This window comes from Citrobacter sp. Marseille-Q5395 (assembly GCF_947057495.1).
Taxonomy (GTDB): domain Bacteria; phylum Pseudomonadota; class Gammaproteobacteria; order Enterobacterales; family Enterobacteriaceae; genus Citrobacter; species Citrobacter murliniae.
Genome location: NZ_CAMSEL010000011.1, coordinates 1 through 57671 on the forward strand (window position 1 = coordinate 1; position 57671 = coordinate 57671).

Genomic DNA, 57671 nt, shown 5'->3' on the forward strand with positions numbered 1-57671 from the left:
GTGTAAATTTATTGTTAATCCGCTCACAAAACATTCACTTCTGTTTGCCAAACCTTTCCACAAAGCATAAAAGATAATCGTTAACATATTAATGAATTTTCTTTGATTCCTGAATCCATACCAGAGGAGTGGTAAATGAAAGGTACCATCTTCGCCGTAGCCCTTAACCATCGCAGCCAGCTTGATGCCTGGCGCAATGCGTTTCAGCAGGCTCCCTACAAAACGCTGCCGAAGACCCCGGTCTGGTTTATCAAACCGCGCAACACCGTTATCGGTAACGGCGAGACCATCCCCTACCCGAAGGATGAAACAGTACAGAGCGGTGCGACCGTGGCGCTGATTGTCGGCAAAACCGCCCACAAAGTAGCCACAGAAGAAGCTGCTGCTTATATTGCAGGATACGCGCTGGCTAATGACGTCAGCCTGCCGGAAGAGAGCTTCTATCGCCCGGCAATTAAAGCCAAATGCCGCGATGGTTTCTGTCCGATTGGCGCTCTCGCTACGCCGAGTAACGTCGATGAACTGACCATCATCACTGAAATCAACGGTCGCGAAGCAGATAGCTGGAACACCGCAGACCTCCAGCGCTCCTCTGCCGAGCTACTGAGCGCCCTGAGCGAATTCGCCACCCTTAAACCCGGCGACGCTATTCTGATCGGGACCCCGCACAACCGCGTAACGCTGAGACCCGGCGATCGCGTACGCATTCTCGCCGAAGGCTTCCCGACGCTGGAAAACCCGGTGGTTGCTGAAGGAGAGCTGGCATGAAACAAGCACGTATTGAGTGGCAGGGACAACATCACGATGTTCAGGTTGATGAACGCGGCCAGGTACAGTTAGAGAACGGCAAGCTGCTAAATGAGGGCGAATTCCGCTGGCTCCCCCCCGCCGACGGCACGCTGTTCGCGCTGGGTCTGAACTACGCCGATCACGCCAGCGAGCTGGAGTTTAAGCCACCAACCGAACCATTGGTGTTTATCAAAGCGCCAAACACCTTTATCGGCCACCAGCAGGAGTCGGTGCGCCCGGATAACGTCGAGTACATGCACTACGAGGCTGAACTGGTCGTGGTGATCGGCAAAACCGCGCGTAAAGTCAGTGAAGCCGACGCCATGGAGTACGTCGCCGGATACACCGTATGCAATGACTACGCCATCCGCGACTATCTGGAAAACTACTATCGCCCCAATTTACGGGTAAAAAGCCGCGATACCCTGACGCCGATAGGTCCCTGGATCGTCGATAAAGCGGATATTCCAGACCCACATAATCTGGCACTGCGCACCTGGGTCAACGGTGAACTGCGCCAGCAAGGCACCACCGCCGATCTGATCTTCAGCATTCCATTTCTGATCGCTTACCTGAGCGAGTTTATGACCCTGCAACCTGGCGACATGATCGCTACCGGCACCCCGAAAGGGCTGTCGGACGTAGTACCGGGTGATGAAGTGATCGTCGAAGTGGAGGGCGTCGGCCACCTGGTCAACCACATCATCAGCCAGCAGACATATGAGGAGAAGCTGTCATGAAAAAGATTAACCACTGGATCAACGGCAAAAATGTCGCGGCCACCGAATATTTCCACACCACTAACCCGGCGACCGGCGAGGTGCTGGCGGAAGTGGCCTCCGGCGGTGCAGACGAGGTGAATCAGGCAGTTGCGGCGGCAAAAGAGGCATTTCCGAAATGGGCCAACCTGCCGATGAAAGAGCGTGCGCGTCTGATGCGTCGTCTGGGCGATCTGATCGACCAGAACGTGCCGGAGATCGCTGCCATGGAAACCGCCGATACCGGTTTGCCCATCCACCAGACCAAAAACGTACTGATCCCGCGGGCGTCGCATAACTTCGAGTTCTTCGCCGAAGTATGCCAGCAGATGAACGGCAAGACCTATCCGGTCGACGACAAGATGCTGAACTACACGCTCGTGCAACCGGTCGGCGTCTGCGCGCTGGTGTCACCCTGGAACGTGCCGTTTATGACTGCCACCTGGAAGGTCGCGCCGTGCCTGGCGCTAGGCAATACCGCAGTGCTGAAGATGTCTGAGTTATCACCGCTGACCGCTGACCGCCTGGGCGAGTTGGCGCTGGAAGCCGGTATTCCGGCGGGCGTACTGAACGTGGTTCAGGGCTATGGTGCAACGGCGGGCGATGCGCTGGTTCGCCACCACGACGTACGCGCGGTGTCGTTTACCGGCGGAACCGCCACCGGCCGCAATATCATGAAAAACGCCGGGCTGAAAAAATATTCCATGGAATTGGGTGGGAAATCGCCGGTGCTGATTTTTGAAGATGCTGATATTGAGCGTGCACTCGACGCCGCACTGTTCACTATCTTCTCGATCAACGGTGAACGCTGCACCGCTGGCTCGCGTATCTTCATTCAGCAGAGCATCTACTCCGAGTTCGTTAAACGCTTTGCCGAACGCGCAAGACGTCTGCGCGTCGGCGACCCGAACGATCCGAACACCCAGGTGGGCGCACTGATTAGCCAGCAGCACTGGGAGAAAGTCTCCGGCTATATCCGCCTTGGTATTGAAGAAGGGGCGACCCTGCTGGCAGGAGGCCCGGATAAACCCACTGACCTGCCTGCACATCTGAAAAACGGCAACTTCCTGCGACCAACTGTGCTAGCGGACGTCGACAACCGCATGCGCGTGGCACAGGAAGAGATTTTTGGCCCGGTAGCCTGTCTGCTGCCGTTTAAAGACGAGGCGGACGGTCTGCGCCTGGCCAACGATGTGGAGTACGGCCTCGCCTCTTATATCTGGACCCAGGACGTCAGCAAAGTGCTGCGTCTGGCACGCGGCATCGAAACCGGAATGGTGTTCGTCAACACCCAGAACGTCCGCGACCTGCGTCAGCCGTTTGGCGGCGTGAAGGCTTCCGGCACCGGCCGCGAAGGCGGCGAATATAGCTTTGAAGTGTTCGCTGAAATGAAAAACGTCTGCATCTCGATGGGCGACCATCCGATCCCAAAATGGGGAGTCTGATATGGGAAAGTTAGCATTAGCAGCAAAAATCACTCACGTGCCGTCAATGTATCTCTCTGAACTGCCGGGTAAAAACCACGGCTGCCGTCAGGGAGCTATCGATGGGCACAAAGAAATCGGCAAGCGGTGTCGTGAGCTGGGCGTCGATACAATCATCGTTTTTGATACCCACTGGCTGGTCAACAGCGCCTACCACATTAACTGTGCTGACCATTTTCAGGGCGTCTACACCAGTAACGAACTGCCGCATTTTATCCGCGACATGACTTACGATTACAACGGCAACCCGGCGTTGGGCCACCTTATCGCCGACGAAGCGGTCAAGCTCGGCGTGCGTGCCAAAGCGCACAACATCCCAAGCCTTAAGCTGGAGTACGGCACGCTGGTTCCGATGCGCTACATGAACAGTGATAAACATTTCAAAGTAGTGTCGATCTCCGCGTTCTGCACCGTCCACGATTTCGCCGACAGCCGCAAACTGGGCGAAGCCATTCTGAAAGCGATTGAGAAATATGACGGCACCGTGGCAGTTCTGGCCAGCGGCTCACTGTCACACCGCTTTATCGATGACCAGCGCGCCGAAGAAGGGATGAACAGCTATACCCGTGAGTTCGACCACCAGATGGACGAGCGCGTAATCAAGCTGTGGCGCGAGGGCAAATTCAAAGAGTTTTGCGACATGCTGCCGGAGTACGCCGACTACTGCTACGGCGAAGGCAATATGCACGACACGGTGATGCTGCTCGGTCTGCTGGGCTGGGACTGCTATGACGGCAAAGTAGAGTTTATTACCGAGTTATTCGCCAGCTCCGGTACCGGCCAGGTCAACGCCGTATTCCCACTGCCCGAACAGGCATAAGGAGGATTCAGAATGCCGCATTTTATCGCCGAATGTACCGATAACATCCGCGAACAGGCCAACTTACCGGGACTGTTCGGCAAAGTGAACGAAGCGCTGGCGGCGACCGGCATCTTTCCCATCGGCGGCATTCGCAGCCGCGCCATCTGGCTGGATACCTGGCAAATGGCAGACGGTCTGCATGATTACGCCTTTGTACACATGACGCTAAAAATCGGCTCCGGACGCAGCCTGGAAAGCCGTCAGGACGTGGGCGATATGTTGTTTACGCTGATTAAGGCCCATTTCGCCACGCTGATGGAGAGCCGCTACCTGGCGCTGTCGTTTGAAATCAGCGAGCTGCACCCGACGCTGAATTACAAACAAAATAACGTACACGCATTGTTTAAATAGTACGCCTTTTCGCCCGGTGGGGCTGCGCTTACCGGGCCTGCAAAAGGCAAAAAAATACGAAGCAATATCAAACCGTAAGCCGGATAAGACACACCTGCGTCTTATCCGGCGCAGCAGCACCGAATGACGTAACAGGAAGCAATTATGCTTGATAAACATACCCATACTCTAATCGCCCAACGGCTAAACCAGGCGGAAAAACAGCGCGAACAGATCCGTGCTATCTCGCTGGATCACCCGACGATCACCATTGAAGACGCCTACGCTGTGCAGCGCGAATGGGTAAACATGAAAATCGCCGAAGGTCGCGTGCTGAAAGGACATAAAATCGGCCTGACTTCAAAAGCGATGCAGGCCAGCTCACAGATTAGCGAACCGGACTACGGCGCACTGCTGGATGATATGTTTTTCCACGACGGCAGCGATATTCCTACTGACCGCTTTATCGTCCCACGCATCGAAGTCGAACTGGCCTTCGTGCTGGCAAAACCATTGCGCGGGCCAAACTGCACCCTGTTCGACGTCTACAACGCTACCGACTATGTGATCCCTGCGCTGGAGCTGATCGACGCCCGCTGCCACAACATCGACCCGGAAACCCAGCGTCCACGCAAAGTCTTTGACACGATTTCCGATAACGCTGCCAACGCCGGGGTGATCCTCGGTGGTCGCCCCATTAAACCCGACGAGCTGGATCTGCGTTGGATCTCCGCCCTGCTCTATCGCAACGGCGTGATCGAAGAGACCGGCGTCGCTGCTGGAGTGTTGAATCACCCGGCCAACGGCGTGGCCTGGCTGGCGAATAAGCTGGCACCGTACGACGTCCAGTTGGAAGCCGGGCAGGTTATTCTCGGCGGCTCCTTCACTCGTCCGGTACCCGCGCGCAAGGGCGATACCTTCCACGTCGACTACGGCAACATGGGCGCAATTAGCTGCCGCTTTGTTTAAGGGGAACATAATGAATAACGCTTTTAAAGAAGCCTTAAAAGCGGGCCGTCCGCAGATTGGCCTGTGGCTGGGGCTAACCAGCAGCTACAGCGCTGAACTACTGGCCGGGGCCGGATTCGATTGGCTGTTGATCGATGGCGAACATGCACCGAATAACGTGCAAACGGTATTGAGCCAGCTTCAGGCGATCGCTCCCTACCCCAGCCAACCGGTGGTGCGACCATCGTGGAACGACCCGGTACAGATTAAACAACTCTTGGATATCGGTGCGCAAACCCTGCTGATACCGATGGTACAGAACGCCGACGAAGCCCGGCTGGCGGTGAAAGCCACCCGCTATCCGCCCGCTGGCATTCGCGGCGTCGGCAGCGCGCTCGCCCGCGCTTCGCGCTGGAACCGCATCCCGGATTACATCCATCAGGCCAACGACGCGATGTGCATACTGGTGCAAATCGAAACCCGTGAAGCGCTGAAAAACCTGCCGCAGATTCTCGACGTTGACGATGTCGATGGCGTGTTTATCGGCCCGGCAGATCTTAGCGCCGATATGGGTTTCAGCGGCAATCCGCAGCATCCGGAAGTACAGGCAGCCATTGAACACGCTATCGCACAAATTCGCGCTGCGGGTAAAGCACCAGGGATCCTGATGGCCAATGAACAACTGGCAAAGCGCTATCTGGAGCTTGGCGCACTGTTTGTAGCCATCGGTGTCGATACCACCCTGCTGGCACGTGGCGCAGAAGCCCTCGCCATGCGATTCGGATTGGAAATAAACGCGCCAGGTTCATCAGGCGTCTACTAATGCCAGGTGGCACAGCGCCCCCCGGCAACCCGCAGTACCCTACATAATTCCCATTAGAGGAAAATGATAATGAGCGACACATCATCTGCCATCCCGGAAAAGTTTGATCCGGCAAATCAGCACAAGCAGCTGACTGCGCAACAGCAGTCGGTTATTAACAAATTGTTTCGCCGCCTGATCGTATTTTTGTTCGTGCTGTTTATCTTTTCATTTTTAGATCGCATCAATATTGGATTTGCCGGATTAACCATGGGGCAGGATTTGGGCCTTAACGCCACCATGTTTGGCCTTGCTACCACCCTGTTTTATGTCACCTACGTGATTTTCGGCATCCCCAGCAACGTGATGCTTAGCATCGTCGGCGCTCGCCGCTGGATTGCCACTATTATGGTGCTGTGGGGCATCGCCTCCACCGCCACCATGTTTGCCACCGGCCCGAACAGTCTCTATCTCCTGCGTATGCTGGTGGGGATAACCGAGGCCGGTTTCCTTCCCGGTATTCTGCTGTACCTGACTTTCTGGTTCCCGGCCTTCTTCCGCGCTCGCGCCAACGCGCTGTTTATGATTGCCATGCCGGTCACCACCGCACTGGGGTCAATCGTCTCCGGTTATATTCTGTCGATGGACGGTATGCTTGATCTGCGCGGCTGGCAGTGGCTGTTCCTGTTGGAAGGCTTCCCGTCAGTGCTGCTCGGTATTATGGTCTGGTTCTGGCTTGATGATTCACCGTCGAAGGCAAAATGGCTGACGTCAGAGGACAAAAAGTGCCTGCAGGAGATGATGGATAACGATCGACTCACGTTGGTACAACCGGAAGGGGCGATCAGTCATCACGCCATGCAGCAGCGCAGCCTGTGGCGGGAGGTGTTTACGCCAATCGTGTTGATGTATACGTTAGCCTACTTCTGTTTGACCAATACGCTCAGCGCCATCAGTATCTGGACACCTCAGATCCTGAAAAGCTTTAACGAAAGCAGCAGCAATATCACCATCGGCCTGCTGGCGGCGATCCCGCAGATTTGTACTATCCTCGGGATGATCTACTGGAGCCGCCACTCCGATAAACATCGAGAACGTAAGCATCATACAGCCCTGCCGTTTCTGTTTGCCGCTGCGGGCTGGCTGTTAGCTTCTGCCACCGATCACAACCTGATCCAATTGCTGGGGATCGTGATGGCTTCTACCGGATCGTTTAGCGCAATGGCCATTTTTTGGACCACTCCGGATCAGTCGATCAGCCTGCGCGCCAGAGCTATCGGTATCGCGGTAATCAACGCTACCGGCAATATCGGATCGGCAATCAGCCCGTTGATGATCGGCTGGCTGAAGGATGTTACCGGCAGCTTCAGCAGCGGCTTGTGGTTCGTTGCCGCCCTGCTGGTCATTGGTTCGGTGATTATCTGGCTTATTCCGATGAAAGAATCGCGTCCTCGCGCGACGCCGTAAGGAGCCACTATGTGCCAGAGCCCTGTCGCCAATATCGATATCAACAAAGAGTACGATGAGAGTCTGGGGACGGAAGATGTGCATTATCAGTCGTTTGCCCGCATGGCTGAGTTCTTCGGCCGCGATATGCAAGCGCACCGTCATGACCAGTATTTTCAGATGCACTTCCTCGATACCGGGCAGATTGAACTGCAGCTCGACGATCATCGTTACTCGGTTCAGGCACCGCTGTTTGTCCTGACGCCGCCCTCGGTGCCGCACGCCTTTATCACCGAGCCTGATAGCGACGGTCACGTGCTGACAATGCGGGAGGATCTGGTCTGGCCGCTTCTGGAAGTACTTTACCCCGGCACGCGGGAAGCTTTCGGCCTGCCGGGTATCTGCCTGTCGCTGGCCGATAAGCCCGACGAGCTGGCGGCACTGGCGCACTACTGGCGGTTGATTGAACGCGAATCAACCTCGCAACTGCCGGGACGTGAACACACTCTGACGCTGCTGGCGCAGGCGGTGTTCACCCTGCTATTACGTAATGCGAAACTTGACGATCATGCCGCCAGCGTGATGCGCGGCGAGCTAAAACTATTCCAGCGTTTTAACCAGCTTATCGATACCCACTATCACCAGCACTGGACGGTGCCAGCCTACGCCTGTGAGCTGCATCTTACCGAATCAAGGCTGACCGATATCTGCCGACGCTTCGCTAATCGCCCGCCCAAGCGACTGATTTTCGACAGGCAGCTGCGCGAGGCCAAGCGGCTGCTGCTGTTTTCCGATAGCGCGGTAAACGAGATAGCCTGGCAGTTGGGTTTTAAAGACCCGGCTTATTTCGCTCGTTTTTTCAACCGTCTTGTCGGCTGTTCACCAAGCGCGTTCAGAACAAAAAAAATACCGGTGTCGTGATTCCCCTCGCCCTAACAAACTAAACGACACCCGGATCACAGAACGCTATCTCACCTGAAAAGTACCCACTGTTGACTTAAAAGTCTCTTCACGAAAACCTCGTTAACCGCCTTAATTGAGCAACAAAAATAAAACATAAATTTAACACCCCGATTAATACTGAAGAGGTCCCCTATGAAACCTGAAAATTTCCGTGCAGACGTTAAACGCCCGTTAACCGGTGAAGAGTATTTGAAGAGCTTGCAGGACGGTCGCGAAATCTATATCTACGGCGAACGCGTTAAAGATGTGACCACACATCCAGCTTTCCGCAACGCCGCCGCTTCCGTTGCCCAGATGTACGATGCGCTGCATAAACCCGAGTTACAGGACACCCTGTGCTGGGGTACCGATACAGGCAGCGGCGGCTACACCCACAAGTTCTTCCGCGTCGCGAAAAGCGCCGACGATCTGCGCCAGCAGCGCGACGCCATCGCCGAATGGTCACGTCTGAGCTACGGCTGGATGGGCCGCACCCCGGACTACAAAGCCGCATTTGGCTGTGCGCTAGGCGCGAACCCAGGATTTTATGGGCAGTTTGAACAGAACGCCCGCAACTGGTACACCCGTATTCAGGAAACCGGCCTGTACTTTAACCATGCCATCGTCAACCCGCCTATCGACCGCCATAAGCCAGCCGACGAAGTGAAAGACGTCTACATCAAGCTGGAGAAAGAGACCGACGCCGGAATCATCGTCAGCGGCGCGAAAGTCGTGGCCACCAACTCAGCGCTGACTCACTACAACATGATTGGCTTCGGATCTGCACAGGTGATGGGCGAAAACCCGGACTTCGCGCTGATGTTCGTCGCGCCAATGGATGCTGAAGGGGTCAAGCTTATCTCCCGCGCCTCCTATGAGCTGGTGGCCGGAGCAACCGGATCGCCATACGATTATCCCCTCTCCAGCCGCTTCGACGAAAACGATGCGATCCTGGTGATGGATAACGTGCTTATCCCATGGGAAAACGTACTTATTTATCGCGATTTTGACCGCTGCCGTCGCTGGACGATGGAAGGTGGCTTCGCGCGTATGTATCCGTTACAGGCCTGCGTACGCCTGGCGGTGAAACTTGATTTTATCACCGCCCTGCTGAAGCGCTCGCTGGAGTGCACCGGTACCCTGGAGTTCCGTGGCGTACAAGCCGAGCTTGGCGAAGTGGTAGCCTGGCGCAATATGTTCTGGGCACTGAGCGATTCGATGTGCGCCGAAGCAACGCCGTGGGTCAATGGCGCGTATCTGCCGGATCATGCTGCGCTGCAAACCTATCGGGTGATGGCGCCGATGGCCTACGCCAAAATCAAAAACATTATTGAACGCAGCGTAACCAGCGGTCTGATCTACCTGCCGTCCAGCGTACGTGATCTCAACAACCCACAGATAAACGAATACCTGGCAAAATACGTGCGCGGTTCGAACGGCATGGATCACGTCGAGCGCATTAAGATCCTCAAACTGATGTGGGACGCTATTGGCAGCGAATTTGGCGGTCGGCATGAGCTGTATGAAATCAACTACTCCGGCAGCCAGGATGAAATTCGTCTGCAGTGCCTGCGTCAGGCCCAAAGCTCCGGCAACATGGACAAAATGATGGCGATGGTGGACCGCTGCCTGTCTGAATACGACCAGAACGGCTGGACAGTACCACACCTGCACAACAATACCGATATCAACATGCTGGATAAACTGCTGAAGTAACCAGCAGCGGGAGGCCACAATGCAATTAGATGAACAACGTCTGCGTTTTCGCGATGCCATGGCCAGTCTGTCGGCCGCCGTTAACGTCATCACCACCGAAGGCGAGGCGGGCCGTTGCGGTATCACCGCCACAGCGGTCTGTTCGGTGACCGATACGCCACCATCACTAATGGTCTGTATCAACGGCAATAGCGCGATGAACCCGGTGTTTCAGGGCAACGGTAAGCTGTGTATCAACGTGCTGAACCACGAACAGGAAGTGATGGCCCGCCACTTCGCCGGGATGACCGGTATGGCGATGGAAGACCGTTTCAACCTTTCATGCTGGCAGAAAGGCACACTGGGCCAGCCGGTTCTGAAAGGCTCGCTGGCGAGCCTCGAGGGTGAGATTAGCCAGGTGCAGACCATCGGCAGCCATCTGGTCTATCTGGTGGAAATCAGGAACATTACCCTGGGCCAGCAAGGACACGGTCTGATTTACTTTAAACGCCGTTTCCATCCGGTGAAGATGGAAATGGAAATGGTGGTGTAGTTTCCGCCGCCTTAGCCCTCTCCCACCGGGAGAGGGTACTGTATGGCATCCTTCACAAATCCCACGCCTTATTTATCACTCAGTTTCCAGTCATCTCAATCACATAATTACGCCTACTCGCCCTCATACCTGACAGCGTACTCCGGCAAATGGGATTGAGGTGAGAAGATCCGCAGGTTACCTGGCTCTGGCCTTCGCTTCAGAAGCGGACTGGCGAAGCTACCGCATCTGGCATCCCGTCGAACGTTGAGGTTATAATCCTGACAACGATTTTATTGGATTCAGAAACGAACATGACAAAACTCACCCTACAAGAGCAGATGCTGAAAGCTGGCTTAGTCACCAGCAAAAAAATGGCGAAAGTGCAAAGAACGGCTAAAAAATCGCGTGTTCAGGCTCGCGAAGCCAGAGAAGCGGTAGAAGAAAATAAAAAAGCGCAAATTGAGCGTGATAAACAGCTTAGTGAACAGCAAAAACAAGCTGCCTTATCTAAAGAATATAAAGCGCAGATTAAGCAGCTAATTGAGATGAACAGAATTACCATTTCTCATGGCGATATTGGCTATAACTTTACCGATAATAATCTTATTAAAAAAATATATGTTGACAAGGTTACCCAAACCCAGTTGATCAAAGGACGTCTTGCCATTGCACGTCTGGTTGCTGAAAGTGACCGCGATAGCGAATACGCGATTATACCAGCAGTTGTGGCTGATAAGATTGCGCAGCGCGATGCAAGCTACATTGTATTAAATTGCGAATTGAGCCAGGAAGCGAAAGACGAGGACGATCCGTACGCTGATTTTGTCGTGCCTGATGATTTGATGTGGTAAACCCAATACTCAGATATTAATTCGCAAATCTGGCATATTTTGGTGATCATTAAAACGATCACCAAAATATGCCAGAAGATAGAACCAGAGACCGGCAGGTCAAACCAACAATACGTTAAAACTTATAGTGTTCTTTGCTAAGTCCATATTTCCTCATCCGCAAATACAGTTTCTTACGCGGTATTTGCAGATACTCTGCCACCTCATTAATTCGCCCCTGATGAATATTTAACGCTTCGGTTATTATTTGCCGTTCGTACTCTTCGATCCGACGGTCCAGGGGTGTCGGTTCAGACATGTGCATCTGCGGATTGGCGGTTTCTGCCAGTGGGAGCAATCCAACGGCAAAAAGCTCCGCGGCATTCGCCAGTTCCCGGACATTACTTAGCCATGCTCGACGCCGCATAGTTTTCAATAGCTCGGTGTCTACCTGTGGAACAGGATGGTTCAGCCGCAGGCAGGCTTTATGCAGGTAGTGGCGAAACAATGGCTCGATATCGTCCGGGCGCAATGACAGTGGCTGGCAACCAATTTGCGTCATGGCAAAACAATAATAGAGCTCCGCGACAATTTGGTTTGTTGCTGCCAGTTCTACCAGCGATGTCGCCCCAATGCCAATTAAGCGAAAAGGACGCTGATCCTGACTTTGCAGGTGAACCAGATGGTGTTGTTGTTCGCGCGTCAGACACTCAAGATGGCTCAATACCAGCGTCCCTCCCTGCGCCCTGGCGATGAGTTCATTAAGTTGATCCGCTTTCCCGGATGTCAGCTCTTCCCGAATAAATGGTCCCTGGGCGTTACGCCCCAGTTGATGCAAATACCGTGCACCCGTCAGGCGACCCGTACCAGGCTCACCATAAAACCAAACGGCAATATCTGTTTCTGCCAGTTGTTGTAAACGCTGCCGATACTGATTTGCCCAGTCACTGTACCCGACCAGTTCAACCTGTAGCTTTTGCTGGCAATAGTGACGACGGGCAATCACCGATTGCCGGTGCCGCAAGGCCTCCTCGACCTGCACCAGCAGTTTGCCGGGATCGATCGGTTTTTGCAGGAAATCCCATGCGCCTTTTTTCACCGCATCCACCGCCATCGGCACATCGCCATGTCCGGTGATCAACAGAATTGGCAGTTGATTATCATCCTGATGAAATAAGGTCATCAGATCGATCCCGGAACACCCCGGCATACACACATCACTTAATACGACCCCAGGCCAGTCAGCCGGTACCCAATTTCTTGCGTCAAAGGGATTATTACAGGCTTGTACGCGGTAACCCGCCTGTTCAAGCAACAGCGTGTAAGCGTCAAGTACATCGGCATCATCATCAATTAGCAGAACAGAATATTCATCACTCAACATCTTTTATATCCGTCAGGTTGAATTGCAGTACTACGCAGGCATTGCGCCTCAACGTCGACGCCAGGCGCAACTCGCCTTTCATCTGCGTCATCAACGATACACAAATCGATAAGCCAATCCCGAGTCCAACATCCTTACTGGTGGTGAACGGCTTCAAAAGAGACGGCAGCAACGCCGCAGGCCAGCCGGGACCATTATCACTGATAATTACGCTCAGCGTGTGGCCCTGCACTTGCCAGGACACCTCAATTTCGGCGGCTATCGGGCAGGCATCCAGCGCATTTGCCAGCACGTTAACCAGCACTTGCTGAATTCTCACTTCATCACCCAGTACCCATATGGTTTCTTCAGGCAGTGTAAGCGTGCCCTGCTGTGGCTTATGCCGCATAGCTAACAGCTCCCAGGCTGCACTGAGATTTTGGCGCAAATCGACCGGATGTAGCGGAGCTCCCGGTTCAGCTCGCCGCGCAAACTGCCGCAGTGAGCGGATAATGGCATCAATACGGGTAATCAGCCCTTCTGCTTTGGTTAAGGTGCTCCTTGCCTGGGCTAACTGACCTTGTTCGATAGCCCTTCCCGCGGTAAACAGATACATCGACAGCGCGTTCAGCGGTTGGTTAATCTCATGCGCCAGCGTGGTCATAGTCTGGCCGACCACCGCCAGTTTTGCCGTCTGAATAAGCTCGTCCTGCGTCGCGCGTAAATCGGACTCAATCTCCTTACGCTCCGCGACTTCCTGCTCAAGCTGCCTTTTTTGCGTCCCAAGCTGACCCAGCGTGTGACGCAGTAAACGCGCGATGCGTCCTAACTCATCACGCCCATAAACCGGGATGGTCGCATCGGTTCTACCCAGACCTATTTGCACCACAGCCTGATTGAGCGCAGTAAAACGCTTCACCAGTCGCGAGCGGATAAAATAGTGGTTTAATCCCCAGGCCAGCAGCAGCGCCAGAAGAGTCGCCAGCAGAATAATTCCACCGCTGACGCGAACAATCTGCTCCAGCCGCTGGTTAAACATCTGCATTTGCTGATGGCTGCTACCCAGTTGTGCTTCAAGCAGCGTTCTGAAGCGTCCGAGCGTAGCTTCTCTGGCGTGACTGGCATCCACGAGTGCTTTCTGCGCGGCGACATAGTCGCGCATGGTATCGGGCATTTTATTTTTCATCATCCCGATCTCCAGCAATTCATCGATAGTTTGCCGCAACGTTATCGTACTGGGCCAGTCATCAAGGGTTCGAATATTTTCATCTGCCGTTTTCTTCAGATTCTCCAGATAGCGAATGTGAGTCTCCACCAGCATTCCATCATCGCTACCTGACTTCAGCTCATTCAGCCTGTCGCGCAAGTCATCAACGATTTGATTCTCAATTCTCGCCAGTGTGTAGACCTGCTGCTGTTCATTTTGCACTTCCCTGGCGCGTTTCAGATATTGAGCCTCATCACCGTTCTTCGCTTCAATCTGATCCAGCAGTGTTCCTTGCTGCCAGGTAAAATCCTGCACCAAGGAATTCAGCTCCGTCGTAAAATCATCATGCAGCCAGTCAATGCGCGCGGAAAGTTCGCTAACTTTTTCGCGAACCAGGAACATGTTGTAGAGCACCCTGTCCAGCTCTGCCATCAAAGCACGGCTGTCCTGCAAAATAACGACCAGTTGCTGTTGCTCCTCTGACTGTAACCCCTGGCTCAACGCCTCAATCTTATCCAGATGCTGAATTATCTGGTTGCGCAGTTGTAGTCTTACCGTTGTGTTGGGTGCCAGCAGGAACTCATTAAGCTGATCAACCACCAGATTGAGATTCCCTTCAATCAAAAAAGCGGAATGGACACGCGGAAAATAGTCATTAAGCGAATAACGGATCTGCGAACTCTGCTCGTGCCAGGAATACAAACTGACACAGCTCACGCTTAACGTCAGCAGCGCTCCTGTCAGGAAAGCGCCTCGCAGACTGCTGCTGATGCTGAGCTGGCGAAGGCGTTGTAGTATCGAGCCGGTTTTCATTTTAATTCTTCCAGTTTCGATATGACCTGACGCTGATTTTTAAGAAACCAGAGTTGCCACTCCATCATCTGCTGTTCCGCAAAGCTTTTATTATCAAACCGGGCAAGCCATGCTTCATCTTCGCTACTCTGCGGATCGATCGGAACACTGGTCAACAACGCTCTAATTTCAGGTAGCGGGTGTTTCAGGCGCGCTTCCGCACTGTATAACGCCCGCCAGGCATCCTTCAGTTGCGCGAGACGGAAACTAATAGCGGTATCAAACATCCGCTGTACCAGCTGTTGTCGTTTCAGGATAAGACGATAATTTAACGGTGACTGATTCAACAGGAACGCCTGCTGACTCGCGCGCGGGTTATCAGCAGCCAGCTGCGTTACCGGATATTTCCCCGTATTGGCATCCGCGAGGATCCTTTGTCCTTCCGGACTCAATAGATAGCGAATGAAGCGGCGTGCTTCATTCGCGTGCTGACTGTTCTTCAGCACGGCCACGTAAGTAGGCGAAACCGCAGAATGCGGGAAATAGGTAAAGGCCAGATGCGGATCGTTAAGCAGCAAATTAGCGTAGTTATCAATGACCGGCCCAGCGACGCCCAGTCCGCTCTTAATTTTGTCTGCGACACCAAAACTCCGTGACGAAATTGTCACCAGATTTCCGGCACTTGCCAGCAACGTCGCCCACCCCTGCTCCCACCCTTTTTGCTGAAGCAGTGATTCTATCATCAGGTGATTGGTATCGGAGCGCGACGGGCTACTCATCAGCAATGCCCCCTGATATCTGGGGTGCGTTAAGTCCCCCCAGTCAGTCGGGGGCGGCAGGTGTCGCGCAGCCAGCGCAGAACGGTTAATCAGCAGACCAAAGCCCGATATTGCCACCGCCACGGACGTTGAGCGGATCGACTCTGGTACCAGCCGCTGGCTTTCTGGTAGCGCATTATCACAAGGTGCAAGCTTTTGATGCTCCTGAAGATGCTGCAAAAGCATGGGAGATGAAGTCAAAATAAGATCGACATTTTCCGCATTCGCGGTATCAAGCAGTTGCTCAAGAGAGGAACTGGTCCGGTTGAGCGTACGAATCATCACTGACCCAGGCTCCGTTTGCCAGCGCTGGATAATCCAGGCCGTGGCCCCTGGCGAGAACGTTGTCGCCATTACCAGCTCTTTCCCCTGCGCAAGGCTGGCCGCCAACAACGATATAAAAAAGAGCGAGATGGCAAAAATCCATCCCCGACAGAAAAACCTGTTTGTGATCCCGTTCATAAATACCAACATATTCGAAAAATAATATTGAGACAAAAGTTACCCGTTTGATAGCACCGCGAAGGGAGGATAAGATTGTTATCAAAATAACCAATCAGTAAGCTAAAACATGAGCAAAGAATACCTTAAAACACCTGTCAATTTTGTTAATACCCGCACACGCTGATAATAAAAACCAACTGAAAATAATAAAAATAAAGACCACTTAATTTAAATGGGTCAAATCCAGTCGCATTCCCAACAAAATGAGTCAATATTGACACATTTCATCAACTTGAGTTTCTTCATCATCTATTTCACTCTTCTTGCCGAACCTCCCTGATATTCACATCAATATAAATTTAGGTGATGATATGTTTTCAATATTCAAGACAGGGCCATCGGCAAATAAAGTCCCGACGAAAAAAATCCACGAGACATATAGTCGATACCGAATGCAAGCTCTACTTAGCGTATTTCTCGGTTATCTTGCGTACTATATTGTACGTAATAACTTCACGCTCTCCACTCCATATCTGAAAGAGCATCTGGATCTCAGCGCAACGCAGATTGGTTTACTCAGTAGTTGCATGCTTATTGCTTACGGGATCAGTAAAGGCATTATGAGTAGCCTGGCTGATAAGGCCAGTCCTAAGGTCTTCATGGCATGCGGCCTGATACTGTGCGCGATTGTGAATGTAGGGTTGGGATTCAGCACCGGATTCTGGATTTTTGCCGCGCTGGTTGTCTTCAACGGATTATTCCAGGGGATGGGTGTTGGCCCATCGTTTATTACCATCGCAAACTGGTTCCCGCGTAAAGAACGTGGACGCGTTGGCGCATTCTGGAATATCTCTCATAACGTTGGCGGTGGTATTGTCGCGCCTATTGTTGGCGCAGCCTTTGCCATTCTGGGCAGCGAACACTGGCAAAGCGCTAGTTATATCGTCCCTGCCTGCATTGCTGTACTGTTTGCCTTTATTGTTCTGATGCTGGGAAAAGGTTCACCGCGCGAAGAAGGTTTGCCAACGCTGGAACAAATGATGCCGGAAGAAAAAGTGGTGCTCAATACCCGGCACGTTACCCAGGCTCCGGAAAATATGAGCGCCTTCCAGATCTTCTGTACCTATGTTCTGCGTAATAAGAATGCCTGGTATGTTTCACTGGTTGACGTGTTTGTCTACATGGTGCGCTTTGGCATGATCAGTTGGCTGCCTATTTATCTGTTAACCGAAAAACATTTTTCGAAAGAACAAATGAGCGTTGCTTTTCTGTTTTTCGAATGGGCAGCAATTCCTTCCACGCTACTGGCAGGCTGGCTCACCGATAAACTGTTTAAAGGTCGTCGTATGCCGTTGGCAATGATTTGTATGGCGCTGATATTCGTCTGCCTGATCGGCTACTGGAAAAGCGAATCCCTGCTGATGGTAACCATTTTTGCCGCAATTGTTGGTTGCCTGATTTATGTTCCACAGTTCCTGGCATCCGTGCAAACCATGGAAATCGTCCCCAGCTTCGCAGTTGGCTCTGCCGTAGGATTACGCGGATTTATGAGCTACATTTTTGGCGCTTCACTGGGAACCAGCCTGTTTGGTGTGATGGTTGACAAAATGGGCTGGCATGGTGGTTTTTATCTGCTGATGGGCGGAATAGTGTGCTGCATCCTGTTCTGCTATCTGTCTCATCGCGGTGCGCTAGAGCTGGAGCAACAGCGAAAAAATGCCCAGCAAGAAGAAGCGTCATTACAGCTTGCTGATGCCCGCTAATCCACTTTAGATCGGCAAAAAAAGTGCCAGCAATGCTGGCACTTAAGAATCATCGCATGAAAGATCAGAAAAACCATCAACGTGATACTAATTTTATTTTCAACCGTGTCGCATCAAGCTAATGCTTACTGTCTCCCACCATAAAGCGAATGATCAGACCACATGTTGGGGCAAGAAAAAGAAATAACCCAGTGACCATTTCATCACCGGTAGTCAACCACATGGTAACGAAATATATTAATGCCGAAAGGATGGCCATACCGATAAAAGAACTGATTGACGCCCAAACGCCCATAACCTGCCAGATGTAGCAGCTGACGCTCAGAATACACAATACGAGAAAGGTCCAGAAATAGAGCATAGCGGTACCTCCTGTCTGCCGTAAAACTTCACGTAAGTCCTTACGCTCCTTGTATTTATATTCTAAGACAATTCCTATCGGCACGCAATTCAGGCAACAATTATGTAACAATGATTGCATCATCCCTTGTTGAATGGAGTTTTATCGTATTTTATTTAACCATCATAAAAACAACGTATTATATCTGGCTTCATTGTTCTTCTTGTCCACCTGAAAACATTTACTCTTCTTGATTATTTATCTCTGGCTGACATTAATCTCCAGGTGGTACATTATACGTCCGATCATTAATGCTCCCCGTGGTTTTGTCCTGACTCAGTTTTACACTCTTTACAGGAACCATCGTCGCTCATGGTGGCCTAACGATCAGTATCAGAGTGTACCGCTGTAGATAAAGAATCTTCGCGATACAACATTTTCGTATCAACAGCAGGTGCTTATGTTCCCCCAATGTAAATTTTCACGCGCGTTTTTGCATCCGCGTTACTGGCTCACATGGTTTGGTGTCGGTGTGCTCTGGTTACTGGTGCAACTCCCCTATCCGGTTTTGTGCTTTCTGGGCACTCGCACCGGTACGCTTGCACGCCCGTTTTTAAAACGTCGTGAATCTATTGCACGTAAAAATCTCGAACTCTGTTTCCCGAATTTATCCCAGCAAGAGAGAGATAAACTGGTCGAAGAAAACTTTCGCTCACTCGGGATGGCTTTGCTTGAAACAGGTATGGCCTGGTTTTGGCCTGACAGCCGGGTACGTAAATGGTTTGACGTTGAAGGGCTGGATAACCTGAAACGTGCTCAAACTCAAAACCGTGGCGTGATGGTAGTAGGCGTACACTTTATGTCGCTGGAGCTGGGTGGTCGCGTAATGGGACTTTGCCAACCGATGATGGCAACCTATCGCCCACACAACAATAAGTTAATGGAGTGGATACAAACTCGTGGACGTATGCGCTCAAACAAAGCCATGATCGGCAGAAATAATCTGCGAGGCATTGTCGGTGCACTGAAAAAAGGAGAGGCCGTATGGTTTGCTCCCGATCAGGATTACGGTCGCAAAGGAAGTTCGTTCGCCCCATTCTTCGCGGTGAAAGATGTAGCAACGACCAATGGTACCTATGTACTGTCACGGTTGTCCGGTGCCGCAATGCTGACTGTCACGATGGTGAGAAAAAAGGATAACTCCGGTTACCGTCTGTTTATTACGCCAGAGATGGAAGGCTACCCGGCTGATGAGAACCTGGCGGCGGCTTATATGAACAAGATTATCGAAAAAGAGATCATGCGAGCACCCGAGCAGTATCTCTGGATCCACCGTCGTTTCAAAACAAGGCCCATGGGCGAAGCTTCGTTATATATCTAAAAAGAAAGGCCATTCGGCCTTTCTTTTTTTCTGCGACGGAATTACCTGACACCCCATTTGTTCTGTAATTCAGACATCCGCTGGCTATATTCGCGGGAGAGACAGGCAGGCTTATCCTGCTCTTTCCAGCACTCGTTGCGTCCTTTTATCCAACCGCGCTGCTCCGCTTTCAACATCGGATCATTCTTCGATTTAACCAGCGCCTGCTGGTATACAGCATTCAACTTCACATCCATCGCGGAAAGTGACGGGCTGTGGCAAATAATCTCTTCCATGCTTCCCTTGTCGACTGCAGAACATGAAAAGGTCGGGCCAGCATTAGATGATTTTTTTACCGGAGCATAACTCTTATTATCTTCCGGCAGACAGACCCCGTGTTTACGATTAGGACCAGTCCAGGAAACATCCGGGTTCCCGTCATCTTTACGGGAAATGGAGACGGTATTTTTACCGCTTTTTGCCTCCCAGTAATTTTCATTGAATTTTTTAACGATCGCTTTTTCGCCGTTAATCCAAACATTACCTGTACCGTCACTATTCACGCCACCAATACTTGCACAGCTGAAATTCAGTGCCAGCGGAGCCGCTGCCATCGACGTCAGTGGCGTAATAATGAGTGCTAACATCATTAGTCTGGTCATATCTAACCTTTCTTATCGAAATTTTCGCAAAAAATATCCGCATTTATATCATGGGGATATGAGAATTATCTGAGTAAACATTGCGTCGCCCAATAGCAATTCATTACAGATAGAAATCAAACTGTCGCCGAATCACGACACTCGTAAGTTACTAAAATTAAATAAAAAAATGCCTCTTGTCTCACCTCATTTTTAGGCGTACATTAGCGCCGTCTGGAGCATTAAAGCTCAGAATTCTGAGGTGATGCAGCGTAGAAAACGAGGGGTATTCTCTGGTTTGCTCACAGTGGCATCAGCTCTCTGTCAGGTAAGTGTATGTTCATTTAGGCGTGCTTTTGGTACGCGGAGAGATGAAAAGTGAAATATTTCTTTATGGGCATTTCATTTATGGTCATCGTTTGGGCCGGTACTTTTGCCCTGATGATCTAAATAAAAAGATGCAGCAAAAAAACAGGAGCCATCAGGCTCCTGTTTGCTTTTGTATCTGAACGATCTTTAGTCAGCGTTTTCAGTTGCTGATTTCGTACCGGCAGGCAGTAAGCCATCCGCACGGAACATCGCTTTAATTCCTCTGATCGCCTGGCGAATACGATCTCGGTTTTCAATCAATGCAAAACGCACGTGAGTATCGCCATAGTCGCCAAAGCCAATCCCCGGCGAAACACATACTTTTGCTTCGTTCAGTAGTTTCTTGGCAAATTCCAGTGACCCCATAGCGGCATATTGCTCCGGGATTTTCGCCCAGACGTACATCGACGCTTTTGGCATTTCTACCATCCAGCCAGCTTCGTGCAGCCCTTTGACCAGTACGTCACGGCGCCGCTTATACTGCTCAGCGATATCCCGCACACACTGCTGGTCGCCTTCCAGCGCAGCAATCGCCGCAACCTGTAATGGCGTGAACGTGCCGTAATCGTGATAGCTCTTAATGCGTGCCAGCGCGTTAACCAGCGTTTTGTTGCCAACCATAAAACCAATGCGCCAGCCCGCCATGTTATAGCTTTTCGACAAAGTGAAAAACTCAACCGCTACGTCACGCGCCCCCGGAACCTGCATGATAGACGGCGCTTTCCAGCCATCATAAACAATATCAGCATAGGCCAGGTCGTGAACCACCAGCACGTCGTAACGTTTAGCCAGTGCAACCACTTTTTCGAAGAACTCCAGCTCCACGCACTGCGCAGTCGGGTTGGACGGGAAACCCAGAATCATCATCTTCGGTTTCGGGTAGCTTTCGCGGATCGCACGCTCCAGCTCATTAAAGAAGTCGACCCCTTCCACCAACGGCACAGAACGCACCTGTGCTCCGGCAATCACAGCACCATAAATATGGATTGGGTAACTTGGGTTTGGTACCAGAACTGTATCACCGTGATCCAGTGTCGCCAGCATAAGATGCGCCAGCCCTTCTTTGGAGCCAATGGTCACAATGGCTTCGGACTCAGGATCGATATCAACGTCATAGCGTTCCTGATACCAGCGGGAAATCGCCCGACGCAGCCGTGGAATACCGCGAGAAGTTGAATAACCGTGCGTATCCGGGCGCTGAGCCACGGTGCACAATTTTTCGACAATGTGAGGAGGCGTAGCCCCATCCGGATTCCCCATGCTGAAATCGATAATATCTTCGCCACGCCGACGCGCAGCCATCTTCAGTTCAGCAGTGATGTTGAAAACGTAAGGGGGAAGGCGATCAATACGCGTAAAGCGACGTTCAGGGCGGGAGTCAGCCATAATATCCTCAGGATTAACGTTAGCGCCCGGACCGTCCGAGCGACGCTGCCACGATGGTGGCACGTTTAGAAAATAGCCTGAATAAATTCCATCTGTCGAGAGGCAAACAAAAATATTTTTTACTGACGTAAAAGAGGAACTGAAAAAATAAAAAGGGAAATGGACAGTTTTGACTGATTGACAAAATCACCATCCATTAACATTTTGATGTTATAAATTTTACCTCGTAAATCAACCAATCCTCGATATGTATTGTAAACTCACCTCTTCTTTACAATCCCCTTTTAATATTATGGTTTTTCCTCATTAGACGGGTCTTACGGGTATGCTGGTCATCCAGCCTCAGGTTACCTATCATAGAGGTTTAATCCTTTCGCAAGAGTCACCCGTGCACGAAATATTCAATATGCTGCTGGCGGTCTTTGATCGGGCAGCGCTGATGCTGTTTTGTCTGTTTTTCCTGATTCGTATCCGCCTGTTCCGCGAACTGTTGCACAAGTCTGCACACTCCCCGAAAGAGCTACTCGCCGTTACCGCGATTTTCTCCATGTTTGCTCTGTTCAGTACCTGGTCCGGCGTACCGGTAGAAGGTTCTCTGGTTAACGTACGTATTATCGCTGTAATGTCAGGGGGGATTCTGTTCGGTCCGTGGGTCGGCATCATTACAGGTGTTATCGCGGGTATTCATCGCTACCTGATCGATATTGGCGGCGTAACCGCCCTTCCGTGCTTTATTACCAGTATTCTGGCGGGCTGTATTGCTGGCTGGATCAACCGTAAGATCCCCAAAGCGCAGCACTGGCGCGCAGGTATTTTAGGCGGGATGCTGTGCGAAACGCTGACTATGATCCTGGTCGTCGCATGGGCCCCCACCACCGAACTGGGGCTGGATATTGTCTCAAAAATCGGTATCCCAATGATCCTTGGCAGCGTCTGCATTGGCTTTATTGTTATGCTGGTACAAAGCGTTGAAGGAGAGAAAGAGGCCAGCGCCGCAAAGCAGGCCAAGCTGGCACTGGATATCGCTAACAAAACCCTGCCACTCTTTCGTCATGTGAACAGCGAATCGTTGCGTCAGGTGTGCGAAATTATTCGCCATGACATTCATGCAGATGCGGTCGCAATTACCAATACCCAGCACGTTCTGGCCTACGTTGGTGTTGGGGAACTAAACTATCGCGACAATGATGATTTCGTCAGCCCCACCACTCAACAGGCGATAAATTACGGAAAAATCATCATAAAAAACAATGATGAAGCACATCGTACACCAGAAATACACTCCATGCTGGTGATCCCTTTATGGGAAAAAGGTGTTGTGACCGGCACGCTGAAGATCTACTACTGTCACGCTCACCAGATCACCTCCTCGTTACAGGAGATGGCAATCGGTCTGTCGCAAATCATCTCCACTCAACTCGAAGTATCCCGTGCAGAGCAACTGCGCGAAATGGCAAATAAGGCAGAGCTACGGGCGTTGCAAAGTAAAATCAATCCCCATTTCCTGTTTAATGCGCTAAACGCTATTTCCTCATCCGTGCGGTTAAATCCGGACACCGCACGCCAGCTCATTTTTAATTTGTCACGTTATCTTCGCTATAATATTGAATTAAAAGACGATGAGCAGATTGATATCAAAAAAGAGCTGTATCAAATCAAAGATTACATCGCCATCGAGCAGGCCCGTTTTGGCGACAAGCTGACTGTTATTTATGATATTGATGAAGAGGTCAGCTGCTATATCCCCAGCCTGCTGATTCAGCCGTTGGTAGAAAACGCCATCGTCCATGGCATTCAACCCTGCAAGGGGAAAGGCGTGGTTACTATCAGCGTCGCAGAGTGCGGTAATCGGGTCCGGATCGCCGTCAGGGATACAGGCCATGGTATTGATCCGAAAGTTATTGAACGGGTCGAATCCAACGAAATGCCGGGCAATAAAATTGGTCTGTTGAATGTACATCACCGCGTGAAGCTGCTCTACGGCGAAGGATTACATATCCGCCGCCTGGAACCAGGCACAGAAATAGCATTCTATGTGCCCAATCAACACTCGCCCGCCGCAGCACCGGCTACCTTATTGCTTTAACCAGGAGTGAAGTTGTGAAAGTCATCATTGTTGAAGATGAATTCCTGGCCCAACAGGAACTTAGCTGGCTGATAAAAGAGCACAGCCAGATGGAGATTGTCGGGACGTTTGACGATGGTCTGGACGTGCTGAAATATCTGCAGCATAACCGCGTCGACGCTATTTTTCTGGATATCAATATTCCCTCGCTGGATGGCGTACTACTTGCGCAAAATATCAGCCAGTTCGCGCATAAACCCTTTATTGTGTTTATTACCGCCTGGAAAGAGCATGCCGTTGAAGCGTTTGAGCTTGAAGCGTTTGACTACATTCTGAAACCATACCAGGAATCGCGGATCGTTGGCATGCTACAAAAGCTGGAGGCGGCCTGGCAGCAACAGCAAGCAGGTACGACGCTCACCAGTCCCGTAACACGTGAAAATGACACGATCAACCTGATCAAAGATGAGCGGATCATCGTGACTCCAATCAACGACATTTATTACGCTGAAGCCCATGAAAAGATGACCTTTGTCTATACACGGCGCGAATCGTATGTCATGCCGATGAACATCACCGAATTTTGCAGCAAACTGCCCGCTTCACATTTTTTCCGCTGTCACCGTTCCTTCTGCGTAAACCTCAACAAAATTCGCGAGATCGAACCGTGGTTCAATAACACCTACATTCTGCGGTTAAAAGATCTGGAATTTGAAATCCCGGTCAGTCGGAGTAAAGTGAAAGAGTTCAGACAGTTAATGCATTTATAGCGCTTATCCTACAGAGATAGAGTGATGAAAGAACCAGGCTTGCCCGCAGACCAACAGTTTTTTGCCGATCTGTTCAGCGGCCTGGTGTTAAACCCACAGCGGTTGGGTCGCGTGTGGTTTGCCACTCAGCCAGCCAATTTACCGACCAGCAGTTTGTGCATTGACCTCCCGCGCCTCGATATCGTGCTACGTGGGGAGTACAGCAATCAACTGGAAAAAAAACAGCACAGTCTGCCGGAAGGCGACATGTTGTTTATCCCTGCCAGAGCGGCCAATTTACCCGGAAGCGATAAACCGGTTATGTTGTTGAGTCTGGTGTTTTCTCCGGCGTGGCTGGGGTTGTCTTTTTACGACAACCGCACCGCCTCACATTTGCGTCCGATTCGCCGCATTGAGTTGCCACATCCACAGCGTGGTGAAGGTGATGCAATGCTTACTGCATTAACCCATTTGAGCCGCTCTCCTCAGGCACAGGATATCATTCAGCCCCTGGTGCTCAGCTTGCTGCATCTGTGCCGAAGCGTGGTCAATACCCGGCCGGACACACAGCGACCGCGCTCAGAATTTCTCTATCACAGCATGTGTAACTGGGTACAGGACAACTATACTCAACAGTTGACCCGGGAAAGCGTGGCACAATTTTTCAACATCACTCCGAATCACTTATCCAAGCTGTTTACCCAGCACGGCACGATGGGATTTGTCGAGTATCTCCGCTGGGTCAGAATGGCGAAGGCACGCATCATCTTACAGAAGTATCATCTGCCAATTAGCGAAGTGGCACAGAGGTGCGGATATCATGACAGTGACTATTTTTGCCGCCTGTTCCGGCGTCAGTTTGGCATAACTCCAGGAGAATACAGCGCGCGTTTTCAGTAGTTCGGGTACGAATTAAATGTTGAAAGAAGTTCACTGTACAATTCTGCTGATAAAATCAGCAACCAGATCTCTGGCAATTTCCGCGTTCCTGCAGTCAAAGTTTTCCCCGTAAGGATCACTAAAGCCATGGTGGCTGTTGAGTATATGACATGTGACGGATGCTTTGTCGCTCAGTTGACGTTGCACTAAAACAGGATCAAAAGACTGTTCAAACTCAGCAAAAATAACCAAACAAGGACAAGGTGGAATAATATCAGCATAGTCCCTGATGCGAGAGCCATAGTAACAAACAACACCATCACACAATTTACTTTCAGCAGATAACCAGGCAATTGTGGCCCCCACGCTGAAGCCTATTACTATGATTTTCCTGTAGCATGGGCGAATCGTACTGAGCAAAGAAACGACTCCTGAAGGATTAAACCCAGAATGGTTTATAAAGTATCTGTAAGCTTCATCTTGTTGTGAGTATAAAAAAGGTGCTTTATTTTCCAGTAGAGAGGGGCAATAAACATCAAATCCTTTGTTATGATACTCATTACATACCTTTTTTATATGATCGTTAACACCATATATCTCATGCAAAACAACGATGGCATTTTTTTGTTTTTTAATGAATTTTAACATTACCCCTCACTACCTATTCTTAGCTAAAGATTCTCAACTGCAGTTTAAAGTCGGGTATTGGGTGAGATTTCAGCATGACTTGTCAGATGTAAATACATTTTCCCAGTCATAATCACCTGATTCTTCATATGAGTGTGGCCAGTGACGACACCACTCTGGGACGTTTGGAATTTCGACTCTATCAATACCCGGTATATAAGGTTTGATATCCAGTATCGGAGAACCATTAAAAGCATCCAGCCATGCTAAACCAATGACTCCTTTATCATGATCTATATATGTCACTTGTGAACAATCGAGTGCGACAGGGTTTGGACGATAAGGAGACCGTGTTGCAAATGTTCCTAATACATCAGGACCATTTTTATAGGGCTGATGCTCTGTCATTTTACTTCGGTCCATAGGATTGTCACAGGAGGATAGCCACCATAGGACCTGTATGTGACTAAACCCATCAAGGCCAACGAGGGCAGGAATATACTTATGTTCCAGTACCAACTCCACTGTGCCATTTTCAATGCTGATGACTCCAATTGTATCCAATCTAAGGTTTGCCATATCAAGCTCCATTTTTAGCATTGGTTTACGAAAACATCACAACATCCATACCCATAGTGGCAGTACTTTTTTTATACTTAAAGGACTTTTTTCGAGATCGTTTAGCTTTTGATCCATATCTTTTTACCCAGGTTATGTAAGCACAATCATTCAACTTTATTTTGACGAATTTCAGGAAGTTATTGGAGGATGCCATCAATAATGATGGCAAAAAGAAGAATTAGATGCATAGCTAACATCAGCATGTCATGCTTTCATAAAAATAATCAGTTGAGGATGTCGTCAGTAACTTTTCTTTAGAGTAGCTTTGTAAGTCATTGCTTGTTATAACCACTACGACCAGTTGAGGAAATGGAAGATAAGAATGAATAATATCAATTGTGTTTTGGAAAATTATCTCAATACATACAGCACATTGCTTACAAAAATATTTCTTGTACTCCTTCTGATACTTTGGTTCCGCACTCTTCTATTAAGACGAAGAAAAAAACAAAGTTCTGTAGCTGCAATCGCGGCAGCCGACGCCAGAGAGCGTTACCAGTGGCGTTATTTTCGATGGTCATTACAATCAATACAGATCGCATTCTATCTGTATCTTACTTGGTCAATAATCAAGTATCTATTGACATGATTAATCCATCTCTTAATGGATATGATGAGAATCAGACACTGCAATGCTTGCAGTGTTGTTAACCAATACCGTAAACAGCCAATGTAATTTTGGCTGTTTACGGTTTGTTCATAAACGATACTGATGAAAAAACCACTAAAAATAGTGACTGGCTCTATTTTGTATCTTCACTTTGGTTCTCTGAACGCTCTATCTCACGATACCAGCGTGGATGGTGCTTCTTCGCCCAACGTCGGCTGACTTTTCCTTCGATCATGCCTTCTATAGATCCTTTCACCCAAAATGCCATATACATGTGGATTAGAATAGCGTGGATCAGAACGATAGCTGCCGTAGCGTGAATAAGTAAGCTCCAGCGAACAACGTTAATCGGGAAATAGTGGGCAAAGTAGGGCCGCCAGATAATGACCCCAGTGGCCAACAGCACAAAGATCAGACTCATTATGCTCCAGAACATCATTTTCTGACCGGCATTATATTTGCCGACATCAGCGACTTTATGTTCATTCCCCTTCAGTACTTCAACAATACCTTTAATCCAGGGAAGATCCTGTTTATCGGGGATGTTGTGATGTACAAAGCGAACGAACATAAACATCAGCACGATAAAAATCACCACTCCAAAGAATGGATGTAGGATCCTGCCCATTTGCGGCGTACCAAAGGTTTCGGTGAGCCATTGCAACGTCGGGAAAAACAGCGCAACACCAGAGAGTGATACCAGGAAGAAGCTAATTACTACCGTCCAGTGGCAGGCACGGTCGATAAATTTAGTACGAAGTATCATTTTGCTTTTACTCATGACCGCTATCCTCCTCATCATCAACCTCTTTGTTCGGTCCGACACCTATGTAGTGGTAAATCAGTCCAGCAAAAGTGGCGATAAATCCAGCAGCGGAGAGTGGTTTGAGAATACCTTTCCAAAGGTTCACCGGCGCGGCAATTTTCGGGTCATCCGGCAGATTGTGGTAGAGCGAAGGATGGTCTGCATGGTGCAGAACGTACATCACGTGAGTGCCGCCCACGGATTGTGGGTTGTATACCCCCGCCTGGGCATAACCACGTTTTTTAAGCTGCATCACGCGGGTTTCTGCCACATTGAGCATCTCTTTTTTGGTACCAAACTGGATAGCGCCGGTTGGACAGGTTTTCACGCAGGCTGGCTCCTGACCGACACTAACCCTGTCGACACACAGTGTACATTTGTAGACGCGATTATCCTCTGGATTGAGTCGCGGAATGTTGAACGGGCAGCCGGCAATGCAGTAGCCGCAACCAATACAGTGCTCAGACTGAAAGTCGACAATTCCGTTAGCATACTGAATGATAGCTCCGGCAGACGGACATGCTTTCAGGCATCCTGGATCCTCGCAATGCATACAACCATCTTTGCGAATCAACCATTCCAGCTTGTCGTTATGAGTGGTTTCGCTAAAGCGCATCACCGTCCATGACTTGGCGCTGAGATCAGTTGGATTGTCATAGACGCCGTTGCAATAGCCCACTTCATCGCGGATATCGTTCCATTCTGAGCAGGCTACCTGACAGCCTTTGCAGCCAATGCAGGTGGTGACATCAATTAATTTTGCTACTTCTGCACGGAAATCGCGTGCGTGCGGCGGCGGCGTGATGCTATTGGTCGCCGAGCGTTTGATAATATCTTGTGATTGCATAGCCATGAGTTCTTTCCCTTATGCCCTCTCGATGTTGACCAGAAACGCTTTATATTCCGGCGTTTGCGAGTTGGCATCACCAACAGATGGCGTTAACGTGTTGGCGAGGAAACCCTTGCGCGTTGCACCTTCAAATCCCCAGTGGCAAGGGATACCAACGGTATCGACCTGCTTACCATCTATCGTCAGCGTTTGCAGGCGTTTAGTTACCACCGCCTTCGCTTTGATAAAGCCTCGTTTTGACATCACTTTCACAGTATCACCCGCTGCAATGCCTTTTTTGCTCGCCAGCGTTTCACCAATTTCGATAAACTGGTCAGGCTGGGCGATAGCATTCAGCAATGCATGCTTGGTCCAGTGGCGGAAAAGTTCAGTAATGGAATAAGTCGTGGCGACATACGGGAAGGCGTCAGCTTTACCCATATTGTCGATATCGCCACGGTAGATACGCGCAACCGGGCTGGAGATAACCTCAGGATGCAGCGGATTGGTGCCAATAGGTGACTCAATGGGTTCGTAATGTTCCGGGAACGGCCCATCGTTCATTTTGTCTATAGAAAACAGACGCGCGACGCCTTCCTGATTCATAATAAACGGCCCGACATTGCTGCCCGGTTCGGCCTGACTGTAATCGGCAACGTCCATACCTGCCCACTTTTTGCCATCCCAGTGCAGCAACGTACGCTTTGCATCCCACGGTTTTCCAGCGGGATCGGCAGACGCACGGTTGTAAAGAATACGGCGGTTCGCTGGCCACGACCATGCCCAGCCAGGGGTACACCCCAAACCATATGGATCGCTGTTATCACGGTTAGCCATCTGGTTGCCCTGCTCCGTCCAGCTTCCGCAGTACACCCAGCAGAAACTACTGGTAGAGCCATCATCGCGAAGCTGCGCAAAGCTGCTGAGCTGCTGGCCTTTTTTAGCGATGAGTTGCCCTTTATCGTCATAGAGATCCTGAAGTGCCATCCCATTTCCCTCGCGGGCAACTTCTTCCGGATGCGGGTCGTACGGATCTTTATAGTCCCAGCTCATGTTCAGCAACGGTTCGGGATTGGCTCCGCCCTCTTGCTGATAAAGTTCACGCAAGCGCATAAACAGGCGCCCGAGGATTTTTGCATCATGCAATGCTTCGCCAGGCGGCTCTGCCGCCGCCCAGTGCCACTGTAGCCAGCGCCCGGAGTTGGCAATAGAACCGTCCTCCTCCGCAAAGCAGGATGATGGCAACCGGAAGACTTCAGTCTGGATATCTTCCGGCTTCACGTCATTCATCTCACCGTGATGCTGCCAGAAGTTCGACGATTCGGTCGCCAGTGGGTCGATAACCACCATATATTTCAGTTTCGCAAGCGCACGGGAGGATTTGTTTTTATCAGGAAACGCTGCCAGCGGGTTGAAACCTTGTACGATGTAGCCGTTAATCTTGCCTTCCAGCATCAGCTCAGCCTGGGTCATCACGTCATATAGACGATCCCATTTCGGTAGCCAGTCATAGCCCCAGTTATTCTCAGCAGTAGCGCGATCGCCCCAGAAACTTTTCATCATGCTGACGAAGAATTTTGGTGTATTTTTCCAGTAATTCACTTCATTCACGCCAAGCGCAGGCGGGGTAACCTGCGAGATATAGGTCTGGTAGTCAGGTTGTTTTTCGGAAGGTAGCGGCATATAGCCAGGAAGGTTAGTCGAGAGCAAACCGAGGTCGGTGTAACCCTGAATATTCGAGTGGCCGCGCAAAGCGTTGACACCGCCGCCCGCCATACCGATATTGCCCAGCAACAACTGAAGCATCGCTGCTGCGCGGATAATTTGCGCTCCGGCGGAATGGTGCGTCCAGCCCAACGCATACAGGATTGTCGCGGTGCGATTCGGAACGCTGGTACTGGCGAGGATTTCACAGATTCGGTTGAAATCTGCCACCGACGTACCGCACAGTCGGTTAACCATTTCAGGTGTGTAGCGGTCGACGTGATTTTTCAGCAAATTCCACACGCTGCGTGGGTGAGTCAGAGTTTCATCGCGCAGGGCATTGCCCTGTTCATCCAGTTGATAGAACCAGCTGGATTTGTCGTACTGCCTTTTTTTCGCATCATAGCCGCTAAAAAGGCCATCGTTGAACTGATAGTCATCGCGGATGAGCAAACTGGCGTTGGTGTAGTGCCGCACATACTCATGTTGCACGCGATCATTTTCCAGCAGATAACGAATCACGCCAAGCAGGAATGCAGTGTCGGACCCTGCACGGATCGGCGCATAAAGATCGGCAATAGCGGCGCTACGGTTAAAGCGCGGGTCAACCACCACGACCGTAGCGTCGTTTTTAGTTTGTGCTTCTATCACCCATTTAAAACCAACCGGATGTGCTTCGGCGGCGTTGCCCCCCATAATCAGCACCACGTTGGCATTTTTAATATCGACCCAGTTATTGGTCATCGCCCCACGACCAAAGGTCGGTGCCAACGCAGACACGGTTGGGCCGTGGCACAGCCGGGCCTGGCAATCGATAGCCACCATTCCCAGGCTACGGGTAAATTTGCCGTCGAGAATTCCGGTTTCATTACTTGCCGCCGAGGAGCACAACATACCGGTTGTGGTCCAGCGGTTAACGGTCACACCCTGGGGGTTTTTCTCAATAAAGTTTGCGTCACGGTCATCTTTCATTAATCGAGCAATTCGATTAATCGCATCTTCCCAGCTGATTCGCTGCCATTTATCAGAGCCCGGTGCACGATATTCAGGATACTGCAGGCGCGTTTCGCTATGAATATAATCCAGAACGCCCGCACCTTTCGGGCACAAGGAGCCGCGACTTACAGGATGATCCGGATCGCCCTCAATATGGTAGATGCTTTCTTTGACATTTTTGGCCGTATCGCCAAGGCTGTACATCAACATGCCGCAGCCCACTGAACAGTATGTACAGTTATTCCGCGTCTCTTTTGCTTTTAAGAGTTTATATTGACGGGTTTCCGCGTGAACGGAAAAAGATGATAAAAATCCGAGGGATGCAACAGTGGTTCCTGCCATACCGCCCGCGCAGATTCGAAAGAACTGCCTCCGGCTTAACTCCATGTGTCCTCCAGCTTAAACTTAAGACATGAAAAGGGATGATTATTATAAGGTTAATATGCCGTATAGACCATTGTTATTATATGGTTATAACAAGCAAGAGAAGCCACTATCGGCGGTAGAATGGAAATGGTTTACTGCGTTTGGGTATCTGAAAGGCGGAAATGTGATCAATGGGTCGTTAAACGCTATTTCATGTGCCACTGCCTGCTGAATCCGGCCTGCAAACGTACCCGTCTGTAGACCGGATTCGACGTCGTTTGCGTCTCTACCCGGCATTTATCACAAACTCAAAACGTCAATTCGGCCTCCAGCAAGGCCAGAATGCTTTCGGCATCTTGCGCTGCAAACAGTGACTGGCGAAACTGCTTATTTACCAGCTTGCGCGCCAGCTGCGAAAAGACCTTCACGTGGTTAATACCCTCATCGGCTCCCAGCGTTAGCATGATCACCAGTTCAACGTCCCCCATCTCCGACTGCCAGTCGACCGGCTGCGCAAGCCGGACAATGCTGATGCTGGAGTGACGGATCCACTGGGATTTTGTATGTGGAATAGCCACGCCAAAACCAACGGCGGTCGTGACAATCTCTTCCCGCTGCCAGACATCCTCTTCAAGCTCAAACGGGTGTTCCGTTCGCCCATTTACGCCGAGATTGCCGCACAGGAACTGAATCGCCTGTTCTTTATTGCTCAGTGGTTCGCCTACAAAAATGTTCTCCAGCGCCAGCAACGGACGGACATCTTTTTGCGGTGCAAACTGATTTAGCAACGCTTCGATCTCCTGCGCGCTGCGACATTCGCAGGCCCGCAGAGCGAGCTCCCGGCACGCCTGGCTGTCCAGTTCACGTAGCTGGCTTTTCACGACCGGAATACGCGGGCTACTCATACTCAACTCGTCGAGTCCTAAACCCAGCAACAGCGGTAAATAGCGCCCTTCTCCGCCTAGCTCACCACAGATCCCCACCCATTTGCCGCGATCGTGCGCCACGCTGACGATTTGCTGCAGCATCCGCAGAAACGACGGCGTAATCGGGTTATACAGCGGCGAAACTCGCGGGTTATTACGATCGACCGCGTACAGATACTGGGTCATGTCGTTCGAGCCGATGCTGAAGAAATCGACTTCGTCACAGAAGTGATCGATGATGTAACACACTGACGGCACTTCAACCATAATCCCCAACGGAATGGCCGGGGCATGGCGTAATCCCTCAAGTTTCAACTCAGCTATCGCTTTTTGCAGTTCACTTTTCACCCACAGGATCTGGTCAAGACTGTGCACCATCGGAATCATCAGTTGCGCGTTACCAAAGGCCGCTGCACGAAAAATGGCGCGTAGTTGAGTACGGAACAATCCGGCAAATTCGGGATAAATTCGCACCGCGCGATAACCAAGGAACGGATTGTCTTCCTGAGGAATATTGAGATAACGGATATTTTTATCGCCACCAATATCCATGGTGCGAAAAATGACCGGTTTGTCGCCAGCGGCCAGTAACACCTGCTGGTAGGCTTCAAACTGCTCCTGCTCGTCAGGCGCGCTGTCTCTGTCCATAAACAGCATTTCAGTACGAAACAGCCCAATACCCTCCGCACCATTAGCAAACGCTCCTGGCGCTTCCAGCGCAGTACCGATATTCGCTGCGACATCAATGCGCTGATTATCTTTGGTGAACGCAGGCTGTGCGGCATCAAGCGCCTGCCTCCGCTGGCATTCATCCGCCAGCTTTTGTGCAATCCCATAATACCCACGCACAGCATCGTTTGGGTTAATCGCCAGTACACCGCAGCGGGCATCCAGTACCGCATGCTGACCCGTATAGCGGCTAATCGCCTCCAGAGGCAGGCCGCTGAGCACAGGGATCGCCGACGCGCGAGCCAGAATCAGGGTATGCGATGTGCGGCCCGTTTTCTCAAGGATCATGCCGGACAGATGCTGCAAATTGAGGCTTAAAAACTGACTGGGGGTCAGGTCTTCGGCAATCAGTATTGTCGGTTGTTCCAAAATCAGTGCATTACGCGGACGTCTTTCGGGCCAGGTGATGTGCAGCAACTGCTCGCTGATATCACGGATATCGCTGACCCGTTCACGCAGGTAGTCATTGCCGGAGGCTGACAGCTTGTCACACACCTGTTCCATATTGGCGATAATCGCCGCACCTAATCCCAGATGCTGCTCAAGCATCAGGCGACGGATATTGCCGGCAAAACCATCATCCTGAATCAAGGACAGGTGTGCGCTCAGTATGGTTTTACTCTCACCGTCACGCTCTCGCAGCTGCTGATTAAGCTGTTCAGCCAGCGTCACCAGGCTATGCTCCAGCCGGGTATTATCCTCCGCGCTCGCCGCTATTGCCCGATAGACTTCCAGATTATCGCTCTGCCAAAGTGTTAACGAACCAGCCCCTACGCCACCAGCCAGCACATTGCCATACAGCAAATCCGGGTTAAGGCGGATCAGCGAACGTGGCAACGGATGAGCTGCCAGCTCTGAGAACGTGGGCTGGACACTGTCACTGTCAATAAACCGGTGCTGGAGATACTCTTCCAGCGCCCGCCTGGCCTGTTCTTCATCGCTACCGGTGATGGTTAAACTGCAACTGTCGTTAAACAGCGTTCCGGTGCCAATCAGTGCCAGCGAACTTTTCGCATCTGCCCGGGTATTCTGGCGATGATTGATAAATATCACCTCACTTTGCCACTGGCTACAGTGCTCTTTTAGCTCCCATGCCGGACGTGCATGCAGGCCATTGGGTAACGGGCAAAAAAATTGAATCGTGAGCATAACAACTCCTGGTTAGCGCAAAATCAGCACCTGAAATCCGTCAGATGAACAACGGTTTCGCGCGTAAGATGTGAAATAAGAGCCGACAGCAGTTGTTGCGTTTGGCTGATGTCACGGCAATCTGCAATCGACGCAGCGCAGTGCCCATGGCGTGTAGCTGGCCCCAGCACAACCGTCGGGATCCCTGTGCCGCTGACATGAACAGCCCCACCGTCGGTGCCACCGTTACTGAACATATCCAGCTGTAGCGGTATACCCGTTTCATAAGCGACGTTTTCAACCCATGCTGTCAGTTTTGGTGGGGCAATAAGTGACTTATCGCTCAGCACCAGCATCGGCCCTTTGCCGAGCTGTCGATGATTCGCCGCACCATAATCAAAGTTTTTTGCCCAGCAGGCCGTGTCCAGCACAATGGCTATGTCCGGTGCAACCGCACGCGCCGCCGTTTGTCCTCCACGTAACCCAACCTCTTCACTGGAGCTGGCCACCAGCCAGACTTCACAAGGCAGTTCAGCGCCATGCCATTCACGTAACAGCGCTATCAGCAGATAACACCCGAGCCGATCATCAAAGGCTTTTCCCATTACCCGCTGGTGTGGCAAAACCTGGAAAGTAGTGTCAAAAGTGACGCGATCGCCCGGACGGACGCCAGCCTGAATGACCTCGTCATATGAGCGCGCGCCAATATCCACCCGCATCGCGCTAACATCATTGCCACTACGTTCTCCGTCAAGCAGCCCAGGGATTTTGCTCTCCTCTCGGGTGGTAATCCGCACCAGTTGCAGTTGCCTGGCCGCCATCCGCACATTTCCTACCGGTAAAACATCAATCGCCCCTTCGCTGGAGATACTGCGTACAATAAATCCCACTTCATCCATATGCGCGCAAATCATCACTTTCGGACCTGTCGATTCATTGAGTCGAATCAGTACCGAGCCAAGGCCATCAAAGCGCACCTCTTTATGCAGACGATCAGCCTCATCAAGTAAGATCTGACGAACCTCTTGTTCTGAAGACGCGATGGCATCCGCCTCACTCAGCGCTTTCAGCAGCGATAAATCCATTACGCCTCTCCCGTATGTAACAATGTTTTCGACATGCTGTAGAGCACCTCACCGCCGTCTGGCGTAACCAGCACAACATCCTCAATACGCACTCCCCCTTGCCCCGGCAGGTAGATACCCGGCTCAACGGTAAGCAACATGCCAACCGCCAGTGAAGTCGTATCTGTCGGGGAGAAGCGAGGGTTTTCATGGACCTCAATACCGATAGCGTGTCCGGTGTTATGCCCAAAGTAATCACCATACCCCGCGTCGGTAATGACCTGGCGAGCGGCGGCATCCACCTCATGGCAGTGCACTCCTGTGCGAATTGCCGCCACCGCTGCACGGTGTGCAGCCAGAACAATTTGATAAACGGGAAACAGAGCGCTTTCTTCTGCCGGTCCCGCACCAGGGACGCGAAACGTTCGCGTCATATCCGAACAATATCCCTGGTACTGTGCGCCAAAATCCAGCGTGATAAATTCGCCCGCTTCGACAAGCTTGTCGCTGGCTTTTCCATGTGGCAACGCGCCGCGCCAACCGCTGGCGACAATGGTGTCAAAAGAGATCTTTTCCGCACCAAGTGTGCGCATATACCATTCCAGCTCAGCGGCAATGGCTCGTTCACTGAAGCCTGGCTGAATAAATCGACGAATGTGTTCAGCACCGAGATCGGCAATCCGGCAGGCCTCGCGGATACAGGCAATCTCCTGTGTCGTTTTAACCTGCCGAAGAACATCCGGTACCACGCTCACCAGTCGGGCGCGCAATTTACCTGACCACACGTGCGCCGTTTGCCAGCTAACCTGCTCTCCTTCGAAGCCCAGCGTATCCAGGTTTTCGTCATCAATGATTTGATTCACCCGCGAATACAGCGTCTGCGCCCCATCCAGTAAATGGAGCTGGTAGCCACATGTACGCGCCGCGATATCGGTGTAGTAACGGGAATCCACCAGAATATGTGCTTTTTTATGGCTGATAAGCACAAACCCAGAACTGCTGGAGATACCCAGATGCGGCTGTTTATTCTGCCGCGATGAAAGCAGCACGGCGTCCAACCTTTGCGCCGTTAGCCATTCGCGCAATGAGGCAAGTAAACTCATGATGACAATCCTTATATTCAGAGGCTTTCAATCAGCAGTTTGCCTTTGCGATACATCATGTGGCGCAGGAACACGACCATTAGCGCCGTAATAACCGCCCCTAATAAGATCCCCGCCATATAGACGCCGAGATTAGTAACCAGAGGCCATGCCCAGATGGCGGATTCAGGGAACCACTGTACCGCGCCCAGCCAGACAGCAGCCGTCGAGCCGACAATTGCTCCAACCATATATGAAGGGATCGCCGTAACAGGGCTTTCCAGCGCAAAGGGGATCGCGCCTTCGCTAATGCCCATAAACGCAAGGAACATCGCCGTTTTCCCCTGCGGGTAAAGCTGCGCACTAAACAGTCGTTTACCGGTTAAGCGGCGGTCGATAAGCGTTGCCAGCCCAAGACCAATAGGTGGAATGACAATCGCAATAGAGCGTGCAGTCACCGGCAGGACGTGATCGGTGGTAAAGCTAAAGGCAACAAATCCTGCGGCCTTATTGATAGGGCCACCGAGGTCAATTGCAGTCGCTGCGGAGATGCCCATCGCATACATCAGCGTACCTTTCTCTCCCGCGGCCGTCAGCAGAGTACGGATACCACCGTTAATCCAACCTCCGAACGGGGTTATCACGTAATACATCGCCAGCATGACGAAAATGGCGGAGAGAATCGGCAGTAAAAAAGTGGTTTTGAATGCCAGCAGAAAATCAGGAAGCTGGATTTTCTGGTTCATCCACTTCACCAGATATCCGGCAACAATCGAGATAATCAGCGCTCCGATAAAGGTCGAAGGTACCGGAGCGGCCGTCGCCCATTGCAGAGTGGTTGGGTCAAAATTCAGCACCTGCGTGGGCTGAGTAGACATCAGCCCGCCGATGAATCCTGCCGGAAACGCCAGCTTACCGCCGATAGAGTTAGCAACGAACGCTGCAAACATGGGTATAGCAAAACCAAACAACACGCCGCCAAAAGACTGTGACAGCCAGGCAAACTTCAGTAATGAAAGATTAAAACCATCGAACTTCCCGCTATTCAGCGCATCCATGATGCCGGTATCAGCAGGAATTTTTAGCCAGCTATAGGCAATCAGTTGAGAGAAAGCGAGGATCACCCCACCCATGATTAACGTGGGTACCATACGCGAAATACCCGACATTACATGCTGCGGGAGTTCGCCCCAAAAGCTATTGCGGGAGGCCTGAGGATTTTTTATTACCGCTGCCGCACCAGATGCGCCAGGCACAACGGTTGCACTGCGTTTTTTAATGGCCATACGTGTTTCCCTTCGACAATTATTGTTGTTCTGCGGCAACCATTTCTTCGATCTCTTTAATGATGCCAGCAGCGTTTTTTATTGCGTCCTGCAAAGTAATTTCGTACACATCGCGTGTTTCAAACCGCTCGTTATCTTCCGGGGTGACGGCAACGGAGTGGATAATTAACGTCGCTTCGGCAATGTCCTGCGCCGTAAGGCGGTTTTGAATGCCATCTGCGCCCTGCGTTTCAATTTTCACTTCGTATCCCGCTTCAACCGCCGCTTCTTCCAGCGCCTGAGCTGCCATAAAGGTGTGAGCCAGCCCCATCGGGCATGCACAGACTGCAATCAGTTTTTTACTCATAACAGACTCCTTGTAATAGTTAACGAGTGAAATTATGGATGCAGGAAAGCAACGACCGTTACCAGATAAATAATGCTTCTACTGGATAAATAATCCCGCAATTCGGAAATGTGACGAGCGTCGGAATGGCTGGCAACAGACGAAAAAAAACCGCGTGATTAGCGCGGTTTCGCAGGGTATAGCAGTGTAGTTACAGAACATGCCCTAAAGTCTGGCGCAAATGCGCACCTGAGCCAAGCAGTCCTGGATTATCATGTACAATCAGATACACCGGAATGTCCTGAACATAGGATTTAAACCGCCCTTTATCTTCAAAGCCGCCGCGAAAACCAGACGCTTTAAAGAACTCGAGGAAACGCGGCACGATGCCACCGGCAATATAGACACCGCCAAAGGTGCCCAGCGTTAGTGCCAGATCGCCGCCAAATCGCCCCATAATGACGCAAAATAGCGACAGCGCGCGGCGACAGTCGATACAGGAATCGGCCAATGCACGTTCAGTGATATCTTTCGGCTGCAGGTTTTCCGGCAGGCGCCCATCTGACTTCACAATAGCGCGGTACAAATTCACCAGCCCAGGGCCAGACAACACGCGTTCCGCTGAGACATGACCAATCTCCGCACGCAGCACTTCCAGAATAATGCCTTCTTCTTCACTATTAGGGGCGAAATCCACATGCCCCCCTTCTCCCGGCAGGCTCACCCAGCGTTTATCCACGTGCACCAGATGCGCAACGCCTAAGCCAGTACCCGCACCATAAACCGCAATAGGTTTCCCTTCGACAGGTTCTGCACCACCAAACTGAATCAAGTGCTCTTTTTTCAACATGGGGATCGCCATCGATACAGCGGTGAAATCGTTGATGATTTCCAGATGACTGAAGCCAAGGTTCTTTTTCATTTCAGCAATAGAAAATGCCCAGGTATGGTTGGTCATTGCCACCCAGTCACCGGTGATCGGGCAGGCAATGGCAATACACCCGTCTTCAACGCTAACGCTATGCTCATCCAGGTAAACACGCACAACGGCTTCAAGGCTTGGGTAATCCAGCCCGGAATAGGTCTTTGCCTGCGAAATCTCACCACTGGCAATGTCACACAGAGCAAGACGCGCGTTAGTGCCGCCGACATCACCTACTAAAGCATATTTTGTCATTCTTCTACTGCTCCGCTAAAGTCAGAATAAATCTTTAGCACACTGTAAATTCATGGGGGCATAACAACAACGCCCCAAAGGCTGATGCCCGTGGAAAATCGATCCAGGTCACATAATTACTTTATCGTTTCAGCACCATTTGCAGCAATGCCACAAGGCAGGCTGTGCAAACTACCTCTATGACTCTGTTTGAAGGAATAGAAAATGCTCCATCCGCGTGCCAGAACGATGCTGTTATTATCAACCCCCGCGCTGATTATTGGCATCGCCTCCAGTCTGGTGTTGATCGCAGTAATGAAAGTGGCCTCTGTTTTACAGCAATTTTTATGGGAGCGTCTGCCCGTCAGTATTGGCATTGCCAATGACTCTCCGGTTTGGATCATCGGCATGCTTACGCTTACCGGGATAATGGTCGGCTTAGTGATTCGCTACAGCCAGGGTCATGCAGGCCCGGATCCGGCCTGTGAACCACTGATCGGTATGCCAGTATCAACTTCAGCACTGCCGGGCCTGCTGGCCGCACTGATCCTCGGCCTCGCGGGCGGGGTCAGTCTGGGGCCAGAGCATCCGATTATGACCGTGAATATCGCGCTGGCAGTGGCCATTGGCGTTCGGCTGTTTCCCCGTGTTGATAAGCTGGACTGGACCATTCTCGCTTCTGCTGGCACCATTGGCGCGCTGTTTGGCACCCCTGTCGCCGCAGCGCTGGTGTTCTCGCAAACATTGAACAACTCTAACGATGTTCCCTTGTGGGATCGTCTGTTTGCGCCATTGCTGGCCGCAGCAGCGGGATCACTGACAACCAGCCTGTTCTTTCATCCTCATTTTTCGTTGCCCATTGAACACTACTCACAGATGCATCTGACCGATATTTTTAGCGGTGCCATTGTCGCCGCCATTGCTATTGCGGCAGGTATGGTGGCGGTCTGGTGTTTGCCACGTTTGCACCAGTTGATGCATCAATTGAAACACCCGGTGCTGATCCTCGGTGTTGGGGGATTTATCCTCGGCATATTAGGCGTTATTGGTGGGCCACTTACTTTGTTTAAGGGGCTGGATGAAATGCAGCAAATGGCGTTTAGCCAGACTCTGGGTGCCTCAGACTATTTTATGCTCGCGGTGATTAAACTGGCCGCGCTGGTGGTTGCCGCCGCCAGCGGTTTTCGCGGTGGGCGTATTTTCCCGGCGGTATTCGTGGGTGTGGCGCTGGGACTTATGCTACACGCCCATGTTGAAACCGTACCGGCAGCAATCACCGTCTCCTGTGCCATTCTGGGGCTGGTCTTGGTTGTCACACGCGATGCCTGGCTGAGTCTGTTTATGGCCGCAGTGGTGGTGCCAGACACCACCCTGCTGCCGCTGTTGTGTATCGTTATGCTTCCCGCCTGGTTGCTGTTGGCAGGTAAACCGATGATGATCGCCAATCGCCCGGATAAATAGCTATCCGCCGTTACGGGCTTCCAGCGCACGGGTCACCGTGCGCAACAGTTCAGGCAGATCGGCTTTCGGCAACACCACTTCAATCAACGAAAGCCGTTGCGGTGATGCCAGCCGAGCCAGAACTTCCTCCAACTGTACAGCCTGCGCCACGCGCCAGCATTCCGCCTGACATTCCCGACTCAGAGCCTGCGGCACCTGCGTCCAGCTCCAGCCGGCAATATCGTTGTAACGCTGATTCGCCCCGTGAATAGCACGCTCTACGGTATAACCGTCGTTATTGAGCAGTAAAACAACGGGTGACTGACCCTCTCTGAGCATTGACCCCAGTTCCTGAATTGTCAGTTGCGCCGCACCATCACCAATAATCAGGATCACCCGGCGGTCCGGGCAAGCCATTTGTGCACCGAATGTGGCAGGTAAAGCATAGCCAATAGAGCCCCACAACGGTTGTACCAGCACCTCCGCCCCGGAAGGTAACGAGAGCGCCGCAGCACCAAATGCGGCAGTCCCCTGATCTACGAGGATAATGTCGTCAGGTGCCAGATAATGCTGCACCGTATGCCAGAAGTTTTCCTGTGTCAGCGGCCCCTTTTCAACCGGAATACGATTAACAGGAGGACGTTCAGGTGGGAGAGAGAATGACAATTCCAGGCATAATTCTCGTAGCGTTGTGACCGCCTGTTCCATGGGGACGTTAAACCAGCTTGTTCCTACGCGCGAAGCATGAGGCTGGACCTCAATAGTGCGTTCCTGCGGTAGCCGGTGCGTAAAACCGGCAGTCAACGTGTCAACAAACTGAGTGCCAACACAGATGATCGTGTCGGCATCCTCTATCGCCTGGCGTACATAATCATTGCTGGCCCCAGCGCTGTAAGTGCCAACAAACGCCGGATGACGCTCATCAAAAAGCCCTTTGCCCATCAATAGTGTGGCGTGGGCCATCGGCGTTTCCGCCATCCAGCGCTGTAAAACCGGCTGTAAACCAAAACGCTGCGCGAGAAAATCAGCCAGCAGCGCCACCCGCGGACTGTCGATTAACCGTTCGCGGGCCTGAAAACGAAACGCGGCAGCCACGCTGCTTTCCGGTTCGTTCAGGGGAATAATGAGGATATCTTGCGGGGGCGTGGCGGGGTGTTTGGCAATATCAGCAGGTAGCATCAGATAACCTGGTCTGCGCTCGGACAACATTGCCCGCAGAACCCGGTCAATTTCATAGCAGGCGTTTTGTGCATCCAGCACCGCACTGGCAGAGGTAATCGCCTGGTGCATACGGTAAAAATGCTGAAAATCACCGTCACCAAGGGTGTGATGCATCAGTTCCCCACGCCGCTGAGCACTGCTACACGGAGCCCCCACAATATGCAGTACAGGAACATATTCTGCATAGCTTCCGGCTAATCCATTGATTGCGCTTAATTCCCCAACGCCAAAGGTGGTGAGAAGCGCTCCTGCCCCCGCCACCCGGGCATATCCATCCGCAGCATAAGCCGCATTCAATTCGTTCGCGCACCCGACCCAGCGCACGCTGGGATGTTCAATCACATGGTCCAGAAACTGCAAATTATAATCACCCGGCACACCAAAAAGGTGGCCAATTCCACAACCTGCCAGCCTGTCCAGCAGATAATCAGCAACTGAATACGGGGTTTGCATGACAGCTATCCTTCTGACGGTAACCTCATGTTGAGTATCGAAGAACTGTGATACCTGTCCAGAAAACTCGCCGTGAAGGGGGTGGAAAGCTGAATTTACAGTTTCGTCGGTGAAATTTCATTGAGGCCTGACTTGTGTAAACGTATACACTGAAACTCTCACTATCTGGAATGGGGGCTACATGGTTTATCGCGCTGATGAAAATCGCTATCAGACAATGGAGTACCGCCGCTGCGGTCAAAGCGGGTTAAAACTACCGGTTATCTCTCTTGGCCTGTGGCACAATTTTGGTGACACCACGCAAGTCGAGAACAGCCGGAGCCTGTTACAGCGCGCTTTCGATCTGGGGATCACCCATTTTGATCTCGCCAATAACTACGGGCCGCCACCGGGCTCGGCTGAGCGAAATTTCGGACGCATTCTGCAGGAAGATTTTTTGCCGTGGCGGGATGAACTCATCATCTCCACCAAAGCAGGCTACACCATGTGGGATGGTCCCTACGGCGACTGGGGTTCGCGTAAATATCTTATAGCCAGCCTCGACCAAAGCCTGAAACGCATGGGTCTGGAATATGTTGATATCTTCTATCACCATCGTCCCGATCCTGAAACACCGCTTACAGAAACCATGAAGGCACTGGATCATATTGTCCGGCAGGGCAAAGCGCTGTATGTCGGGCTGTCTAACTATCCTGCCGACCTTACCAGACAGGCCATTGAAATCCTCAACGATTTAGGGACTCCATGCCTTATCCACCAGCCCAAATATTCCATGTTTGAACGCTGGGTTGAAGGAGGTTTACTCTCACTGCTGCAGGAGAAAGGAGTTGGCAGTATCGCCTTCTCACCGCTGGCAGGTGGACAATTAACCGATCGCTACCTGAACGGTATTCCTGCGGATTCTCGTGCAGCAAGCGGCAGCCGTTTTCTTAATCCGGACCAAATTACTGCGGAAAAATTAAACAAAGTTCGTTTGTTGAATGAACTGGCTGAGCGGCGAGGACAAAAGCTCTCCCAGATGGCGCTGGCCTGGGTGTTACGGGAAGACAAAGTCACCTCAGTGCTGATTGGTGCCAGCAAACCGGCGCAAATTGAAGACGCTGTCGGCATGCTGGCAAACCGTCATTTCTCACCGGCAGAATGTGCAGAGATTGATGCCATTCTGGGTCGGTTGAAATAAAGACACATTTATTAACAAAAAGTGCTCTCTCTCAGGATTTAAGAGTTAAGGCGATGAAACGGGGCTTTACTGCCCCGTAATATTGCGTTAACAGGCCGGCTACGGCTCGATCGTGAAGGAGAGAAAGAATGTTCAGGTCACTGATTCTGGCGGCAGTCTTAATGGCTTTTGCACCGCTGGCCGCAAACGCTGGCGAAATCACCCTGCTACCGTCGATTAAATTACAAATTGGCGATCGCGACAATTACGGCAACTACTGGGACGGCGGGCGCTGGCGCGACCGGGATTACTGGCACCATAATTATGAGTGGCGCAAAAATCGTTGGTGGCGTCATGACAATGGCTACCATCGTGGCTGGGATAAACGCAAAGCTTACGAGCGCGGTTATCGTGAAGGCTGGAACGATCGTGATGACCATCGTGGTCGCGGGCGAGGCCACAAACACCATCATTAATGTAACAAATCCCCCATCATCCGGGGCAGTATTCACACAAACCATCGATATACATAGGGTTCATGTTTGTACATGGACCCTTTTTGCGTAACACTTTCCCAAACGCTGGATTACGTACAGCCACAATAGCCCCCCAGAGCCTCCTCCATCTTTCCGGTTCATTTCACAAATTCACAAAATCGGAAAAAAAAATTCCGATTAATCGTGTTTTTTTTGAACTTTACGCGATAAACGTTAACATTAATTTAATAATATAAAACCTGGGGTGAGCGCCAATGAAAAAACAAGAAAGACAAAAGGCCATTCGGGTTAAGCTGGTAACCGATAAAAAGGTTTATGTTAGCGAATTAGCAAAGGAATTATCAGTTACGACTCGCACGATCCGTAATGACTTAAATGAGTTAAGTCAGAATACTCTTTTTTCATTATTCCATGGCGGAGCGCAATTAAACAACACACCTGATGAATCTTTATTTGAACAATCTTTCACAAATACAATATTGAACGGGTTCAAAAGCCATAAGGAAATCACAACGATTTCTACCCGTACCAAACAAAATAACTATATTGATGAAAGCATTTACATACTGGGTTCATTTAATATAGATATTGTCTCTGAAACTTCAACGTTCCCTCAGATTGGCCAGACCATACGCGCCTCTGCAACCCATTTTTATGCCGGAGGGAAAGGTACAAACCAGGCGGTTGCTGCAGCCAAAATCAATAACAATGTTCATCTTACTGTTAAATTAGGTACAGATGAGTTTTCGAAAAAAGCAAAAAGATACTTAACGAACACTGAAATTTCATCTTTCTCTTTTTTTGAAAATGAAATGTCCTCCACTGGAATTGCAATGGTTTGGGTTTCAGGTGCCACTGGAGACAATATGATCAGTATCGATCTTGGGGCCAATGAAACTTTCACCCAGGAAGATATTTTATTGGATATAGATACCATTCGTAATTGCAAAGTTTTTTTAACCCAACTGGAAAATAATTTTCCTATCACTCGCTTTGCCGTCATGCAGGCAAAACTCGGAAAATCTCTGGTTGTTCTGAATCCCGCTCCCTATGTTTCCGAGATCAAAGAAATATTGCATTTAATCGATATTATCACACCGAATAAAATTGAAGCTGAAGCGTTGTCAGGTATCAACATAGTTGATATTTATTCAGCAAAAAATGCCGCCAAAAGCATTCATATCCAGGGCGCAAAATGCGTCATTATCACGTTAGGTAGCGACGGTTGTCTGATCTTTGATGGCAAAACTTATACTCATATTCCGGCCTATAAATCAGCCGTTGTCGATACCAGTGGAGCAGGCGATGCCTTTACCGGGGCACTGGCTGCATGTATTGCAAACGGTAAAGGACTCATCAATGCAGCGCAATATGCTTCTGCGTTTGCATCGTTGAAAGTTGAACGTAAAGGTGCATCAAACATGCCCAGTAATTCGCTCGTTTATCATCGTATGCAGTAACTGTCTAGAGCATTATTCAGCCCCCTACACCTATAGGATAATTTCATGAAAAATAAAATGTTTTATCGTGTGATCGGTGCAACTGTCGGCTTAGCGCTTTCCGCCACCTTCACCGTACCTGCTTTTGCCGCCGATACGCAGACACATAAACCTAAAGTCGCGCTGGTCATGAAATCACTGGCAAATGAGTTTTTCCTGACAATGGAAACAGGAGCAAAAGATTATCAGAAAAAAAACGCCGACAAGTTTGACTTGATTTCTAACGGCATCAAAAACGAAACGGATACGGCAAATCAAATCCAGATCGTAGAGCAAATGATCGTCTCTAAAGCCGATGCTATCATCATTGCGCCATCAGACTCTAAAGCCCTTGTGCCTGTCATTAAAAAAGCGATTGATGCAGGTATCATTGTCATCAACATTGATAATAAATTTGATGACGGTGTACTCAAAGACAAAAATCTCAACATTCCTTTTGTTGGCCCGGATAACCAAAAAGGCGCAAAAGAAATTGGTGATTATTTAGCGAAGCACCTTAAACCAGGCGATCAGGTCGGTATTATTGAAGGTATCCCAACCTCCAGTAACTCTCAGCAACGTACCCTCGGCTTCCAGAACGCAATGGCGCAAGGCGGAATGAAAGTGGTTTCCGTTCAATCTGGTCAATGGGAAATTAACAACGCTAATGCAGTGGCCGCTGCAATGCTGAGTGAATACCCCGATATCAAAGCACTGTTGGCAGATAACGACAATATGGCATTAGGCGCAGTTTCTGCAATTCGCTCTGCCGGGAAAAAAGGCCAGGTTCTGGTGGTTGGTTATGACAATATCGAAGCGATTAAGCCTATGTTAAATGATGGCCGTGTTTTAGCAACCGCAGATCAATTTGCTTCGCAACAAGCCGTATTTGGAATTGATGCCGCACTTGATGCGTTAAAAAATGGCAAAAAACAGAGTGAGCTCTCCAGCAACGTTGAAACGCCAATAAAACTTATCGTTAAACAATAAGTTAATAACCGTAAAACAGTGTGCCGCTGTGGTATTGCAATTATTTGGGTATCAGAGCGGCTTACCGGATAAGGCCAGAATATGAAAAGTGGGCAAGAGATCCTCACAATACAGGGAGTAGGTAAAACCTATAGTGAACCTGTCCTGGTAGATGTGACGCTAGCATTATATCCAGGAAAAGTATTGGCCCTGACGGGAGAAAACGGTGCCGGGAAAAGTACATTATCAAAAATTATTGGCGGACTAACTAGCGCAACTACCGGGCAGATGATTTATCAGGATCAACCTTACGCCCCCGCTACCCGAAAAGAAGCAGAAAAGTTGGGTGTTCGCATGGTTATGCAAGAACTCAATTTGTTGCCTACATTGTCGGTCGCGGAAAACCTGTTTCTCGAACAACTTCCCCATCGGTTCGGCTGGATCGATCGAAAAAAGTTAACAGAAATGGCTCGCCCGGTGATGGCAATGGTTGGACTTCAATCTGTCGATCCTAATACGCTGGTAGGTGAATTGGGTATTGGTCATCAACAGATGATCGAAATCGCACGAAACTTAATTGGTGAAAGTCGGGTGCTTATTCTGGATGAACCGACGGCCATGCTCAGTAGTCGTGAAGTTGAACTCCTGTTTAAACAGATAGCGCTGTTTAAAGCCCGTGGGGTTTCAATCATTTATATTTCTCACCGTCTCGATGAGTTAGCGATAATTGCTGACGATATTGCCGTACTCCGAGATGGCCATTTGGTTTGCGTGGACGATATCAAACGTTATACCAGCGATCAGCTTGTTTCGCTGATGGTCGGGCGCGACTTAGAAAGTTCATTTGATTTAAGTGGACGTCAGGCAGGTCATCCCATCCTGAAAGTGGAAAATTTTAAGCGTGGGAAAATCATTCGGGATACGTCATTTACATTGTACAGCGGTGAGGTGTTAGGGATCAGCGGTCTGGTCGGCTCCGGCAGAACAGAGCTTCTGCGTGCTATTTTCGGCGCTGATAAAATCGACAGTGGCACCTTGCTGATTGGCTCCCCATTAAAGCCCGTAGCGATCCGTTCTCCTGCTGAGGCTATTCGACACGGTATCGCATTAGTCACGGAAGATCGTAAAGGTGAAGGGCTTTTATTACCCCAGTCGGTTGCAGCAAATATTTCATTGGGCAACAGCGACAAAATAAGCCATCTGTCGGTCGTTAACGCATTGAGTGAAACCACGTTAGCAAATAAACACATCAAAAGTTTAGCGGTTCGTACAACAAACACAGCACAGGCAGTGGAGAGTTTATCGGGCGGCAACCAGCAAAAAGTTTTGATTAGCCGATGGCTGGAACGAGACTGCGAAGTTGTCCTATTTGATGAGCCCACTCGCGGTATTGATGTCGGCGCTAAACAGGATATTTACCAGTTGCTGAATACGTTGACGTCTAAGGGAAAAGGCGTTGTTGTCGTTTCCAGTGATCTGCGCGAACTCATGCTCGTTTGCGATCGTATTGCGGTAATTTCCGATGGCAAGTTAGTGAACACATTTACGCGTGATGACTGGAGCCAGGATCGCATTTTAGCGGCAGCATTTTCGGCATATCAACATGCAGAAGATACCGTCAGCGAGTAGCCGGGGATAAAAAATGAAAAACAACTTTGCGACAAAACAAGCAGCAGCAGAGAAAGGTAAGGCCCAGACGTCATGGAAAGGATTAAGTAGCTACATCGGGCTGCTCGGAGCATTATTGGCGATGATAGTCCTGTTTTCATGCCTCAGTACACATTTTCTGAGTATGAATACCTTTAGTACTATTGCGAATCAGATCCCCGATTTAATCGTCATGTCGGTAGGGATGACGTTTATCTTAATTATTGCCGGTATCGACCTTTCGGTTGGCTCGTTGCTGGCTCTTGCCGCAGCGGTCGTCAGCGTCACCTATTTAAATTTCCAATGGTCGCCATGGCTGGCCGCGCTTTCTGGCATAGCACTCGCTACATTAGTTGGAGCACTGACGGGACTGATTACCGTTGCCTGGCGTATTCCAGCCTTTATCGTCTCACTGGGCGTACTGGAAATGGCTCGCGGGGCGGCATACCAGTTAACTGACTCCCGAACTGCCTATATCGGTTCTATTTATGATTATTTAGCCGACCCGATTCTCTTTGGCGTCTCCCCTTCTTTTATTATCGCGATCGTCGTCATTATTGTCGGACATTTGGTACTGACCCGAACCGTTTTTGGCCGCCATTTAATTGGTATTGGTACCAATGAAGAAGCTGTCCGGTTATCAGGCATCAATCCCGGGCCCTACAAGATCGCAGTCTTTGCCCTGATGGGTGGATTATCTGGTCTGGCATCACTCTTTCAGGTGGCCCGTCTCGAGGCCGCAGACCCGAATAGTGGCGTGGGGATGGAGCTACAGGTTATTGCTGCTGTCGTGATTGGAGGCACGAGTCTGATGGGGGGACGCGGCTCGATTATCTGTACTTTTCTTGGCGCGTTGATTATTTCCGTACTGGCAGCAGGGCTGGCGCAAGTTGGCGCCAGCGAGCCCACAAAACGTTTTATCACAGGAGCCGTTATTATCGTTGCAGTGGTACTTGATACCTATCGTAGCCATTTAAATAAAAAATAAGCGAGATGGTTACCCGGCGCGACCGGGTAACCGCAGGAAATGATAACCGCTACAATCCGATCGCGGTCCCTATCAGCAGCCAGATATTCAGTGCCACAACCAGCAGCACAATCACCCAGCCAACCTGTTTTACCCAACGGCTGTTAACCAAATCGCCCATCAGTTTACTGTCGCTGGTAAATATCAGCAGCGGCACCAGAGCCAGTGCAATCCCAAAACTGAGCAATACCTGGCTCATCACCAGAATACGGGTAGGATCAAGTCCCATCAGGATAACGATAAACGACGGCATCATGGTGACGGTGCGGCGTACCCAAAGCGGAATGTGAAAGCGAATAAACCCTTGCATCACAACTTGTCCCGCCAGTGTTCCGACAACCGTAGAGGAAAGCCCAGCAGCCACCAGACTCAAACCAAAGACCGTCGCCGCAGCGTGGCTCAACAACGGTTCAAGGGTCAGGTAGGCCTGATCGAGGTCAGCAATACCGGTATGCCCGCTAAAGTGAAATGCCGCTGCCGCCGTCGCCATCATCGCCAGATTCACAAATCCGGCAATTGTCATGGCGATAGCCACATCCCATTTGGTTGCCGTGTATCGCTGCTGGCGTGTCCCACCATGCAGATGCTGGGTTAAGGATGAGTGCAGATAAATAACGTGCGGCATAATGGTGGCGCCGAGCACACCGGCCGCCAGAAATACCGCTTCAGAATTGGGCAGGCTGGGGATAATCATTCCCTTACTCAGCTGTGCCAGGTTCGGCTGAGAAAAAACCAGTTCTACAATGTAAGCCGCAGCAACGAACAATAATAATCCGCCAATCACTTTCTCCAGCGGCTTTTGCCCACGACGTTGCAGCATCAGGATCAAAAAAGTCGCAATCCCAGTAAGCACAGCCCCCTGCAACAGAGAAACACCAAGGATCAGCTTGAAGCCAATTGCAGCCCCAATAAATTCGGCCAGGTCTGTCGCCATGGCGATAATTTCAGCCTGCACCCAGTAGAACCAGACCACGGGGCGCGGATAATGATCGCGAATTTGCTCCGCCAGATTTTTGCCAGTGGCAATGCCCAGCTTAGCTGATAGCACCTGAATCAACATTGCCATCAGGTTTGCCCAGACAACGACCCACAGCAGTTTATAGCCAAAGCTGGCACCTGCCTGGATATTCGTAGCAAAGTTACCCGGGTCGATATACCCGATAGCCGCGATGAACGCAGGTCCCATTAATGCGAGCTTCAACTTGCGCGCTGCCCGTCCACTGCTACTCTCAACGCGATCGTTCGTCATTTTAGTGCCTCAGAAACATAGCCTTTGCTATGTTTTAAGCTACGCTTATTGAGAATGATTATCAAATTCATTTTGATGGGTTGAATTGATTTCTCTGATAGCGTTGGTCTATGGGTTGATAAGAAATCTGGAAATACCGGCGAGATGTTTAATTATTGTTATGAGATTAGCACAATGACATAACTTTTCACTTCCATACTAAACATAACGGAAGTGTATCGCGGATCACTAATTTTGAATCTCGTCACAGGTCCTTATTATAGTGTGTGTTTGATCTCGTTTTCTTTGGTGTTGTTACATAGAATGTGCACGGAAACTAAACCTGCCTCATATTTGGAGCAAATATGGACCGCGTTCTTCATTTTGTCCTGGCCCTTGCCGTCGTTGCGGTACTCGCACTGCTGGCAAGCAGTGACCGTAAAAAAATCCGCATTCGTTATGTTATTCAATTGCTTGTTATCGAAGTGTTACTGGCATGGTTCTTCCTGAACTCTGATGTCGGCTTGGGCTTCGTGAGAGGCTTCTCCGAAATGTTTGAAAAACTGCTCGGATTCGCTAATGAAGGGACAAACTTTGTCTTTGGCAATATGAACGACAAAGGTCTGGCATTCTTCTTCCTGAAAGTGCTTTGCCCGATCGTCTTCATTTCCGCCTTGATCGGTATTTTGCAGCATATCCGTGTTCTGCCAGTTATCATCCGCGCTATTGGTTTCCTGTTATCCAAAGTGAACGGTATGGGCAAGCTGGAATCCTTCAACGCCGTCAGCTCCCTGATCCTGGGTCAGTCTGAAAACTTTATTGCCTATAAAGATATCCTGGGCAAAATGTCACGCAACCGCATGTACACCATGGCTGCAACGGCGATGTCTACCGTTTCCATGTCTATCGTGGGCGCGTACATGACCATGCTGGAACCGAAATACGTCGTTGCGGCGCTGGTTCTGAACATGTTCAGCACCTTTATCGTACTGTCGCTGATCAACCCTTACCGTGTTGATGCCAGTGAAGAAGATATCCAGATGTCCAACCTGCACGAAGGGCAGAGCTTCTTCGAAATGCTGGGGGAATACATTCTGGCGGGCTTCAAAGTGGCGATTATCGTTGCAGCAATGCTGATTGGTTTCATCGCGCTGATTGCAGCTCTGAACGCCCTGTTCGCCACCGTTACCGGTTGGTTTGGCTACAGCATCTCCTTCCAGGGTATCCTGGGCTACATCTTCTACCCTATCGCATGGGTAATGGGTGTTCCGTCCAGCGAAGCACTGCAGGTAGGTAGTATCATGGCGACTAAACTGGTTTCTAACGAATTCGTTGCGATGATGGACCTGCAGAAAATCGCTTCAACGCTCTCTCCGCGCGCTGAAGGCATCCTCTCTGTGTTCCTGGTATCCTTCGCTAACTTCTCTTCAATCGGTATTATCGCAGGCGCAATCAAAGGCCTGAACGAAGAGCAAGGCAACGTGGTCTCCCGCTTTGGTCTGAAACTGGTATACGGCTCCACGCTGGTGAGCGTACTGTCCGCTTCCATCGCAGCACTGGTGCTGTAAACAGCCACGCAGTGACAAAGCCGGGGAGATTCTCCCCGGCTTTTTTATGCCTGTTACTCAGCAATCTGAATGGAAAAAAGAGAAATCGGGCTGGAAGTAGAAACAAAAAACCCCCGCTTTTCAGCGAGGGCTTCAATTTTGGTGGAGCTAAGCGGGATCGAACCGCTGACCTCCTGCATGCCATGCAGGCGCTCTCCCAGCTGAGCTATAGCCCCACGATGCTTTTACGTACCAAATTTATTGGGATTAAATTTGGTGGAGCTAAGCGGGATCGAACCGCTGACCTCTTGCATGCCATGCAAGCGCTCTCCCAGCTGAGCTATAGCCCCGTCACGTAAAGCTTGTCGAGTTGACGGGCGGCATCATATGAATTCCCTTCGCATGTGTCAACGGCAAAATCAATTCACAGAATTCAATCGCTGAAAAAGCAGTCAAATGAAGAACATTGCGCAACAACTCGCATTCAGTAGTTAAACGCGTCACGGTTTCGACTAAAATGGTGCTATAAAATGAACCACTAATTAACCCCACGACTATTCAGGGAATCGTTATGTTCAAGGAACGGATGACGCCAGAAGAACTTGCTAATCTGACCGGTTACAGCCGACAAACCATCAATAAATGGGTGCGCAAGGAAGGCTGGGCTACATCACCCAAACCAGGCGTTCAGGGCGGTAAAGCCCGTCTGGTTCACGTTACCGAACAAGTTCGTGAATACATCCGCAGTGCCGAGCGTTCAGCTGAAGGCTTATCAGATAATTTATCTTTATCAGGTGACTCCTCTATCGAAGCGCTGCTGATAAGGCTGGCTAAAGAAATGACGCCATCAGAACAGAAAATGTTTACGTCACTGATCCTGCGTGAAGGCATTACGGGTTTATTACAACGCTTAGGGATCCGCGACAGTAAATAATATGAAAAAATTACGCAGCAAAATGACCACCGAAGAGCTGGCTGAATGTCTCGGGGTCGCCAAACAAACCGTCAATCGCTGGATCAGAGAACAAAACTGGAAAACCGAAAAGTTTCCCGGCGTGAAGGGTGGCCGCGCAAGGCTTATTCATATTGATGGCAGTGTGCGAGAATTTCTTCTCAATATTCCTGCATTTCGCAAAGTCCCTGAGTTTTATCAGGCAGAAGAACCTATTGCGGAATACACACACGTTACTCGCAGCCCTGCATTTCGCCAGATAATTGGTGCAGTAGAAAACATGACCCCGACGGAACAAGAAAAGCTGGCGCTTTTTCTTTCACGTGAAGGTATCCGCAGTTTTCTCGCCCGTCTCGGCATTGATGAATCGGAATAAGCACAAAAAAAACGGCAGGATATTTTCCTGCCGTTTTTCTATGTATCAACCCGCCTTACTGCTGACTTTCACGCTCAGCAATAAACGCCAGGGCTTTGTTAATACGTTCAATGCTGCGAGATTTTCCAATCGCATGCACTGTTACGTCTAACGCCGGAGACTGGCCTGCGCCGGTTACTGCAACGCGCAGTGGCATACCCACTTTACCCATACCCACTTCCAGCTCATCAGCGGTTGCCTGAATCGCGTGGTGGACATTTTCAGCCGTCCATTCGCTAATTTCAGCCAGCTTGTCGCGAACCACTTCCAGTGGCTGACGTGCAACCGGACGCAGGTGTTTCTTCGCCGCATCAGCATCGAACTCGGCAAAGTCTTCGTAGAAATAGCGGCAGCTCTGCGCCATCTCTTTCAGTGTTTTGCAACGCTCACCCAGCAGTTTCACCAGTTCGGAAAGTTGCGGACCAACGCGAGTGTCGATATTTTCCTGCTCAATGTGCCATTGCAGATGCGTTGCCACATATTCCGGAGCCAGGGCGTTAATATAGTGATGGTTCAGCCACTGCAGTTTCTCAGTGTTGAATGCACTCGCAGACTTGCTCACCGCACCAAGGGAGAACAGCTTGATCATCTCTTCGCGGGTAAAGATTTCCTGATCGCCGCTGGACCAGCCCAGACGCACCAGGTAGTTCAGCAGCGCTTCCGGCAGGTAGCCATCATCGCGATACTGCATTACGCTGACTGCTCCGTGACGTTTGGAGAGCTTTTTACCGTCGTCGCCGTTGATCATCGAAACGTGTGCATAAACCGGCACTGGCGCGTTCAGCGCTTTCAGGATGTTGATCTGACGCGGGGTGTTGTTGATATGGTCTTCACCACGAATAACGTGGGTGATTTCCATATCCCAGTCATCGACCACAACACAGAAGTTATAAGTCGGAGAACCGTCGGTACGGCGAATGATCAGATCGTCCAGCTCCTGGTTACTGAATTCGATCGGCCCACGGATCTGGTCGTCAAAAATAACGGAACCGTCCTGCGGGTTAGCAAAACGTACCACGCAAGGCTCATCGTCCGCATGATGTTCGTGACCATGACGGCAGCGACCGTCGTAACGCGGCTTTTCACCTTTCGCCATCTGCTCTTCACGCAGTTGCTCCAGACGCTCTCTGGAGCAGTAGCATTTATAGGCTGTACCCGCTTCCAGCATCTCATCGATAACTGCGTTGTAGCGATCAAAACGTTTGGTCTGGAAGTACGGACCTTCATCCCACTCAAGGTTCAGCCAGTTCATGCCATCCATAATGGCTTCGATAGCTTCCGGTGTGGAGCGTTCGAGATCGGTGTCTTCAATACGCAGCACAAACTCACCGCCATGGTTACGTGCAAAAAGCCAGGAATAAAGAGCAGTACGCGCACCGCCGACGTGCAGGTAACCTGTCGGGCTTGGCGCGAAGCGAGTTTTGATTTTCATGAAATGGCCTTACGTTTATAAAGATGCCGACAACCGGCAAACCTGGGAAGATTATCAGGGTGGTATTCTATCACCGTGGTCTGATTCCTCAATGTTGATCAGGTTGGAACATCACGCTTTACCATTTTCGTATACAAATCATGCCGCATGGCCTGTTTTGCGATCGTTTTGTTTAAATTTACGACGAACGAACAATTTCTTTTGAAAATGCGTTGACTCATTTTCAACTCTCCCTATAATGCGACTCCACACAGCGGGGGTGATTAGCTCAGCTGGGAGAGCACCTCCCTTACAAGGAGGGGGTCGGCGGTTCGAACCCGTCATCACCCACCAACTACTTTATGTAGTCTCCGCCGTGTAATGTAAGAAATTGAGAAGTGGGTGATTAGCTCAGCTGGGAGAGCACCTCCCTTACAAGGAGGGGGTCGGCGGTTCGATCCCGTCATCACCCACCACTTTCTCGCCAGCTGGATTTCTTACAACAAAATGAAGTACCGAAGTGGGTGATTAGCTCAGCTGGGAGAGCACCTCCCTTACAAGGAGGGGGTCGGCGGTTCGATCCCGTCATCACCCACCACTTCGGGGCGTTAGCTCAGTTGGTAGAGCAGTTGACTTTTAATCAATTGGTCGCAGGTTCGAATCCTGCACGCCCCACCAATGTAAAAAGGCGCCCTAAAGGCGCCTTTTTGCTATCTGCGATTTATAAGATTCGAACCTGCAGCAGGTTCGGGTCTCACGTAGTGAGACAACGGAGCCGTTTTCGGCGACGGCCCGGAGGGTGAGCGAAGCGAGTCATCCCTACAAAATGATATGTTTTAAGCCGGATAAGACATTCGTACTACCATCCGGCAGAAATATCACATCGTCAGTGCCCCCACCAGTTTCTCCAGCGCAGGCGTCGCTTGTTGTTGGTCATACACAATATACAAATCTGCCGGAATACGTTCTTCTAACGCCCGAAATACAACACCCGGCCAGTTCATCTGAGCGTAGCTATCTGCAATTAACGTAATACCAATTCCCATGCTAATCATCGCCAGCACCGTTTGCGGTTCCCGCACTTCACGAATTATCATCGGAGAGAATCCAGCGCTCTGGCAAACACGTTGCAGAAATGCCCAGTCAGTATGAACTGAAGGCATAGTGACAAAATATTCGTTACGCAGCGCTTCCAGCGGTACTGCATCATAAGCAGTAAGTGGATGCTCTTCCGGCATAGCCACCAGAAAAGAAGACTCATGCAAACGCAGGCTGGTAAATCCGGGAGAAGGCTCAGTTGCCATCCGCCAAACACCCGCATCCAGTTCACGCCGCTCCAGCATGGTCATTTGCACTGCAGGCATGTTTTCACGAAACAGTACTTCGACGTTAGGGTTATCCTTCAAAAAACACCGCATCACCGGACGCATTTTTCCCCACATTGCGGTGCCAATAACGCCGAGCTCGATCCGCCCTGCCTCGCCACGACCAATCTGTTCAACTCTTGCCAGCGCCTGATTCGCACTGGATAACAGACGGCGTGACTCTTCCATCAAAATTTTTCCGGCATGGGTTAACGCCACACTCCGGGAATGGCGGATAAATAAAAGCGTACCAAGTTGCTGTTCCAGCTCTTTAATATGAGTACTGAGCGGAGGTTGTGACATATTCAGGCGAGCAGCAGCACGTCCAAAATGCAGTTCTTCTGCGACAGCAAGAAAATAACGCAGTAACTTCAGATCGATACGGTGCGTGCGTTCCATGTGTAATGCGCTCCTGAAGCGAAGGATAATGCGCAAAGTTACCACATTGCATCGCAGAACATGAAACGGCAGGCATGAGCGCCTGCCGTTATGATGGTCAATGTGCCAGCGATTTCTGCACTGGTTTTTCCGGCTGATGTTTATAGCGGAAGAACAACGCAAAGATAACAGCTAATAGCAGAGAATAAGCAGCAAATACCAGCCAGATAGTCTGCCAATCCTTGATACCATCAACAGAGAAATAATCCACTGCCATACCGCTCAGGATTGAGCCAACCCACGCCCCAACACCATTCACCATGGTCATAAACAGGCCCTGCGCACTGGCACGAATATTGGAACTCACCTCCTGCTCAACGAACACAGATCCTGAGATGTTGAAGAAATCGAACGCACAACCGTACACGATCATCGACAGCAGCAGTAGAACAAAACCAAACGGTGACGGATCGCCAAAAGCAAAGAAACCAAAGCGCAGCGTCCACGCCAGCATACTCATCAACATCACCGTTTTAATGCCAAAGCGTTTCAGGAAGTACGGGATGGTGAGGATAAACCCCACTTCCGCCATCTGTGAAACCGAAAGCAAAATAGACGGATACTTAACGACAAA

At 50.5% G+C, this 57671-nt stretch carries 51 protein-coding genes and 6 tRNA genes (1 of these 57 running past the window's edge); 32 read left to right on the plus strand and 25 right to left on the minus strand.

Annotated features, from left to right (window positions below):
- Positions 1-135: 135 nt before the first annotated feature.
- From OH663_RS13835 to OH663_RS13890, 12 genes are all read left to right on the plus strand, one after another.
- Positions 136-768 (plus strand): fumarylacetoacetate hydrolase family protein, encoded by a 633-nt coding sequence (locus OH663_RS13835; protein WP_200010236.1) that lies wholly within the window; start codon positions 136-138, stop codon positions 766-768.
- Positions 765-1529 carry a fumarylacetoacetate hydrolase family protein gene (locus tag OH663_RS13840; protein ID WP_045445747.1) on the plus strand — a complete coding sequence of 255 codons (765 nt, stop codon included), beginning with the start codon at positions 765-767 and terminating at the stop codon, positions 1527-1529. Before OH663_RS13835 ends, OH663_RS13840 begins: the two co-directional genes overlap by 4 nt.
- Positions 1526-2992 (plus strand): 5-carboxymethyl-2-hydroxymuconate semialdehyde dehydrogenase, encoded by a 1467-nt coding sequence (gene hpaE / locus OH663_RS13845; protein WP_200010238.1) that lies wholly within the window; start codon positions 1526-1528, stop codon positions 2990-2992. Before OH663_RS13840 ends, hpaE begins: the two co-directional genes overlap by 4 nt.
- 1 nt (position 2993) lies before the next feature.
- A complete protein-coding gene (gene hpaD / locus OH663_RS13850; protein ID WP_200010239.1) occupies positions 2994-3851 on the plus strand; it encodes a 3,4-dihydroxyphenylacetate 2,3-dioxygenase in 858 nt (285 codons plus the stop codon).
- A gap of 12 nt (positions 3852-3863) precedes the next feature.
- Positions 3864-4244: a 5-carboxymethyl-2-hydroxymuconate Delta-isomerase gene (locus OH663_RS13855; RefSeq protein ID WP_045445756.1), complete on the plus strand. Its 381-nt coding sequence runs from the start codon at positions 3864-3866 to the stop codon at positions 4242-4244.
- A 144-nt stretch (positions 4245-4388) separates the two neighbouring features.
- Positions 4389-5192, plus strand: a complete 804-nt coding sequence (gene hpaH / locus OH663_RS13860) for a 2-oxo-hept-4-ene-1,7-dioate hydratase (RefSeq protein WP_045445759.1) — start codon at positions 4389-4391, stop codon at positions 5190-5192.
- Positions 5193-5202: 10 nt separating this feature from the next.
- A complete protein-coding gene (gene hpaI, locus OH663_RS13865; RefSeq protein ID WP_200010241.1) occupies positions 5203-5994 on the plus strand; it encodes a 4-hydroxy-2-oxoheptanedioate aldolase in 792 nt (263 codons plus the stop codon).
- A gap of 69 nt (positions 5995-6063) precedes the next feature.
- The gene (hpaX, locus tag OH663_RS13870; protein WP_045445765.1) at positions 6064-7440 is read left to right on the plus strand and encodes a 4-hydroxyphenylacetate permease; all 1377 of its coding nucleotides are present in this window, start codon (positions 6064-6066) and stop codon (positions 7438-7440) included.
- A 9-nt stretch (positions 7441-7449) separates the two neighbouring features.
- Positions 7450-8340 (plus strand): 4-hydroxyphenylacetate catabolism regulatory protein HpaA, encoded by an 891-nt coding sequence (hpaA, locus tag OH663_RS13875; RefSeq protein ID WP_200010243.1) that lies wholly within the window; start codon positions 7450-7452, stop codon positions 8338-8340.
- Positions 8341-8514: 174 nt separating this feature from the next.
- Positions 8515-10077 carry a 4-hydroxyphenylacetate 3-monooxygenase, oxygenase component gene (gene hpaB, locus OH663_RS13880; protein WP_045445771.1) on the plus strand — a complete coding sequence of 521 codons (1563 nt, stop codon included), beginning with the start codon at positions 8515-8517 and terminating at the stop codon, positions 10075-10077.
- A gap of 19 nt (positions 10078-10096) precedes the next feature.
- A complete protein-coding gene (locus tag OH663_RS13885; RefSeq protein WP_045445773.1) occupies positions 10097-10609 on the plus strand; it encodes a 4-hydroxyphenylacetate 3-monooxygenase reductase subunit in 513 nt (170 codons plus the stop codon).
- A 293-nt stretch (positions 10610-10902) separates the two neighbouring features.
- Positions 10903-11442, plus strand: coding sequence for a DUF2058 domain-containing protein (locus tag OH663_RS13890; RefSeq protein ID WP_048220880.1), 540 nt, complete (start codon positions 10903-10905; stop codon positions 11440-11442).
- Between the two features lie 115 nt (positions 11443-11557).
- Here the strand turns inward: OH663_RS13890 and pgtA are convergent, their stop codons facing one another.
- The 3 genes from pgtA to pgtC are packed head-to-tail and all read right to left on the minus strand — an operon-like array spanning position 11558 to position 15955.
- Positions 11558-12805, minus strand: a complete 1248-nt coding sequence (gene pgtA, locus OH663_RS13895; RefSeq protein ID WP_200010254.1) for a two-component system response regulator PgtA — start codon at positions 12803-12805, stop codon at positions 11558-11560.
- Positions 12795-14789: a two-component system sensor histidine kinase PgtB gene (gene pgtB / locus OH663_RS13900; RefSeq protein ID WP_200010377.1), complete on the minus strand. Its 1995-nt coding sequence runs from the start codon at positions 14787-14789 to the stop codon at positions 12795-12797. The genes pgtA and pgtB overlap by 11 nt, the downstream gene beginning before the upstream one ends.
- Positions 14790-14800: 11 nt before the next feature.
- The gene (gene pgtC / locus OH663_RS13905; RefSeq protein WP_200010379.1) at positions 14801-15955 is read right to left on the minus strand and encodes a phosphoglycerate transport regulator PgtC; all 1155 of its coding nucleotides are present in this window, start codon (positions 15953-15955) and stop codon (positions 14801-14803) included.
- Positions 15956-16416: 461 nt separating this feature from the next.
- Here pgtC and pgtP point away from each other — a divergent pair, with 461 nt between their 5' ends.
- Positions 16417-17808, plus strand: coding sequence for a phosphoglycerate transporter PgtP (gene pgtP, locus OH663_RS13910; RefSeq protein ID WP_200010256.1), 1392 nt, complete (start codon positions 16417-16419; stop codon positions 17806-17808).
- A gap of 118 nt (positions 17809-17926) precedes the next feature.
- Here pgtP and OH663_RS13915 read toward each other — a convergent pair whose 3' ends face one another.
- The gene (locus OH663_RS13915; protein WP_048220878.1) at positions 17927-18169 is read right to left on the minus strand and encodes a YfdY family protein; all 243 of its coding nucleotides are present in this window, start codon (positions 18167-18169) and stop codon (positions 17927-17929) included.
- 439 nt (positions 18170-18608) lie between these two features.
- Between OH663_RS13915 and lpxP the strand changes: the two genes are divergently transcribed.
- Entirely contained in the window at positions 18609-19529 is a 921-nt protein-coding gene (gene lpxP / locus OH663_RS13920; RefSeq protein WP_045445791.1) for a kdo(2)-lipid IV(A) palmitoleoyltransferase, read from the plus strand.
- Positions 19530-19570: 41 nt separating this feature from the next.
- On the opposite strand, the gene OH663_RS13925 is transcribed toward lpxP, so the two are convergent.
- Positions 19571-20170, minus strand: a complete 600-nt coding sequence (locus OH663_RS13925; protein WP_200010258.1) for a lysozyme inhibitor LprI family protein — start codon at positions 20168-20170, stop codon at positions 19571-19573.
- Positions 20171-20527: 357 nt separating this feature from the next.
- On the opposite strand from OH663_RS13925, the gene ypdK reads away from it, so the two are divergent.
- Positions 20528-20599, plus strand: coding sequence for a membrane protein YpdK (gene ypdK, locus OH663_RS13930; RefSeq protein ID WP_010723117.1), 72 nt, complete (start codon positions 20528-20530; stop codon positions 20597-20599).
- 66 nt (positions 20600-20665) lie between these two features.
- On the opposite strand, the gene alaC is transcribed toward ypdK, so the two are convergent.
- On the minus strand, positions 20666-21904 hold the full coding sequence (gene alaC, locus OH663_RS13935; RefSeq protein ID WP_045449736.1) for an alanine transaminase: 1239 nt from the start codon (positions 21902-21904) through the stop codon (positions 20666-20668).
- Positions 21905-22292: 388 nt separating this feature from the next.
- On the opposite strand from alaC, the gene OH663_RS13940 reads away from it, so the two are divergent.
- From OH663_RS13940 to OH663_RS13950, 3 genes are read left to right on the plus strand one after another with little or no spacing between them, the layout of a single operon-like run.
- Positions 22293-23990 carry a sensor histidine kinase gene (locus OH663_RS13940; RefSeq protein WP_136345336.1) on the plus strand — a complete coding sequence of 566 codons (1698 nt, stop codon included), beginning with the start codon at positions 22293-22295 and terminating at the stop codon, positions 23988-23990.
- Between the two features lie 14 nt (positions 23991-24004).
- On the plus strand, positions 24005-24739 hold the full coding sequence (gene ypdB / locus OH663_RS13945; protein ID WP_045445801.1) for a two-component system response regulator YpdB: 735 nt from the start codon (positions 24005-24007) through the stop codon (positions 24737-24739).
- A gap of 24 nt (positions 24740-24763) precedes the next feature.
- The gene (locus tag OH663_RS13950) at positions 24764-25618 is read left to right on the plus strand and encodes an AraC family transcriptional regulator (protein ID WP_048220876.1); all 855 of its coding nucleotides are present in this window, start codon (positions 24764-24766) and stop codon (positions 25616-25618) included.
- Between the two features lie 30 nt (positions 25619-25648).
- On the opposite strand, the gene OH663_RS13955 is transcribed toward OH663_RS13950, so the two are convergent.
- The 11 genes from OH663_RS13955 to glk all read right to left on the minus strand — a co-directional run bounded on the left by OH663_RS13955 (position 25649) and on the right by glk (position 39872).
- Positions 25649-26245: a dienelactone hydrolase family protein gene (locus OH663_RS13955; RefSeq protein WP_045445807.1), complete on the minus strand. Its 597-nt coding sequence runs from the start codon at positions 26243-26245 to the stop codon at positions 25649-25651.
- A gap of 69 nt (positions 26246-26314) precedes the next feature.
- Positions 26315-26803 carry a TrmO family methyltransferase domain-containing protein gene (locus OH663_RS13960; RefSeq protein ID WP_048220874.1) on the minus strand — a complete coding sequence of 163 codons (489 nt, stop codon included), beginning with the start codon at positions 26801-26803 and terminating at the stop codon, positions 26315-26317.
- Between the two features lie 785 nt (positions 26804-27588).
- Complete coding sequence (gene fdnI / locus OH663_RS13965) at positions 27589-28236, minus strand: formate dehydrogenase-N subunit gamma (RefSeq protein ID WP_045445814.1); 648 nt, start codon at positions 28234-28236, stop codon at positions 27589-27591.
- Positions 28229-29113, minus strand: a complete 885-nt coding sequence (gene fdxH, locus OH663_RS13970) for a formate dehydrogenase subunit beta (protein ID WP_200010260.1) — start codon at positions 29111-29113, stop codon at positions 28229-28231. The genes fdnI and fdxH overlap by 8 nt, the downstream gene beginning before the upstream one ends.
- A 12-nt stretch (positions 29114-29125) precedes the next feature.
- Positions 29126-32176: a formate dehydrogenase-N subunit alpha gene (gene fdnG / locus OH663_RS13975; RefSeq protein ID WP_071829001.1), complete on the minus strand. Its 3051-nt coding sequence runs from the start codon at positions 32174-32176 to the stop codon at positions 29126-29128.
- A 287-nt stretch (positions 32177-32463) separates the two neighbouring features.
- A complete protein-coding gene (ptsP, locus tag OH663_RS13980; RefSeq protein WP_200010264.1) occupies positions 32464-34959 on the minus strand; it encodes a phosphoenolpyruvate--protein phosphotransferase in 2496 nt (831 codons plus the stop codon).
- A gap of 23 nt (positions 34960-34982) precedes the next feature.
- Positions 34983-36023 (minus strand): aminopeptidase, encoded by a 1041-nt coding sequence (ypdE, locus tag OH663_RS13985; RefSeq protein WP_200010265.1) that lies wholly within the window; start codon positions 36021-36023, stop codon positions 34983-34985.
- Complete coding sequence (ypdF, locus tag OH663_RS13990; RefSeq protein WP_200010266.1) at positions 36023-37105, minus strand: aminopeptidase; 1083 nt, start codon at positions 37103-37105, stop codon at positions 36023-36025. The genes ypdE and ypdF overlap by 1 nt, the downstream gene beginning before the upstream one ends.
- Before the next feature lie 17 nt (positions 37106-37122).
- On the minus strand, positions 37123-38370 hold the full coding sequence (locus OH663_RS13995) for a PTS fructose transporter subunit IIC (protein WP_045445829.1): 1248 nt from the start codon (positions 38368-38370) through the stop codon (positions 37123-37125).
- A 19-nt stretch (positions 38371-38389) separates the two neighbouring features.
- The gene (locus OH663_RS14000) at positions 38390-38716 is read right to left on the minus strand and encodes a PTS fructose transporter subunit IIB (protein WP_045445832.1); all 327 of its coding nucleotides are present in this window, start codon (positions 38714-38716) and stop codon (positions 38390-38392) included.
- A gap of 190 nt (positions 38717-38906) precedes the next feature.
- On the minus strand, positions 38907-39872 hold the full coding sequence (glk, locus tag OH663_RS14005; RefSeq protein WP_045445835.1) for a glucokinase: 966 nt from the start codon (positions 39870-39872) through the stop codon (positions 38907-38909).
- Between the two features lie 204 nt (positions 39873-40076).
- Between glk and OH663_RS14010 the strand changes: the two genes are divergently transcribed.
- A complete protein-coding gene (locus OH663_RS14010) occupies positions 40077-41312 on the plus strand; it encodes an ion channel protein (protein ID WP_045445838.1) in 1236 nt (411 codons plus the stop codon).
- Here OH663_RS14010 and OH663_RS14015 read toward each other — a convergent pair whose 3' ends face one another.
- Positions 41313-42965: an alpha-keto acid decarboxylase family protein gene (locus OH663_RS14015; RefSeq protein WP_200010267.1), complete on the minus strand. Its 1653-nt coding sequence runs from the start codon at positions 42963-42965 to the stop codon at positions 41313-41315. It lies immediately after the preceding gene.
- Between the two features lie 181 nt (positions 42966-43146).
- On the opposite strand from OH663_RS14015, the gene mgrA reads away from it, so the two are divergent.
- The 6 genes from mgrA (at position 43147) to OH663_RS14045 (ending at position 49703) form a co-directional block, all read left to right on the plus strand.
- Positions 43147-44145: an L-glyceraldehyde 3-phosphate reductase gene (mgrA, locus tag OH663_RS14020; RefSeq protein ID WP_045445844.1), complete on the plus strand. Its 999-nt coding sequence runs from the start codon at positions 43147-43149 to the stop codon at positions 44143-44145.
- Between the two features lie 128 nt (positions 44146-44273).
- Positions 44274-44600 (plus strand): DUF2502 domain-containing protein YpeC, encoded by a 327-nt coding sequence (gene ypeC / locus OH663_RS14025; RefSeq protein ID WP_045445847.1) that lies wholly within the window; start codon positions 44274-44276, stop codon positions 44598-44600.
- A 275-nt stretch (positions 44601-44875) separates the two neighbouring features.
- Entirely contained in the window at positions 44876-46081 is a 1206-nt protein-coding gene (locus OH663_RS14030) for a PfkB family carbohydrate kinase (protein WP_045445849.1), read from the plus strand.
- Positions 46082-46249: 168 nt separating this feature from the next.
- A complete protein-coding gene (locus OH663_RS14035; RefSeq protein WP_233617108.1) occupies positions 46250-47089 on the plus strand; it encodes a sugar ABC transporter substrate-binding protein in 840 nt (279 codons plus the stop codon).
- 81 nt (positions 47090-47170) lie between these two features.
- Positions 47171-48697, plus strand: coding sequence for a sugar ABC transporter ATP-binding protein (locus tag OH663_RS14040; RefSeq protein WP_200010268.1), 1527 nt, complete (start codon positions 47171-47173; stop codon positions 48695-48697).
- A gap of 13 nt (positions 48698-48710) precedes the next feature.
- Entirely contained in the window at positions 48711-49703 is a 993-nt protein-coding gene (locus OH663_RS14045; protein ID WP_045445858.1) for an ABC transporter permease, read from the plus strand.
- A gap of 49 nt (positions 49704-49752) precedes the next feature.
- Here OH663_RS14045 and OH663_RS14050 read toward each other — a convergent pair whose 3' ends face one another.
- The gene (locus OH663_RS14050; RefSeq protein WP_045445861.1) at positions 49753-50991 is read right to left on the minus strand and encodes an Nramp family divalent metal transporter; all 1239 of its coding nucleotides are present in this window, start codon (positions 50989-50991) and stop codon (positions 49753-49755) included.
- Positions 50988-51062 (minus strand): hypothetical protein, encoded by a 75-nt coding sequence (locus tag OH663_RS26095; protein ID WP_420808581.1) that lies wholly within the window; start codon positions 51060-51062, stop codon positions 50988-50990. The genes OH663_RS14050 and OH663_RS26095 overlap by 4 nt, the downstream gene beginning before the upstream one ends.
- 273 nt (positions 51063-51335) lie before the next feature.
- On the opposite strand from OH663_RS26095, the gene nupC reads away from it, so the two are divergent.
- Complete coding sequence (gene nupC / locus OH663_RS14055; RefSeq protein ID WP_045445864.1) at positions 51336-52538, plus strand: nucleoside permease NupC; 1203 nt, start codon at positions 51336-51338, stop codon at positions 52536-52538.
- Between the two features lie 139 nt (positions 52539-52677).
- Here nupC and OH663_RS14060 read toward each other — a convergent pair.
- Together OH663_RS14060 and OH663_RS14065 are read right to left on the minus strand one after the other, a co-directional pair.
- A tRNA-Ala gene (locus OH663_RS14060) sits at positions 52678-52753 on the minus strand.
- Between the two features lie 38 nt (positions 52754-52791).
- A tRNA-Ala gene (locus OH663_RS14065) sits at positions 52792-52867 on the minus strand.
- 221 nt (positions 52868-53088) lie between these two features.
- Here OH663_RS14065 and OH663_RS14070 point away from each other — a divergent pair.
- On the plus strand, positions 53089-53451 hold the full coding sequence (locus OH663_RS14070) for a YfeC-like transcriptional regulator (protein WP_048220862.1): 363 nt from the start codon (positions 53089-53091) through the stop codon (positions 53449-53451).
- Between the two features lies 1 nt (position 53452).
- Positions 53453-53845: a MerR family transcriptional regulator gene (locus OH663_RS14075; protein ID WP_200010269.1), complete on the plus strand. Its 393-nt coding sequence runs from the start codon at positions 53453-53455 to the stop codon at positions 53843-53845.
- Positions 53846-53900: 55 nt separating this feature from the next.
- Here the strand turns inward: OH663_RS14075 and gltX are convergent, their stop codons facing one another.
- The gene (gene gltX, locus OH663_RS14080; RefSeq protein WP_045445872.1) at positions 53901-55316 is read right to left on the minus strand and encodes a glutamate--tRNA ligase; all 1416 of its coding nucleotides are present in this window, start codon (positions 55314-55316) and stop codon (positions 53901-53903) included.
- 257 nt (positions 55317-55573) lie between these two features.
- Here gltX and OH663_RS14085 point away from each other — a divergent pair.
- The 4 genes from OH663_RS14085 (at position 55574) to OH663_RS14100 (ending at position 55973) form a co-directional block, all read left to right on the plus strand.
- Positions 55574-55649: transfer RNA gene (locus tag OH663_RS14085), tRNA-Val, on the plus strand.
- A 46-nt stretch (positions 55650-55695) separates the two neighbouring features.
- Positions 55696-55771, plus strand: a tRNA-Val gene (locus OH663_RS14090).
- Between the two features lie 46 nt (positions 55772-55817).
- Positions 55818-55893 (plus strand) — tRNA-Val (locus OH663_RS14095).
- Between the two features lie 4 nt (positions 55894-55897).
- A tRNA-Lys gene (locus OH663_RS14100) sits at positions 55898-55973 on the plus strand.
- A 200-nt stretch (positions 55974-56173) separates the two neighbouring features.
- On the opposite strand, the gene OH663_RS14105 is transcribed toward OH663_RS14100, so the two are convergent.
- Both OH663_RS14105 and OH663_RS14110 read right to left on the minus strand, forming a co-directional pair.
- Positions 56174-57058, minus strand: a complete 885-nt coding sequence (locus tag OH663_RS14105) for a LysR family transcriptional regulator (protein WP_200010271.1) — start codon at positions 57056-57058, stop codon at positions 56174-56176.
- A gap of 97 nt (positions 57059-57155) precedes the next feature.
- A protein-coding gene (locus OH663_RS14110; RefSeq protein WP_200010273.1) for a nucleoside permease crosses the window boundary here: on the minus strand, positions 57156-57671 show its end. 741 nt of this gene lie beyond the right edge of the window; only the last 516 of its 1257 coding nucleotides appear in the window; its start codon lies beyond the right edge, outside the window; its stop codon occupies positions 57156-57158.

Excerpts from the sequence above, each read along its gene's own strand:
- pgtC (WP_200010379.1), bottom strand. The coding sequence starts at position 15,955 with ATGGCGACAACGTTCTCGCCAGGGGCCACGGCCTGGATTATCCAGCGC.
- OH663_RS13950 (WP_048220876.1), top strand. The coding sequence starts at position 24,764 with ATGAAAGAACCAGGCTTGCCCGCAGACCAACAGTTTTTTGCCGATCTG.
- OH663_RS14015 (WP_200010267.1), bottom strand. The coding sequence starts at position 42,965 with ATGCAAACCCCGTATTCAGTTGCTGATTATCTGCTGGACAGGCTGGCA.
- ypdF (WP_200010266.1), bottom strand. The coding sequence starts at position 37,105 with ATGAGTTTACTTGCCTCATTGCGCGAATGGCTAACGGCGCAAAGGTTG.
- pgtP (WP_200010256.1), top strand. The coding sequence starts at position 16,417 with ATGTTTTCAATATTCAAGACAGGGCCATCGGCAAATAAAGTCCCGACG.
- OH663_RS13915 (WP_048220878.1), bottom strand. The coding sequence starts at position 18,169 with ATGCTCTATTTCTGGACCTTTCTCGTATTGTGTATTCTGAGCGTCAGC.
- OH663_RS14070 (WP_048220862.1), top strand. The coding sequence starts at position 53,089 with ATGTTCAAGGAACGGATGACGCCAGAAGAACTTGCTAATCTGACCGGT.
- hpaH (WP_045445759.1), top strand. The coding sequence starts at position 4,389 with ATGCTTGATAAACATACCCATACTCTAATCGCCCAACGGCTAAACCAG.
- OH663_RS13885 (WP_045445773.1), top strand. The coding sequence starts at position 10,097 with ATGCAATTAGATGAACAACGTCTGCGTTTTCGCGATGCCATGGCCAGT.
- mgrA (WP_045445844.1), top strand. The coding sequence starts at position 43,147 with ATGGTTTATCGCGCTGATGAAAATCGCTATCAGACAATGGAGTACCGC.
- OH663_RS14030 (WP_045445849.1), top strand. The coding sequence starts at position 44,876 with ATGAAAAAACAAGAAAGACAAAAGGCCATTCGGGTTAAGCTGGTAACC.
- OH663_RS13855 (WP_045445756.1), top strand. The coding sequence starts at position 3,864 with ATGCCGCATTTTATCGCCGAATGTACCGATAACATCCGCGAACAGGCC.
- nupC (WP_045445864.1), top strand. The coding sequence starts at position 51,336 with ATGGACCGCGTTCTTCATTTTGTCCTGGCCCTTGCCGTCGTTGCGGTA.
- ptsP (WP_200010264.1), bottom strand. The coding sequence starts at position 34,959 with ATGCTCACGATTCAATTTTTTTGCCCGTTACCCAATGGCCTGCATGCA.
- OH663_RS14040 (WP_200010268.1), top strand. The coding sequence starts at position 47,171 with ATGAAAAGTGGGCAAGAGATCCTCACAATACAGGGAGTAGGTAAAACC.
- OH663_RS14035 (WP_233617108.1), top strand. The coding sequence starts at position 46,250 with ATGAAATCACTGGCAAATGAGTTTTTCCTGACAATGGAAACAGGAGCA.
- OH663_RS13925 (WP_200010258.1), bottom strand. The coding sequence starts at position 20,170 with ATGACCAGACTAATGATGTTAGCACTCATTATTACGCCACTGACGTCG.
- hpaE (WP_200010238.1), top strand. The coding sequence starts at position 1,526 with ATGAAAAAGATTAACCACTGGATCAACGGCAAAAATGTCGCGGCCACC.
- OH663_RS13995 (WP_045445829.1), bottom strand. The coding sequence starts at position 38,370 with ATGGCCATTAAAAAACGCAGTGCAACCGTTGTGCCTGGCGCATCTGGT.
- OH663_RS13960 (WP_048220874.1), bottom strand. The coding sequence starts at position 26,803 with ATGGCAAACCTTAGATTGGATACAATTGGAGTCATCAGCATTGAAAAT.
- hpaI (WP_200010241.1), top strand. The coding sequence starts at position 5,203 with ATGAATAACGCTTTTAAAGAAGCCTTAAAAGCGGGCCGTCCGCAGATT.
- OH663_RS14000 (WP_045445832.1), bottom strand. The coding sequence starts at position 38,716 with ATGAGTAAAAAACTGATTGCAGTCTGTGCATGCCCGATGGGGCTGGCT.
- OH663_RS14050 (WP_045445861.1), bottom strand. The coding sequence starts at position 50,991 with ATGACGAACGATCGCGTTGAGAGTAGCAGTGGACGGGCAGCGCGCAAG.
- fdnG (WP_071829001.1), bottom strand. The coding sequence starts at position 32,176 with ATGGAGTTAAGCCGGAGGCAGTTCTTTCGAATCTGCGCGGGCGGTATG.
- OH663_RS13890 (WP_048220880.1), top strand. The coding sequence starts at position 10,903 with ATGACAAAACTCACCCTACAAGAGCAGATGCTGAAAGCTGGCTTAGTC.
- OH663_RS14075 (WP_200010269.1), top strand. The coding sequence starts at position 53,453 with ATGAAAAAATTACGCAGCAAAATGACCACCGAAGAGCTGGCTGAATGT.
- hpaB (WP_045445771.1), top strand. The coding sequence starts at position 8,515 with ATGAAACCTGAAAATTTCCGTGCAGACGTTAAACGCCCGTTAACCGGT.
- hpaX (WP_045445765.1), top strand. The coding sequence starts at position 6,064 with ATGAGCGACACATCATCTGCCATCCCGGAAAAGTTTGATCCGGCAAAT.
- ypeC (WP_045445847.1), top strand. The coding sequence starts at position 44,274 with ATGTTCAGGTCACTGATTCTGGCGGCAGTCTTAATGGCTTTTGCACCG.
- OH663_RS14045 (WP_045445858.1), top strand. The coding sequence starts at position 48,711 with ATGAAAAACAACTTTGCGACAAAACAAGCAGCAGCAGAGAAAGGTAAG.
- gltX (WP_045445872.1), bottom strand. The coding sequence starts at position 55,316 with ATGAAAATCAAAACTCGCTTCGCGCCAAGCCCGACAGGTTACCTGCAC.
- OH663_RS14105 (WP_200010271.1), bottom strand. The coding sequence starts at position 57,058 with ATGGAACGCACGCACCGTATCGATCTGAAGTTACTGCGTTATTTTCTT.
- alaC (WP_045449736.1), bottom strand. The coding sequence starts at position 21,904 with ATGGCTGACTCCCGCCCTGAACGTCGCTTTACGCGTATTGATCGCCTT.
- OH663_RS14010 (WP_045445838.1), top strand. The coding sequence starts at position 40,077 with ATGCTCCATCCGCGTGCCAGAACGATGCTGTTATTATCAACCCCCGCG.
- lpxP (WP_045445791.1), top strand. The coding sequence starts at position 18,609 with ATGTTCCCCCAATGTAAATTTTCACGCGCGTTTTTGCATCCGCGTTAC.
- fdnI (WP_045445814.1), bottom strand. The coding sequence starts at position 28,236 with ATGAGTAAAAGCAAAATGATACTTCGTACTAAATTTATCGACCGTGCC.
- OH663_RS13955 (WP_045445807.1), bottom strand. The coding sequence starts at position 26,245 with ATGTTAAAATTCATTAAAAAACAAAAAAATGCCATCGTTGTTTTGCAT.
- hpaA (WP_200010243.1), top strand. The coding sequence starts at position 7,450 with ATGTGCCAGAGCCCTGTCGCCAATATCGATATCAACAAAGAGTACGAT.
- fdxH (WP_200010260.1), bottom strand. The coding sequence starts at position 29,113 with ATGGCTATGCAATCACAAGATATTATCAAACGCTCGGCGACCAATAGC.
- ypdE (WP_200010265.1), bottom strand. The coding sequence starts at position 36,023 with ATGGATTTATCGCTGCTGAAAGCGCTGAGTGAGGCGGATGCCATCGCG.
- pgtA (WP_200010254.1), bottom strand. The coding sequence starts at position 12,805 with ATGTTGAGTGATGAATATTCTGTTCTGCTAATTGATGATGATGCCGAT.
- OH663_RS13835 (WP_200010236.1), top strand. The coding sequence starts at position 136 with ATGAAAGGTACCATCTTCGCCGTAGCCCTTAACCATCGCAGCCAGCTT.
- OH663_RS13840 (WP_045445747.1), top strand. The coding sequence starts at position 765 with ATGAAACAAGCACGTATTGAGTGGCAGGGACAACATCACGATGTTCAG.
- hpaD (WP_200010239.1), top strand. The coding sequence starts at position 2,994 with ATGGGAAAGTTAGCATTAGCAGCAAAAATCACTCACGTGCCGTCAATG.
- glk (WP_045445835.1), bottom strand. The coding sequence starts at position 39,872 with ATGACAAAATATGCTTTAGTAGGTGATGTCGGCGGCACTAACGCGCGT.